This window comes from Streptomyces sp. NPDC127098 (assembly GCF_042722465.1).
GTDB lineage: Bacteria > Actinomycetota > Actinomycetes > Streptomycetales > Streptomycetaceae > Streptomyces > Streptomyces millisiae.
In genome coordinates, this window is the sequence record NZ_JBHXFJ010000022.1 from 1 (window position 1) to 55,682 (window position 55,682).

The window sequence follows — 55,682 nt, forward strand, 5'->3', positions numbered from 1 at the left end:
CGCGGGCGGCGCCCCCCCCTGGCCGCCCGCCGCCGGCGCGCCGCTTCGCGCTGCCGGCGTCCGGCGGACGCTCATCGTCGGCCGTGCCGCCCTCCGCGCCCCCGGCGCGGTCGGCGCTCGCGCGCCCCGCGCGCGGAGCGTGGCCGTCCCCGACCGCAGCCGTGGACGGCCACCCGCCGCCGACAGGCGGTTTCGCGTTCTCTTCCTCGCCCCGTATCACTGGCCGCTTCCCTGAAAGTCCCCTCTGGCAGGAGCTGTCGACCAGCTCTCCCCCCTGCCCTTGGGACGATAGTGACACGAGAGACGTGCCGAGGAGCGCGGTCCGTGACATACGGCACCATGGGCGCCATGGCCGGCCACGCAGAGACCCACCGACTTCCGGAGTACGCCGATCGGGTGTTGACCGCCGTGGAGGGCATCCCGCCGGGTCGCGTGCTGACCTACAAGGACGTCGCCGAGTGGGTCGGCGAGGGCGGCCCGCGCCAGGTCGGGCGCGTGATGGCGGTCTACGGCGGCGCCGTCCCGTGGTGGCGCGTGGTGCGCGCCGACGGCCGGCCGTTGCCCGGGCACGAGCGCCGCGCGTTGGAGCACTACCGGGCCGAGGGCACGCCGTTGCGCGCGCTGGCCGACGGCACGCAGCGGCTCGACATGCGGCGGGCGCGTTGGGACGGCCGTGGCTGAGGCCGGTACCGATCTCACACCCACCAGCTTCCGCCATTCCGTCGCGTCCCGGGGGCCGACTGGCGTACCGTCTCCCCAACCGTCACCGAGAATCCGCGATGCACGTGAGCCTCTCCGTCCCGTCCACTGACCGCCCACCGTCCGCGCCGGGAGCGTATCGACTGGTACGCACCCCGGTCGTCGACGCGCGTGTCCCTGCTGTTGACGCAAGCCAGCGCGCGGTGGTTGACCACCCCGGGGGACCGCTGCTCGTGCTCGCGGGCCCGGGCACCGGCAAGACCACCACGCTGGTGGAGTCCGTCGCCCGGCGCGTGGACGACGGCACAGAGCCCGAGCGGATCCTGGTGCTCACCTTCAGCCGGAAGGCCGCGGCCGAGCTGCGGGGCCGGATGACGGCCCGCATGGGAGGTCGTTCCCCGCGGGCCACCACTTTCCACTCCTTCGCCTACGCCTTCGTCCGTGCCCACCAGGACCGCGAGCTCTACGCCGAGCCGCCGCGCCTGCTCTCCGGGCCAGAACAGGACCTCTACCTGCGCGAACTGCTCGCCGGCCACCGGGACCCCGACTGGCGGGGGGACGGCGTCGACTGGCCGGACGAGTTGCGCGCCGCGCTCACCACCCGCGGGTTCGCGGACGAGCTGCGCGCCGTCCTCGCGCGCTCCCGCGAGCTGGGGCTCGACCCCGAGACGCTCGCCTCGTTCGCCCGCGACACCGGGCGCGACGACTGGGCGGCCGCCGCCGACTTCCTCACCGAGTACCTGGACGTCACCGAGGCCCAGGGTGTGCTCGACTACACGGAGCTGGTGCGTGGCGCCGTCCGGCTCGCCGAGCGGCCCGAGGTCGCCGCCGCCGTCCGCGCCCGCCACGACGCGGTCTTCGTCGACGAGTACCAGGACACCGATCCGGCACAGGTGGCGCTGTTGCGCGCGCTGGCGGGCGACGGCCGCGACCTGGTGGTGTTCGGCGACCCCGACCAGTCCATCTACGCCTTCCGCGGCGCCGACGTGAACGGGATCCTCGGCTTCCCCGACGTCTTCCGCACCCGCGCCGGGGCGCCCGCGCCCGTCGCCGTGCTGGACACCAACCGGCGCAGCGGCGCCGCGCTGTTGGCCGCCACCCGGCTGCTCACCCAGCGGATGCCGCTGGCCAGGCTGCCGGCCGACGCCGTCCGCCGGCACCGGGCGCTGACGGCCGAGCGCGCCGGCGGCCGGGTCGAGACCTTCACCTTCCCGACGCCGGGCGCCGAACTGGACAACATCGCCGACCTGCTGCGCCGCGCGCACCTGGAGGACGGCGTGCCGTGGGGCGAGATGGCCGTGCTGGTGCGCGCCGGCTCGCGCTCCATCCCGGGCGTGCGCCGGGCGCTCACCTCGGCCGGTGTGCCGCTCGAGGTCGACGGCGACGACCTGCCGCTGCGCCAGGAGCCGGCCGTCGCGCCGCTGCTCACCGCGCTGCGCGCCGTCGCTGAGCCGCCGGGGACCGAGCAGGCGCTCCCGCCGGAGACCGCGCTCACACTGCTCACCTCGCCGCTCGGCGGCATGGACGCCGCCGACCTGCGGCGCCTCGGCCGCGCGCTGCGCAACGAGGAGCGGGCCGCGGGCGTCGCGGTGCCGGCGCCGTCCGACGAGCTGATCGCGCGGGCGCTCGCCGAGCCGGAGCGGCTCGTCACGCACGAGCCGGCGTACGCCGGGGGCGCGCAGCGGCTGGGGCTGCTGCTCCGCAAGGCGCGCGAGCTGCTGGCCGGCGGCGGCAGCGCCGAGGAGGCCCTGTGGCTGCTGTGGGACGGCACCTCGTGGCCGGCCAGGCTGGAGCGGGCGGCCAGGCGCGGCGGAGCCGCCGGGCGGAACGCGGACCGTGACCTGGACGCCATCTGCGCGCTCTTCGAGGCCGCGGCGCGCGCCGAGGAGCGCCTCGGCGGCCGAGGGGCGCGCAACTTCCTGGAGGAGCTGGACGCGCACGACATCGCCGCCGACACCCTCGCCGCGCGCGCCGTCCGCCCGGACGCGGTGCGGCTGATGACCGCGCACCGGGCCAAGGGCCTCGAATGGTCGTTCGTGGTGGTCGCCGGCGTGCAGGAGGGCCTCTGGCCCGACCTGCGGCGGCGCGGCTCGCTGCTGGAGGCCGACCGGATCGGGCGCGACGGGCTCGCCGAGCCGCTGAGCCCCGGCGCGCTGCTTGCCGAGGAGCGGCGGCTGTTCTACGTGGCCGCGACCCGGGCGAGGGACCGCCTGGTGGTGACGGCCGTGCAGGGCGCGGACGACGGCGACCAGCCGTCCCGCTTCCTGCGGGACCTCGGCGTCGAGCCGCGGGAGGTCAGCGGTCGGCCGCACCGACCGCTGGCGCTGGCCGCGATGGTCGCCGAGCTGCGCGCCACCACCGTCGATCCGGCCGCGTCGCCCGCGCTGCGCAGGGCCGCGGCCCGGCGGCTCGCCGACCTGGCCGCGCTGCGGGACGAGGAGGGGCATCCGCTGGCGCCCGCGGCGCACCCGGAGCGGTGGTGGGGGCTGCGCGCCCCCAGCAGCTCCGCGGCGCCGCTGCGCGACCCGGAGCGCCCGGTGGCGTTGACCGGCAGCGCGCTCGACCAGCTGGTCAACACCTGCTCGCTGCAGTGGTTCCTGGGCCGCGAGGTGCACGCCGACGCGCCGGCTACCGCCGCCCAGGGCTTCGGCAACGTGCTGCACGTGCTCGCCGACGAGGTCGCCTCCGGCACCACGCCGGCCGACCTCGCGGTGCTGATGGAACGCCTCGACACCGTCTGGGACGGTCTCGCCTTCGAGGCGCCCTGGCAGTCGCGCCGCGAACAGACCGAGGCGCGGGCCGCGTTGGAGCGCTTCCTGCGCTGGCACGTGCTGCAGAGCCGGGACGGCCGCGAACCCGCCGCCAGCGAGCAGGAGTTCGAGGTCACGCTGCCGGCCGGCGAGCACCAGGTGCGGATCCGCGGCGTGCTCGACCGGGTCGAGCGGGACGCCGAGGGCCGGGTCTACGTCGTGGACTTCAAGACCGGCCGTACCAGGCCCACCAAGGCCGAGGTCGAGCGGCACCCGCAGCTCGCCGTCTACCAGCTCGCGGTGCGGGACGGCGAGGCGGTGGCCGGGGAGCCACGCGGAGAACTCGCCGGCGCCGAACTGGTCCACCTGCGGCAGGGCGCGCCCAAACGGGACGGCGGTGACGCGCTGCCCACCGTGCAGCGGCAGCCGCCGCTCGACCCGACCAACGGCGAGTGGGTCGGCGAACTCCTGGCCACCGCGGCCGGGAAGGTGCTCGACGAGCGGTTCTCGCCGGCCGCCGGACAGCACTGCGGCAGCTGCGCCTTCCGGGGCGCGTGCAGCGCCAGGCCGGAGGGGCGACAGGTGGTGGAGTAGCGCCGCCCGCCCCCCGCCGTCGGTGAGGGCTGTCGGTGGGGGCGACTAGGGTTCCTCGGGTGCCCGCCAGACTCACCGACCCCGAGGAGCTCAAGGAGCTGCTCGGGATCCCTTTCACCCCTGAGCAGTTGGCGTGCATCACCGCGCCCCCCGAGCCACAGGCGATCGTGGCCGGCGCCGGCTCGGGCAAGACGACGGTGATGGCGGCGCGGGTGGTGTGGCTGACCGGCACCGGGCAGGTGGCGCCCGAGCGGGTGCTCGGCCTCACCTTCACCAACAAGGCGGCGGGCGAGCTTTCGGAGCGGGTCCGCAAGGCCCTCGCCAGGGCCGGCATCACGGACCCCGCGGCCGAGCCCGGCGAGTCCGGGGAGCCGGGCGGCGAGCCGCGGATCTCCACCTACCACGCGTTCGCCGGCCAGTTGCTGCGCGACCACGGGCTGCGGCTCGGCATCGAACCAGCCGCCAGGCTGCTGGCCGACGCCGGCCGCTTCCAGCTGGCGGCCGAGGTGCTGCGCTCGGCGCCGCCCGACTTCGAGCCGCCCGGTGTCTCGTTCACTACGCTGGTCACCGACCTCATCGCGCTCGAAGGCGAGTTGTCCGAGCACCTGGTGAGCCCCGAGCGGCTGCGCGCCTTCGACACCGCGCTGCTCGCCGAGCTCGAGCGCGCCGAGCTCACCAACGCCGACCTGCGCCTGGTGCCGCAGACGGCGCTCGGCCGCGGCCAACTGCTCGGCGTCGTCGAGGAGTACCGGGCCCGCAAACGCGCCCGCGACCTGCTGGACTTCGGCGACCAGATCGCGCTCGCCGCCGCGCTGGCCCGCGAGGTGCCCGAGGTCGGGCGGCTGCTGCGCGAGGAGTTCGCCGTGGTGCTGCTCGACGAGTACCAGGACACCTCCGTCGCCCAGCGCGTGATGCTGGCCGGCCTGTTCGGCGGCGGCACCGGCCACGCCGTCACCGCCGTCGGCGACCCGTGCCAGGCCATCTACGGCTGGCGCGGCGCCTCCGTCGCCAACCTCGACGACTTCCCGGAACACTTCCCGCTGCGCGACGGCTCGCCCGCCCACCGGCACAGCCTCAGCGAGAACCGCCGCAGCGGCGGCCGGCTGCTCACCCTCGCCAACGGCCTGTCCGCGCCGCTGCGCGAGCGGCACCCGGCCGTCGTCCCGCTCCGCCCGGCCGAGGGCGCCGAGCTCGCCGGCGTCGTGCGCTGCGCCCTGCACACCACGTACGCCGAGGAGCTGGCCTGGCTGGCCGACGCGATCGCGCACCGGGTCGCGACGGGCACCCCGCCGGGCGAGATCGCCGTGCTGTGCCGCACGGCCGCCGAGTTCGCCGACATCCAGCGGGTGCTGGTGGAGCGCGACGTGCCGGTCGAGGTGGTGGGCCTCGCCGGGTTGCTGCACCTGCCCGAGGTCGCCGACCTGGTGGCCGTCTGCCAGGTGCTCGCCGACCCGACCGCCAACGCGGCGCTGGTGCGGCTGCTGACCGGCCCGCGCTGGCGGATCGGCCCGCGCGACCTGGCGCTGCTCGGCCGGCGCGCCCGGCTGCTGGTGCGCCGGGTGGACGAGGGGGCCGGCGAGGGCGAGCGTCTCGCGGCCGCCGTCGAGGGCACCGACCCGGCCGAGATCACCTCGCTCGCCGACGCGCTCGACACCTTCGTCGACGGCGGCCCTGGCGGCGGGGACGACGACGGGCTGCCGTTCTCCGCCGAGGCGCGCGTCCGCTTCGCCCACCTGGCCGCCGAGATCCGGGAGCTGCGGCGCTCGCTCGGCGACCCGCTGATGGACGTGCTGCACCGGGTGCTGGCCGTCACCGGGCTCGAGGTGGAGCTGTCCGCCTCCCCACAGGCGCTCGCGGCCCGCCGCCGGGAGACGCTCAGCGCCTTCCTCGACGTGGCCGCCGGCTTCGCCGCCGGGCGGGCCGGCACCGCCGTCGACGGCGAGGCCACGCTGCCGGCCTTCCTCGGCTTCCTGCGCGCCGCCGCCCAGTACGACAAGGGGCTCGACGGCTCGCTGCCCGGCGGCGAGGACACCGTGAAGGTGCTCACCGCGCACAAGGCCAAGGGCCTGGAGTGGGACGTGGTCGCCCTGCCCGGGCTGTGCGCGGGCGTCTTCCCCGCCAGGTCCTCCCGCGACTCCTGGCTGCGGCAGGCCAGGACGCTGCCGCACCCGCTGCGCGGCGACGCCGGGACGCTGCCCGCGATCGAGGAGTGGACGGCGCCGGCGCACAAGGAGTACGTGGCCGCCGTCGCCGAGCAGCTGCGTCTTGAGGAGCTGCGGCTCGGCTACGTCGCCTTCACCAGGCCGCGCGCCGTGCTGCTCGGCTCCGGGCACTGGTGGGGGCCGAGCCAGAAGAAGCGGCGCGGCCCCTCGGACTTCCTGACCGCGCTGCGCGCCCACTGCGAGGCTGGCCCCGACCACGGCGAGGTCGAGGTCTGGGCGGACGAGCCGCCGGAGGACGCGGAGAACCCGGCGCTCGCCGCCCCCGAGCGCGACCTGGCGTGGCCGCTGCCGCTCGACCCGGTCGCCCTCGAACGGCGCAGGGCGGCGGCCGGCGCGGTGCTGGCCCGGCTGGCGGGAAAGACCCCGGAACCGGACCCGGAGGAGGACGAGCTCACCCCGGAGGAGCAACGCACCGTGGCTTCCTGGGACCGTGACCTGGCGGCGCTGACGGGCGAGCTGCGACAGGCCAGGTCGGCGGTCCGCGAGGTGCCGCTGCCGCTTAACCTCTCGGCCTCGCAGGTGCAGCGGCTCGCGGCCGACCCGGACGGCTTCGCCCGGGAGCTGGCCAGGCCCATGCCGCGCCCGCCACAGCCGGCGGCCCGCCGCGGCACCCGGTTCCACGCCTGGGTCGAGTCCCGGTTCGAGGAGGTGCCGCTGCCCATGCTCGGCCTGGACGAGCTGCCGGGTGGCGAGCCGGACGCCGACTCCGAGATCAGGGACGAGCGGGACCTGGAGGCGCTGAAGGAGGCCTTCGCCCGCACGCCGTACGCGGCCCGCCGCCCGTACCGCGTCGAGGCGCCGTTCCAGATCCAGCTCGCCGGCCGGGTGATCAGCGGCCGCATCGACGCCGTCTACCGCACGCCGAGCGGCGGCTTCGAGATCATCGACTGGAAGACGGCGCGCCGCCAGGAGGCCGACCCGCTCCAGCTGGCGATCTACCGACTGGCCTGGGCCGAGCGGCACGGGCTGCGGCTCGGGCAGGTCAGCGCGGCCTTCCTCTACGTGCGCAGCGGCGAGTTGGTGCGGCCGAGCGTGCTGCCCGGCAGGCGCGGAATCGAGCGGTTGCTGCTGGGGGAGGATTCCTGGGAGCCCAACGAGCCCGGTTAGGCTTCTGAGTATGCGTACCACCTCGGACAACGCGGTCCAGCCGATCCCTCTCACCGGCACCGGCGGCATCGACCGCGGCACCGGGCACCGCCTCGACGAGGCGTGGCTGGGGGCGGCCTGGAGCCATCCCACCACCCGGGTGTTCGTGGTCTCCGGCGGCCAGGCGCTGATCGAGGACACCGACGACGGGCGGACCGAGCTGGTCATGATGCCGTCGTTCGACGCCCCGCTCACCGAGGCCCACCGGTACTTCCTGGGCACCGACGCCGCCGGCGTGCGGTACTTCGCGCTCCAGAAGGACGCGCTGCCGGGCCGCATGGACGAGGCGGCGCGGCCCGCCGGGCTGCGCGAGGCGGCCGCGCTGCTGTCCGACCGGGACAACGCGCTGCTGGTGCACGCCGTGGCCCTGGAGAACTGGCAGCGGCTGCACCGCTTCTGCTCGCGCTGCGGCGAGCGCACCGTGATCGCGGCGGCCGGCCACATCAGGCGCTGCCCGGCGTGCGGCGCCGAGCACTACCCGCGCACCGACCCGGCCGTGATCATGTTGGTGCTCGACGAGGACGACCGGGCGCTGCTCGGCCGGCAGATGCACTGGCCCAAGGGCCGCTTCTCGACCCTGGCCGGCTTCGTGGAGCCGGGGGAGTCGATCGAGGAGGCCGTGATACGCGAGGTCCACGAGGAGGTCGGCGTCGCGATCGGCGAGGTGTCGTACGTCGCCAGCCAGCCGTGGCCGTTCCCGTCCAGCCTGATGCTCGGCTTCGTGGCGCGCGCCACCTCCTTCGAGCTCCAGGTGGACGGCGAGGAGATCGAGGAGGCCCGCTGGTTCTCGCGGGACGAGCTGCGGGCCGCGATGGAGGCCGGCGACGTGCTGCCGCCGGCCGGGATCTCCATCGCGGCCCGGCTGATCGAGTCCTGGTACGGCAAGCCGCTGGCGTAGCGGGCGCGCCGGCGGCCCGCCTGGCGGGCGTCAGTCCGCGACGGGGGCGCCGACCAGCGCCTCCTTCACCTGCGCCAGGGACGGGTTGGTCATGGTGACCTCGGCGCCGCCCGAGGCGGGCAGGACGACGACGGTCGGCACCGTCTGGTTGCCGTTGTTGGCCTTCTCGACCAGGGCCACCGCGCTCGGGTCCTGCTCGATGTCGATCTCGGTGAAGGCGATGCCCTCGCGCTCCAGCTGGCTCTTGAGCCGGCGGCAGTAGCCGCACCACGCCGTGCTGTACATCGTCACGGTGCCCTGCATCGTGCTGCTCCTTCGTCGTCCCGGTCCGGGTGCTGTTCTGGCACCAGCACAACACACGAGCCGGTACGACGAATTCCACGGGCTGTGGACAACCCGCCCCACGCGCCTCCGGGGACCTGGCAGCATGGCGGGGTGACATCAGCACCGCACGCCTCGCCCCTCCCATCGGAACCCGACCCGTCGGCCGCCGGCTCCGCCGACGCCGTGCTCGCCGGGCTCGATCCGGAGCAGCGCGCGGTGGCCACCACCCTGCACGGGCCGGTGTGCGTGCTGGCCGGCGCCGGCACGGGCAAGACCCGGGCGATCACCCACCGCATCGCCTACGGCGTGCTGGCCGGCGTGTACCAGCCGGCCACGGTGCTCGCCGTCACCTTCACGCAGCGGGCCGCGGGCGAGATGCGCGGGCGGCTGCGCCAGCTCGGCGCGGGCGGCGTCCAGGCGCGCACCTTCCACTCGGCGGCGCTGCGGCAGCTCCAGTACTTCTGGCCGAAGGCGGTGGGCGGCGAGGCACCGCGCCTCGAGGAGCGCAAGATCCAGCTGGTCGCCGAGGCGGCCGCGCGGAACCGGGTGCGCCTGGAGCGGGCCGAGCTCCGGGAGGTCACCGGGGAGATCGAGTGGGCCAAGATGACCCAGACCGTCCCCGAGGAGTACCCGGCGGTGCTCGCCAAGGCCGGCCGCGAGGTGTCGGCCGACCCGGCCCAGGTCAGCCGGATCTACGCCACGTACGAGCAGCTCAAGCGGGACCGCGGGGTGATCGACTTCGAGGACGTGCTGCTGCTGACGGTCGGCATCCTCACCGACCGGCACGACATCGCGGAGACGGTGCGCCGCCAGTACCAGCACTTCGTGGTCGACGAGTACCAGGACGTCAGCCCGCTCCAGCAGCGGCTGCTCCAGCTGTGGCTCGGCGAGCGGGACAGCCTGTGCGTCGTCGGGGACGCCAGCCAGACGATCTACTCCTTCACCGGCGCCACCCCCGAGCACCTGCTCAACTTCCGGCTCCACCACCCGGAGGCCACCGTGGTCAAGCTGGTGCGGGACTACCGCTCCACGCCGCAGGTGGTGCACCTGGCCAACGGGCTGCTCGCCCAGGCCCGTGGCCGGGCCGCGGAGAACCGCCTGGAGCTGGTCTCCCAGCGCCCCGCGGGCCCCGAGCCGGTCTACGCCGAGCACCCGGACGAGCCGGCGGAGGCCGAGGCGACCGCCAGGCGGATCCGCCAGCTGCTGACCCCGGTCGCGGAGGGCGGCGGCGGGGTGCCGGCCAGCGAGATCGCCGTGCTCTTCCGGATCAACGCCCAGTCCGAGATCTACGAGCAGGCCCTCGCCGACGCCGGGGTGCCCTACCAGGTCAGGGGCGCCGAGCGGTTCTTCGAGCGGCCCGAGATCCGGCAGGCCGGTCTCGCGCTGCGCGGCGCGGCCCGCGCCGGGGGGAACGACCGGGTGCTCGAAGAGGCGGCCGACGAGGGCCTGCGCGGGCAGGTGGGCGCCGTGCTGGCCACCGCCGGGTGGACGCCCACGCCGCCCTCGGGCTCCGGCGCGGTCCGCCAGCGGTGGGACTCGCTGAGCTCGCTGGTGCGGCTCGCCGAGGAGTTCGAGCGGTCGAGGCCGGGGGCCACGCTGCGGGACTTCGTGGCCGAGCTCGACGAGCGGGCCGCCGCCCAGCACGCGCCGACCGTGGAGGGGGTCACGCTGGCCTCGCTGCACACCGCCAAGGGCCTGGAGTGGGACGCGGTGTTCCTGGTCGGCCTGACCGACGGCATGCTGCCGATCACCCACGCCAAGACGCCGGAGCAGATCGAGGAGGAGCGGCGCCTGCTGTATGTGGGCGTCACCAGGGCGCGGCGCGACCTGACGCTGTCCTGGTCGCTGGCGCGCTCTCCCGGCGGCCGTGCCTCGCGCCGGCCGAGCCGCTTCCTCGACGGGCTGCGGCCGGGATCCTCCGCCGCCAGGGGGGCGGGCGCCGGTGGCGGCGGGGGCGTGGAGCGCGGTTCTGGCGCGCGCGGGCGCAGGCAGCGGGGGCCCGTCATGTGCCGGGAGTGCGGGCGAACCCTCACCGAGGCGGCCGAAATCAAGCTGCGGCGTTGCGCGGACTGCCCGTCCTCCATGGACGAGGAGCTGTTCGAGCGGCTGCGGGAGTGGCGGCTCGAGCGGGCGCGGGAGTTGGGCCGCCCGCCGTACACCGTGTTCACCGACGTCACGCTGATGGCGATCGCCGAGAGCGTGCCGGGGTCCGAGCGCGAGCTCGGCCGGATCTCCGGCGTGGGGCCGCACAAGCTGCGTCAGTTCGGGCCCGACGTGCTCGCCATGTGTGCGGGGCAGCCTCTGCCGGAGACCGTTACCGATCCTTCTCCCGAATCCTCGGAAAAATAGTTTGCGCCCGCCGGAGAGGTGCGCATAGCGTGCTCCACACGGCGGCGGAGGAGTCTGCGAAGCAGGCTTCCCATACTCCCCGCGGCCATGCTGTACTGAGCTGTACCGAAGTGCCCGTTGTGAGCAGCTGAGACTGCCCGTCGAGACCTCAGAAGGAGGCGAGTCCCGTGGCCAGCATCACCACCAAAATGATCGACCGCGTGTTCGTCGGCCTCCTCATGTCCGATGGCGCTGTCCGGCTGTCGGGCACCCGTGTGTCCGCCGCCGTGGCCGCGCGTCCGGCCGCCGCCGCGATTCGTGAGGCCTCCGTCAGCGAGCGACCGACCCAGGCGCTCGCAGCGGCAGTGGTAGAGGCCGCCCCCAAGGGGGCCTATGCCACCGCGAACGTGGCCGGCGCCGGAAACCAGCTCTTTGGACAGCAGAAGACCCAGCTTCACACGATGTGGGCCCTCCGCGGGCTCGATCCCTGGAGTGATCCAGCCTGATCGGCGAGATCAGGTCGGCACCTTCCAGGGCCGCGGAACCCACACCGGGATCCGCGGCCCTTCTGTTTTGCCCAGCCAGTTCCGGCCACGAGCCGGAGACCGACTACGACGACACGAGGAATGACCGTGCCACTCGCGCCGTACGCCGCCCGACCTGATCTCAACTCACCACCCGATCCGGAGACTTCTGTGACCCCGCTGTACACGCTGAACGAGCTCGACGAGGCCATCGAGCGGCTCGACGCCGGCGTCCCCTGTCGTTCCTACGACCCCGAGGTGTTCTTCGCGGAGAGCCCGGCGGACGTCGAGTACGCCAAGTCGCTGTGCGGGACCTGCCCGCTGCGCGAGGCCTGCCTGGCCGGCGCCAAGGACCGCCGTGAGCCCTGGGGGGTGTGGGGCGGCGAGCTGTTCGTCCAGGGCGTCGTGGTGCCCCGCAAGCGGCCCCGTGGCCGTCCCCGGAAGAACCCGGTCACGGCATGAGCGTCCCAGGCACCATCGGCCGGCCGGCAGCACACGGCCCTCGACAAGATCCCCCCATGACACGACCCACCGAAGAACCGGCCGCGGCCCGCTCGCCGCGCCAGAAGCTGAACAGGACCAGGAAGTTGCATCTCATCCCAGAAGCGCTCGCTCGCTCCCATATGGCCGAACGAGCCCGCGAAGCGGAGTCCCAACGTGCCGCCGGCCAGCTGGCGCTGGCCAACCGGCTGCACCGCCGCTCGGCCCGCCTCCAGCGGCGTGCCGAGCGCGCCTCCCACCGCGCCCGCCGGGCGCTGGCCCAGGCGGTCATGCAGTAACGCCGCGCTGAACACCGTATGACCCGACCCACACCGACCGGCCGGCCGGTCTGAGCCCGAGAACCCTCGGCTCAGGCCGGCCGGTCCGCTTTCTCCACCGGCTGCTCCACCGGCGGTTCGAACCCCGGCAGGCCGGCGGCCAGCTCGTCCCGCATCCGGACCGTGGCGCCGAGCTGGCACAGCACGCCTATGGTGCTGAGCGTCACCCGGTGGATCAGCAGGTACGAGGGCGGCAGGTTCAGCCGGCGCCCCAACTGGTGGGCCGCCGACCGGGGATCGGCGATCCGGGCCGCCTGCTCCCGCAGCCACTCCCGGCTGAAGGTGAACTCCTCCACCCGCGCCGGCTCGATGATCGGCAGCAGGTAGTCCAGCACCGCCTGCGGGTCGAGCTCGATCGACGGCTTCACGAACCCCTCGGCCACCAGCCGGGCGTGCACCTCCTCCGCCTGCCCGTCGAGCGACATCCGCAGCGCCTCGCCGATCACCGGCGGCAGCCCGCCCGGCAGCCGGTTCACCGCGCCGAAGTCCATGACGCCGAGCCGCCAGGAGGACACCGGCTCCCCGGCCGGCCCCGGCACCAGCCGGAAGTTCCCCGGGTGGGCGTCCGCGTGCAGCAGGCCGGTGCGTGCGGTGCCGGAGAACAGGAAGCGCGCCAGCAACTGCCCCGCCCGGTCCCGCTCCTCCGGGGCGCCCTCGGCGATCACCCGGGACAGCGGTATCCCGTCGAGCCACTCGGTGACCAGCACCTGCTCCCGCTGGCACACCACCCCGGGGACGAGCACCCCGGGATCGTCACGGAACTCCTCCGCGTAGGCCCGCTGTGCCTCCGCCTCCAGGCCGTAGTCCAACTCCTCGGCGACCCGCTCCCGCAACTCCTCGATCAGCGGTTTGAGATCCATGCCGGGGATCAGCGGCCCCAACAGCCGGGCGAAGCGGCCCAGCTGCGTCAGGTCCGACAGCAGGGCCTCGCCCGCCCCCGGATACTGGAGCTTCACGGCCACCTCGCGACCGTCGTGCCAGACGGCCCGGTGCACCTGGCCGATCGAGGCGGCCGCCGCCGGCCGCTCGTCGAACTCCTGGAACAGCTCCCGCCAGTCCTCGCCGAGCCGCTCCGCGAGGGCCGCCCGCACCGAGGCGGTGGGCAACGGCGGCGCCGCGTCCTGGAGCTTGGTCAGCGCGGCCCGGTAGGGGCCGGCCATGGACTCCGGCAACGCCGACTCGAAGACCGAGAGCGCCTGCCCCAGCTTCATCGCGCCGCCCTTGAGCTCGCCGAGCACGCTGAACAGCTGCTCGGCCGTGCGCTGCTGCAGCTCGCTGCCCACCAGCTCGGCGGACCGGCCACCGATCCGCTTCCCCAGACTCCACGTCGCCCGGCCGGCGAAGCTCAGTGGCAGGGTGGCGAGCTTCGCGGTCCTGGTCACCGCCTTACGGGGTAGGTCAGACATGGCGTCCCCTCCAACTCCCATACGCGCGCGCCCCAACCAGGCGGTCGTCGCGGTCCTACCCGCCATTGTGGCCCCTGGTCACGGCGCGCGGGCCGGCTGTGCGGCGCGGCAGGGACACTCGGCGTGCGGCTCGATCGGATGCTCGGCCACCGAGGGGCCGGGCAGCACCAACTCGGTGCGGGTGGCCGGGCCCCGGGGCGCCGTGCCGTCCAGGAAGCCGAGGGCGGCGCAGGCGGCGAGACCGGCCACCGCCGTGGCCAGGGCTCCGTCACAGGCGGGCACGCCTGCCGGGCGCCCGTTCCGCCACTGGCCGACCAGCAGTGGCCAGCCTGGCTCGACGCGAGCCCGGCAGCGCAGCAGGCAGCCGGCGCAGCCCGTGGCCCCCGGCAGCACCAGCGGGCCCACGAAGCCGGTGGCCTCCACCACGCCCGCGTACAGATGGGGTGTGCCGGACGAGACCAGCTCCTCGGCCGGCGCCGGATCGGGGGCGTAGGCCGCGAGACCGTCGCGGGGCGCGAAGATCACCAGCCGCGCCCCCGCCGGCTCGCCCGCGCTGCCCCCCGCCGGGCCGCCCCGGCCGCGGCGCCAGGGCGCCACCGCCCGCAGCAGCCCGCGGGCCGCCACCGATCTCCGCTGCCCGACGTGCTCCGGGCGCGGACCGCCCGCCGTGAGATCCACCGGCTCCACCCGGCCGCCGTCCACCACCTCGACGCGCCCCACGCCCGCCTGGGCCAGCGCCGTGGCGACCGCCATCCCGACCCGGCCGGCGCCCCGCACCTGGACCCAGGCGCGCCGCCGGTCGAGCAGCCGCCGCAGCCCGCCGCCCGGCTCCGGATCAAGCAGCGAGAGCGAGGCCAGGTCCGGCCGCAGCGCCTCCGTGACCTCGGCCGCCGCCTCCCGCTGCGCGGTGGCGTCGTCCAGCACACCGGCCGCGGCGAGCTGGCCGGCGAGCCGGTCGGCCGCCGCCCGGCCGAGGCCGAGCGAGGCGGCGGCCTCGCGCAGCGTGGGCAGCCCACGCGTGCCGTCGAGCAGGGTCAGGAACATCTCGGTCGCCGTGTCCAGCGGGCCGAAGAGCACCGAGTGCGAGGGGGTCACTCCGTAGCGGACGGTGTGGCGGTCGCGCCAGCTGCGGCGGAGGGCGGGCTTGATCATGGGGTGCATGGCGACATGATGCGGCCGGACATCGGGCGCGGGTGTGATGTTTTCCACAGGAAGCGGAGATAGTCCTATAAACAGGGCGCAGCTGTGGACGGTTGGCGCGCGCTCCGCTCTCACCAGCATCTTCAGGCGGGACATATCCGTCTCGCACCGGGTAACGTCGAAGTGTGCCCGGCGAACCGCTGAACACCGCCGGCCCGTCGCAGCGCGTGCCCTCGGCGGGCAGAACGGCGCTGGACACCCACCGGCACGTGTCCGGGCACTCACCCGACCAGGTCGAGGTCCGCCGCAGCTCACGGCGCCGGCGCACGGTCTCCGCCTACCGCGAGGGTGACCGCACCATCGTGCTGATCCCGGCCCGCATGAGCGTGGACGAGGAGCAGCGCTGGGTCTCCGTGATGCTGGACAAGCTCGCGGCCCAGGAAGAGCGTCGGGTCATCGACGACGACGACCTCGCACGCCGCGCGACCGAGCTCTCCGAGCGCTACCTCCAGGGCCGCGCCCGGCCGGACAGCGTCCGGTGGGTCACGAACCAGAACTCGCGCTGGGGCTCGTGCACCCCCGCGCTCGGCAGCATCCGGCTCTCGCACCGCCTCCAGGGCATGCCCGAGTACGTCATCGACTACGTCCTGCTCCACGAGCTGGCCCACCTGCTGGTGCCGGGCCACGGCGACGACTTCTGGCGGCTCCTCGACCGGTACCCGCGCACCGAGCGCGCCCGGGGCTTCCTGGAGGGCGTGGTCGCCGCGGAGCGCCTCCCGTACATTCCGTGGCTGCGGTCCTGATCCTCATCGTCGGTGGCAGCGGTTAGTCTGGCCCCGCCGAAGGTTCGTGGTACCGGATGGGGGGACGGTCGTTCGCATGGTTACGCACTTCAAGCGCGGCCAGAAGGCCAGGCTGAGTGATCTGACGCTCGGCACCGACCTGTACGTGGGCGTGCAGATATCCGGGCCCGGACTCGTCTTCGACATCAGCTGCTTCGGTCTCGACGCGGACGAACGGCTCTCGGACGACCGCTACTTCATCTTCTACAACCAGCCGAAGTCCCCCGAGGAGTCGCTCCAACTGCTGGGCGCCCAGGCGGGGGACACCGAGTCGTTCCGGGTCACGCTCGACCGGGTGCCGGCCTCGGTCCACCGGCTCGCGTTCACGGCGACGATCGACGGCGACGGCACGATGGCGCAGGCCGCGCCCGGCTGCATCCGCATCGTGGCGGGCGGCGAGGAGGTCGCCAGGTACGCGTTCGACGGCTCGGAGTTCAGCAGCGAGCGGGCCGTGATGCTGGGGGACTTCTACCGCAAGGACGGCTGGCGCTTCGCCGCCGTCGGCCAGGGCTTCGACGGCGGCCTCGCGGCGCTCCTGACCCACTTCGGCGGCGAGGTGGAGGAGGACGAGCCAGCGCCAGCGCCGGCGCAGCCGGCGTCCGGGCCACCGCCCTTCGCCGTCCCCGGTGCGGGGGCCTCCGGCGGTCAGGCCGCGGGTGGGCAGGCCGCGCCGCCCTTCGGCGGCCCGCCGCAGCCGGCGTCCGCCGGCGGTGCGCCACCGGCCGCGCCGTTCGGGGTGCCGGGCCAGCCGGCACCGCCTCCCGGCGGCGGCCAACCCGCGCCACCCTTCGGCGGCCCTGCGCCGTCGTCGCCCGGAGGCGGCCATGTCGCACCGCAGGCACCGGTACCGGCTGGTGGCGGCTATGCCGCGCCGCCACCCGGGCAGGGGTTCGCGCCGCCCTTCGGCGGCGCCCCGCAGGGGCCTGGCGGCCATGCCGCGCCCCCACCCGGGCAGGGGTTCGTGCCACCGGGCGTGGCCGGCGGCCCCGTCGCACCGCAGGCGTCGCCACCGGCTGGCGGTGGCTATGCCGTGCCTGCGCCCGCGCAGGGGTTCGCGCCGCCCGGCGTGGGTGGTCCCGCGCCCGCCGGTGGCCCGGTCGCGCCGCCCTTCGGCGGCGCGCCGGGCGGCGGCCCCGTCGTGCCCCCGCAGGGGGCGGGTGGCTTCGGTCAGCCCGGCCAGGGCGCCGCGTCGCTGGGCGGGGTGCTCGAGCGGTACCGGGGCGTGGAGGACGGCCGGCGGTGGAGTCAGCCGAATCCGGAGCTGGTGCGGGTCGACCTCACGCAGGGCGGCGGGCAGCCCGTGCTCGCCCGGCAGGGCAGCATGGTCCTGTACCACGGCGACGTCGACTTCGGTTACAAGAGCTCCGGCTTCCGGGGCCGGATGACCCGCTGGGCCACCGGCGAGGGCATGCCGTCGATGATGCGCTGCACCGGCAACGGGCAGGTGTTCCTGGCCGAGGAGGCCGTCCGGCTGCACCCCGTGGAGTTGCAGGGCGACGCCATCGTCGTCGCCTCGCAGCACGTGCTCGCCTTCGACGAGACCCTGGAGCCCGAGGTGCGTCGGATCGACGGCCACGGCATCCCCGGCGGGTCGCTGTTCGCGCTGCAGTTCCAGGGCCACGGCACCGTCGTCATCACCACCAGGGGCGAGCCGTTGGTGCTGCCGGTCACGCCCATGACCTTCGCCGACGCCAACGCGATCGTCGCCTGGTCGGCCGCCGCCCAGGTGCTGGTGGCCAACCAGGTCCGGCTGCGGCGGCAGGCCTATCCGGGCCACACGGGGGAGACCACCCAGCTCCAGTTCCGCGGGGCCCCCGGGAACTTCGCCATCGTCCAGCCCTACGAGATCTGACGGGAGCCCGTGATGGACCAACGCATGATCGCGGGGTACACCCCGGCCGCCCCCGCCGCCCGGATGGACAACCACGGCCCGGCCATCGCCAGGATCGCGATGCGGCAGGGCCAGGACCTGTTCGCGCGGACCGGCTCGATGATCGCCTACGAGGGCTTCGTCCAGTACGAGTCCAACCCGGCGGCGCTCGGTCAGGCCATCGCCGGCCGGCTGGCCGGCGAGAGCGTGCCGCTGATGAAGTGCTTCGGCGACGGCCTGCTCTACCTCGCCGACTACGGCGCGAACGTCGTCTGCCTCCCCCTCCGACACGACAACCTGTCGGTGAACGCCAGCAACGTCCTGGCCTTCGACGCCCACCTCGAGTGGGGCGTGCAGCGGGTCAAGGGGATCGCCAAGTTCGCCGGTCAGGGCCTGTTCAACCTCGGCATATCCGGGACCGGTTGGGTGGCCGTCACCAGCCGCGGCACCCCGGTGGTCGTGGACTGCGGCCGGGCCGGCGAGACCCTTGTCGACCCCGACGCGCTGGTCGCCTGGTCCACGGGCCTGCAGGTCACCGGCAAGCGCAGCTTCAAGGCCAGCTCGCTGCTCGGGCGCGGCAGCGGCGAGGCCTACCAACTGGCCTTCTCCGGACAGGGCTTCGTCGTCGTGCAGCCCAGCGAGGACTCCACCGACCGGCTCGGCCGACAGAACTGACGCGGGGGACACGGCAGATGCAGAGCCCGATCTTCAACCACACCGTCAACCAGACCGAGGAGCACTTCGCGCCCCAGGGCGCCCACATGCTCCGGGTCAACCTGACCCGCGGCGTGGACGTGCTCGCCAGGACCGGCAGCATGGTGGCCTTCGAGGGCATGGTGGAGTTCGACGGGGAGCACCAGTCCCGGCGACAGCAGCACAGCCAGTGGGCCACCGGCGAGGTGCTGCCGCTGATGCGCTGCTTCGGTCAGGGCGCCGTCTACCTCGCCAACCTGGCCCAGCACGTGCACGTGCTCGACGTCGACCACGAGGGCCTGACCGTCGACAGCTCCTACGTGCTCGCCCTCGACGCCCACCTGCACTGGGACGTCGTCGCCGTCGACAGCCAGTACGGCATACCCGGCGTCGGCGCGTACAACCTGGTCATCGCGGGGCAGGGCAAGGTCGCCATCACCACCTCCGGCTTCCCGCTGGTCATGCGCGTCTCCCCGGAGAACTACGTGAGCGCCGACGCGGACGCCGTGGTGGCCTGGTCCTCGTCGCTGCGGGTGCAGGCACAGGCCCAGACCAGCAACCGGTCCGCATGGCGGCGCCGGGGCGACACCGGCGAGGGCTGGGAGCTGAGCTTCATGGGCGAGGGCCACGTGGTCGTCCAGCCGAGCGAGCTGATGCCGCCGCTGCACACCTCGTTCGGCCAGCAGCTCGGCGGCCAGTTCCGTCAGGACGGCACGCCGGGCCTGCACCAGGGCGGCGCCTGGGGCCCCCGCTGAGCCGTGGCCGCGGGGGCCGGCGCGGTCACAGCAGGGCGCGGGCCCGCGCCGTGAGCCGGACGACGGAGGGGTCGGCCACCGCCGGCACCTCGTCGTAGTGGAACCACCGCAGGTCGAGCGACTCGTCGCTGATCGCCGGCCGGGCCCCGGCGGGCGCCACCGCCGCGTACTGCACGTCCAGGTGGACGGCGCAGGGCGTGCGGTGCCGGTCGAGGCCGGCGGGCCGGGGCAGCAGCCGCAGCCCCTCGATGCCGGACTCCTCGGTGGCCTCCCGTAGCGCGGCCTCGGCCAGCGTGGCATCCGACGGCTCGCAGTGCCCGCCGGTCTGCAGCCACGCCCCGATCTTGGGGTGGAGGGTGAGCAGCACCCGCTCCCCTGCCGGGTCGATCACCAGCGCGCTCGCCGTGATGTGGCCGGCGCCGCAGGACCGCCACACGCCGTCCTCATGGGTCGCGAGGTGGCGGCCGTACGCGGTCCGCAGCTCCTCCTGCGCCGCGTCGGGCGCCGACCACTCGCGCAGCACGCGGCTGGCGTCCTCGTGCAGGCTCACTCGCCCCGGCCGCCCTTGCCGTCGCCGCCGTCCTCGTCCTTCTGGTCCTTCGCGCCGGTGTCGCCGTTCTCGCCGTGCTCACCATCGCCGGGCTTCTCAAGACGGGGGCCGTCCTCGCCCGCCGCGTCGCCCAGCATCCGGTCCAGCTCCGAGAAGTCCAGCTGCTCCCGGTGCACGAAGCCGTCCGGGTCGTCCAGGTCCTCGGCCGTCGGCAGCATGTCCGGGTGCGCCCACAGCGCGTCCCGCCCCTGCGCCCCGCGCGCGTCCGTGAGGGAGGCCCACAGCCGCGCCGCGTCCCGCAGCCGGCGCGGCCGCAGCTCAAGCCCGATCAGCGTGGCGAACGTCTGCTCCGCGGGGCCGCCCGAGGCCCGGCGCCGCCGCAGCGTCTCCCGCAGCGCCCCGGCCGACGGCAGGTGCGGCTCGGCGGCGGCGAACACCACCGCGTCCACCCAGCCCTCCACCAGCGCGAGCGCCGTCTCCAGGCGGGCCAGGGCCGCCTTCTGCTGCGGCGTGTCCTCCGGCTGGAACAGGCCCTGCTGGAGCTTCTCCTGCATCTCCTCGGGCCGCGTCGGGTCGAGCTGGCCGACCAGGTCCTCCAGCTTGCCGGTGTCCACCTGGATGCCCCGCGCGTACCCGTCGACCGCGCCGAACAGGTGCGACCTCAGCCACGGCACGTGCGCGAAGAGCCGCTGGTGCGCGGCCTCCCGCAGCGCCAGGTAGAGCCTGACCTCCTCCTGCGGCACGCCGAGCCCGGCGCCGAAGGCCGCCACGTTCTGCGGGAGCAGCGCGGCCTTGCCGGCCGGCCCGAGCGGCAGCCCCACGTCCGTCGAGCCGACCACCTCGCCGGCGAGCACGCCGACCGCCTGCCCGATCTGGGTGCCGAACATGGCGCCGCCCATCGAGCGCATCATGCCGATCAGCGGCCCGGCCATCGCCTGCATCTCCTGGGGCAGCACGTCGCCCATGGCGGCGCCGACGCGCTCCGCGACCGGGTCCACCAGCTCCCGCCACACCGGAAGCGTCGCCTCGACCCACTCGGCCCGGCTCCAGGCCACCGCCGAGCCGGAACCGGAGGGCAGCGAGGTGACGCCGTCCAGCCACAGGTCGGCCAGCCGCACGGCCTCCTCGACCTGCGCCCGCTCGGGCGAGGACACGCTCTGGTCCCGCGAGCCGTCCTGCGCGCCCTGCGCCACCGTCTGCCGGGCCACCGAACGGGCCAGCTCCCAGTTCACCGGGCCACCCTCGTACGACAGCATCTGGCCGAGCTGCTGGAAGGCCGCGCCCAGGTCCTGCGGGTTCAGCTGGCCGCCGGCGCCCATCGAGCCGAACAGCGCGGCCAGCGGGTTGTCCGCGGGCCCCTGCCCACGGCCGCCCTGTCCCCCGGCGCCGCCACCACCGCGCTTCTTGCCGGATTCACCATCATCCGGCTCCTCCGGGGGGAGGCCGAATCCGAAGGGAAAGTCACTCACGGGAATCCTCGGCTCTGTGTGTCGGACGGAACCAACGTGGCTGCCCGATCGCTGGTCTCTGCCTCCAGCCTAGACACCTCTCAGGCAGGATGGGCGTGCGCACGTCGTACCAGAAACAACCGCTGGAGAAGTCCTGTGAGTTCCCCGGAGCCAGCCGTTCGCGCAGCGCGAAACGGCCCCGCGGCCCCGCTGACCGTCGCCGTCACCGGTGCCGCGAGCGGGGTGGGCGCCCTGCTCACCGAGCGTCTGCTGGCCGCAGACGAGGTGAAGCGGGTGCTCGCCCTCGACGAGCGCGTCGGCGACGCCAAGGGTGCCGAGTGGCACACGCTGGACGTCCGCGACCCGGCCATCGCCGACCTGCTGCGCACCTCGGGCGCCGCCCGCGGGCCGTTGCGCCGCGAGGGCGGGCGCGACCGGGACCGCGAGGGGACGCAGGGCCCGGTGGACGTGGTGGTGCACCTCGCCCTCGACCTGGACCTGGAGTCCGACCCGGCCGCCCGCACCGCGTACAACGTGCGCGGCACCCAGACCGTGCTGACCGCCGCCGCGGCCGCCGGGGTGCGGCGCGTCGTGCTGTGCACCTCGGCCATGGTCTACGGCGCGCTGCCGGACAACGACGTGCCGCTGGCCGAGGAGGCCGAGCTGCGCGCCACCGCCGACGCCACCTGCGTCGGCGACCTGCTGGAGATCGAGCGCCTGGCGCGCCGCGCGCCGCGCGCCCACCCCGGGCTCAACGTCACGGTGCTGCGCCCCGCCGTGCTGGTCGGCGGCACCGACACCGCGCTCACCAGGTACTTCGAGTCGCCGCGGCTGCTCGTGGTGGCCGGCTCCCGGCCGCGCTGGCAGTTCTGCCATGTGGACGACCTGGTCAGCGCCCTGGAGTTCGCCGTCCTCGACCGGGTGGAGGGCGAGCTGGCGGTGGGCTGCGACGGCTGGCTGGAGCAGGAGGAGGTCGAGGAGCTGACCGGGATCCGGCGGATGGAGCTGCCGCCCTCGGTGGCCCTCGGCGCCGCGGCCCGGCTGCACCGGCTCGGCCTCACCCCGTCCCCGGCCGGCGACCTCGCCTACACCATGCACCCCTGGGTGGTCAGCGGCAGCAAGCTGTACGAGGCGGGCTGGCGGCCGCGCTGGAGCAACGAGGAGGTGCTGGCCGAGCTGCTCGCCGAGGTCGCGGGCCGGCACACGGTGGCCGGCCGCCGGCTCGGCCGCAAGGACGCCGCGACAACGCTCGGCGCGGCCGGCGCGACGGTGGCGCTGGTGGGCACGGCGGCCCTGGTGCGGCGGGCGAGGCGCAGCCGGCGTCGTTGAGCGGGCGTTCGATGGGGCAGCATGGGGGCATGACTGGGCCCACTTCCACGCCTCCCGAAAGCCGTGCCGACCGCGCGGAGCCGATCCGGTTGCTCGCGATCCGTGACACCCCGCTGTCCGTGGACGAGGTCTTCGCGGCGGTGGGCCACGAGCGGGCCGGCGGCACCGCGTTGTTCGTCGGCACGGTCCGCGACCACGACGGGGACGCCAAGGGGCCGGCCGTCACCTCACTGGCCTACTCGGCGCACCCCAGCGCGGAAGGCGAGCTGCGGCGGGTCGCCGAGAAGGTCGTGGCGGACTTCCCCGTGGAGGCGCTGGCAGCCGTGCACCGGGTCGGCGACCTGGGCGTCGGCGACCTCGCGGTGATCGTGGCGGTCGCCTGCCCGCACCGCGGCGAGGCGTTCGACGCCGCCCGCCGTCTGATCGACGACCTCAAGCGGGAGGTCCCGATCTGGAAGCACCAGTCCTTCGCGGACGGGACCCAGGAATGGGTGGGGGCCTGCGCGTAGTGCGTGGGAAGATCATCGAGCAAGTTACTCCGGTTGCGTAACCCGTTCCCACGACCGAGCGTTGGTGGTACGTCCGCCCGAGGTGGGAGGTAGGTCATGGCGGTTCTCGTGTGGCTGCTGATCCCCGTCGCCGGCGCGGTGGTGGCCGGGCTGTGGAGTGCCTGGGCCACCCGTCGCAGAGTGAACCACCGGGGCGTGCGGGACAAGGCCGGGGTGCGGGGCTACGAGGCGTTCCGCGCCGCGATGGAGCGGGCCCCGGCGGACGGCTGACGGTCCCGTCACGTACTGTCAAGGCATGCCACGCCGCACCGCGACGCTGCTGACGTCGATACTCCTGCTGATAGGGCTGCTCTGTGCCGGAGTGCTCATCAACGTGCCCTACGCGGAGATGTCGCCGGGTCCCACGGTCAACACCCTGGGCGAGCACGACGGCGAGCCGGTGCTGAACATCGAGGGCCACGAGACGTACGAGGCCTCCGGCCACCTCAACATGACAACCGTCCGCGTCACCGGCGTCGACTACCGGATGAACCTGCTGGAGGCGGTCAGCGGCTGGCTGGCGGCGGACGCGGCCGTGGTGCCGTACCGCACGCTCTACCCCGCGCGGGTCTCGGCCGACGAGGTCGAGCAGCAGAACGCGGAGGAGTTCAGCGCCTCCCAGGAGAGCGCCAAGGTGGCGGCGCTGGAGGCGATCGGCTACGACATCCCGGCACAGACCATCGTCGCCGCCGTCGTCAGGGACAGCCCGTCGGAGGGGCGGCTGCACGCCGGGGACGCGATCGTGGCCGTGGACGGCACCAAGATCACCGAGCCGGGGCAGGTCGCCGAGCTGGTCACCCAGCACGAGCCGGGCGAGGACGTGGTGTTCACCATCGTGCCGGCCGAGCAGGCCCAGGCCGCCCAGGAGGCGGGCGAGGAGCTGCCCACGGACACCGAGGACGTCACCATCACCACCGCGGCCGCCGACGACGACCAGCGCGCGATCGTCGGGATCCAGGCCGGGGTCACCCACACCTTCCCGTTCACCATCGACATCAAGCTGGCGGACGTCGGCGGGCCGAGCGCCGGGCTGATGTTCGCGCTCGGTCTGATCGACCGGCTCACCCCGGACGACCTGACGGGCGGGGCCTTCGTCGCCGGCACCGGCACCATCGACGACGAGGGGCGGGTCGGGCAGATCGGCGGCGTCTCGATGAAGGTCATCGCGGCCAGGGAGGCCGGCGCCGAGTACTTCCTCACCCCGGAGAACAACTGCGCCGCGGCCGCGGAGAACGCGCCGGACGGGCTGACGCTGGTGCGCGTGGCCACGATCGACGACGCCCTCGCCGCACTGGAGGACATCAGGGAGGACCGCACCGGGGACCTGCCGCTCTGCTCGGCGAGCTGAGCGGCAGCCCCTCGGGCGGCCCCCGCTACTCCTTGAAGGCGCTACTCCTCGAAGGTGGCGCCGAGCGCCGCGGCGAGACCGGGCACCAGGTCGGGGCCGGTCAGCACGTCCATCGGTGAGTCCTTCTCGCGCAGCCGCAGCGCCGACTCACGGCGCCCGTCCCGCAGCACGGCCACCGTCATCCTGACCTCCTGCCGGTCCGGGTGCTCGGCCACCCAGTCGGCCAGCGCGGCCTCGGAAAGGCCCTCGGGCAGCTGCGCCTCGGCCGTGGGCGGCAGCATCAGGCGCTCGACGGCCAGCGCGCAGCCGGCCACCTGCTCGGGCCAGGCGATCGTCGCGAGGAACTCGTCGAGCGGCACCCCGGCCGGCAACTCGTCCTGTTCGACGGGGGTCAGGGGGCTGTCGCCCCCCAGGTCGAGCTGTTCGGCGAGCGCCGGCTCCTCGGCGCGCAGCCGCTCGGTGTCGACCAGCGCGAACAGCAGCGCCGGGCGGTCCCAGCCGAGCCCCGCGACATAGTCGTCGATTTCGAGCACCGCCCTGGTGAGCGGATCGGCGGCCGGTGGTTCGGCCCTGGGTACGTCGGGGGTCGTGTTGTCCATGGGCCCTATCGTGCCGTCTCATACCCCGAAATCGGGAACCGAGTAAAGCTTGAGTAAGTTAGTCCAAGTGGGCCGCACGATGTCCGTTGGGGGGTTGTTCGGTCCGACAACGACCACAGCGATTCATTGAGGTGCGCACCTTGGCTTTCCAGATGCCGGACCGGGGCTCGGGCCGTGGCCCCAACGGTCCGAACGGTCCTCGGGGTCCGAGAGGTCCCGGCGGCCCACGGTTCAGCGTCGGACGTCCCTCCAGGGGCGCCAGGAGCCTGCTGATCACGGCCGCCATTCTGGCCGGACTCGCCATTCTCTTCGCCATGTTCGCCGGATTCTGGACGGACTGGCTCTGGTATCGCTCCGTCGGATACACGAGCGTGTATCGCACCGAGCTGCTGACCAGGACCTCGATGTTCGTGGCCTTCGGTCTGGTGATGGCGCTCGTGGTCGGCTTCAACATCTGGCTGGCGCACCGGCTTCGGCCTCCGCTGAGCGCCATGTCGATGGAGCAGCAGAATCTCGATCGTTATCGAATGGGTATCGCCCCCTTCAAAAGGTGGGTGCTGATCGGCGTCTCGCTGGTGATCGGTCTGATCGCGGGCGGTTCGGCCTCCGGCCAGTGGCGCACCTGGCTGCAGTGGGTCAACGGGACGTCGTTCGGCGTCGAGGACCCGCAGTTCCACCGAGATGTCTCTTTCTTTACCTTTGATTACCCCTTCTATCGATTCATCCTCGGTTTTGCCTTCGCCGTGATCGTCCTGTCCACGATCGCGGCCGCGTTGACCCACTACCTCTACGGCGGGGTGCGGCTGACGACGCCCGGCAGCCGGATCACGCAGGCGGCCACCGGCCACCTGTCGGTGCTGCTCGGCCTGTTCGTCGCGCTCAAGGCCGTCGCCTACTGGCTCGACCGCTACGGCCTCGCGCTCAAGGGCGGCGACTTCCGCAACGCCGAGGGCTGGACGGGCCTGCGCTACGTGGACGCCAACGCGTACCTGCCGGCCAAGACGATCCTGACGATCATCGCGGCCATCTGCGCCGTGCTGTTCTTCGCCACGCTGTGGCGGCGCGGCTGGCAGCTGCCGGTGATCGGGCTCGGCCTGATGGTGCTCTCCGCGGTGCTGATCGGCGGCGTCTACCCGGCGCTGGTCCAGCAGTTCCAGGTCCGGCCGAACGAGCAGGCCAGGGAGACGCCGTACATCCAGCACCACATGGACTCGACGAAGGACGCCTACGACATCGCGGACGCCAGAATCGAGGACTACTCGGGTCAGAGCGACGCGTCACCCGAGGAACTGCGCAACGCGGTGAGCGACACGGCCTCCATCCGGCTGCTCGACCCGAGCGTGGTCTCCCCGGCGTTCCAGCAGATCCAGCAGGTCCGTGGCTACTACCAGTTCCCCGGCACGCTGGACGTGGACCGCTACCCGATCGGGACCGACGGCGCCGAGCAGGACACCGTGATCGGCCTGCGCGAGATGAACGTCAACCAGATCCCCGAGCGGAACTGGATCAACGAGCACTTCCGCTACACCCACGGCTTCGGCGTGGTGGCCGCCAACGGCACCACCGCGCAGAGCAACGGCCAGCCGGAGTTCACCGAGCGCGACCTGCCGGAGGAGGGTCTGCTGACCGACACCCTCGGCGACTACGAGCCGCGCATCTACTTCGGCGAGTACACCACCCAGTACTCGATCGTCGGCGGCCCGCAGCAGGAGATCGACTACGCGGGCGAGGACGGCGAGGTCGAGTACAGCTACTCAGGGGACGCCGGCGTCTCGCTCGACAACTACTTCGTCCGCGCCGCGTACGCGCTGACCATGGGCGAGCCGCAGATCCTCTACTCCGGCGCCATCGGCGACGGCTCGCGGATCCTCTACAACCGCACCCCCAAGGAGCGGGTGGAGGCGGTGGCGCCCTGGCTCACCATCGACGGCGACCCGTACCCGGCGGTGGTGGACGGCAGGGTGCTGTGGATCGTGGACGCGTACACCACGTCCAACGGCTATCCGTACTCGTCGCGCACCACGCTCGGCGACGTCACCGAGACCTCGCTGACCGAGACCCAGGGCGACGTGATCGCCCAGGAGAACCAGGTCAACTACATCAGGAACTCGGTGAAGGCCACCGTCGACGCGTATTCGGGCGAGGTGGAGCTCTACGAGTGGGACGAGCAGGACCCGGTGCTGCAGACGTGGCGCAGCGCGTTCCCCGGGACCGTGCACGACCGGGACGACATCGGCGAGGACCTGCTGGCGCACCTCCGGTACCCGCAGGACCTGTTCAAGGTCCAGCGCGACCTGCTCCAGCGCTACCACGTGACCAGCGCCGACCAGTTCTACAGCGGTTCCGAGCGCTGGCAGGTGCCGGACGACCCGACCCAGCAGGGCCAGTCGGTGCCGCCGTACTACCTGAGCATGCGGATGCCCGACCAGGACGGTCAGGTGTTCTCGTTGACCACGACGTTCACGCCACAGGGTCGAGATACCCTCGCGGCCTACATGGCGGTCGAGGCGGACGCGAGATCCGACGACTACGGCACGATGCGGCTGCTCACCCTGCCGGCGAACACGACGGTGTGGGGCCCACAACAGGTGCAGAGCCGGTTCAACTCCGATCCGGACATCGCCACGGAGATCAACATCCTCCAACGCGGCGACTCCGAGGTCGAGTACGGCAACCTGCTGACGGTGCCCCTGGAGGGCGGTCTGCTCTACGTCGAACCGGTCTACGTGCGCGGTGCCAGTACCAACTACCCGCTGCTGCGGAAGGTGCTCGTCACCTACGGTGAACAGACGGCGTTCGAGGACACGCTGGGCGAGGCGCTGGACGTCGTGTTCGGCGTGACCGAGTCCGGCGAGGAGCCGCCCGAGGGTGAGACACCACCGCCGGACGAGGGCGAGGAACAGCCGCCTGGCGACGCGACGTTGGAGGAGGCCATCCAGGACGCCGCCCAGGCCTGGGACGAGAGTCAGCAGGCCTTCGAGGCGGGTGACTGGGGTGCCTACGCCGACGCCCAGGAGCGACTCGAGGAGGCCTTCGGCCGCATCGAGGAGTTGGAGGGCGGTCAGCCCGAGGAGACGCCGTCCGAGTGACGGGTGACATCGCGTGAGGGGCCGGGAGACGGTGACGTCTCCCGGCCCCTCGTGTCGTCGGCCGTCCCGCTCTCACCTCGCACTTCACCAATACCGTGCACGCCGGCCACAGTTCAGACCCGTCAACCCGTCAACCTTGCGCATAAGTTCGGCGGTTGCGGCTGGTGCTTGGTGACCTGCTCTGACAGTGTCGAGCGGCATACTGCGTCTCGACTCAGGACAACTCCCGGCGCGCGATGGTGTTTGGGTGTATCCATATCGGGAAGTCGACAAACCGCTGAAGTGACTTCACTGGCTGCGGTATACCAGGTGTACGCAGGTTTCAGGTGGTGCGACTATGGACCTTATGGGGGACAACGCGAGGTTCGAGAGCAGTCGTGCGGCTGCGCGCGAGGGCGCGCGGCTGCTGCGCCTGGGCGACCTGGACCACGCCGAGGCACCGCTGCGCGCCGCCGCGGCGGACGGTGAGCGGTCGGCGGCCAACAATCTGGGGGTCCTGCTGTACCAGTCGGGGCGCGCCGAGGAGGCCGCCGAGTGGTGGCGGATCGCCGCCGTCGGGGGTTCGGCGCCCGCCGCCCACGCGCTCGGCCGGCACCACCGCGAGCGCGGTGACGAGGCGGCCGCCGAGTACTGGCTGCGGCAGGCGGCCGAGTCCGGGCACGCCTCCGGCGCCTACGCCCTGGCCGACCTCCTCGACCACCGGGGGGCACCCGGCGCCGAGTCCTGGTTCCGGGCCGCCGCCGAGCGCGGCCACCGCGAGGCCGCCTACCGCCACGGCTGCCAGCTCGCCAAGCGGGACGCCGCGGCCGCCGAGGGCTGGTTCCGACAGGCCGCGGCGCGCGGCCACCGGCGCGCCGCGCTGCGGCTCGCCACCTCGCTCGAGGAGCGCGGCGAGCTGGCCGAGGCCGGCCGCTGGTACCAGGAGGCGGCCGAGGCGGGCGAGCCGCGCGCCGCGAGCGCGCTGGGCTTCCTGCTGCGCGACGGCGGCGACGAGGCCGGCGCCGAGCGTTGGTGGCGGCGCGCCGCCCGCGACGGCGACGGCCCCGCGGCCAACGCACTGGGCGCGCTGTGCGCGCAGCGCGGCGAGCGGCAGGAGGCGCAGCGCTGGTACCGGGCCGCGCTGGACGCCGGCGACACCAACGGCGCCTTCAACCTGGCGCTGCTCTGCGCCGGCCAGGGCCGGATGGCCCAGGCCGAGCAGTGGTACCGGCGCGCCGCCTACGCGGGCCACCGCGAGGCGGCCAACGCGCTGGCCGTGCTGCTGCTGCAGCGGGGCGACGCGGCGGGCGCCGAGCCGTGGTTCTCCAAGGCGGCCGAGGCGGGCAGCGTCGACGCGGCGTTCAACCTCGGCATCCTGCACGCCGGCCGGGACGAGACGGCGCAGGCGCGGCACTGGTACGAGCAGGCCGCGGCGGCAGGTCACCCGGAGGCGGCGCTGCAGATCGCCGTCGAACTGCTGCGGGCCGGCGGCTCCGAGGCCGACCAGCGGCGCGCCGAGGAGCATCTGACGCTGGCGGCCGAGGGCGGCAGCGTGGAGGGCGCGTTCCGGCTCGCCGTGCTGATAGAGCGGCGGGGCGACGAGGAGGCGGCCGAGCACTGGTACACGGTCGCGGCCGAGCGTGGCCACCGCCGTGCCCAGGTGCGGCTCGGCATGTGCGCCGCCGCGCGGGACGACGTGGTGACGGCGGCGCGCTGGTACCGGGCCTCTGCCGAGGCGGGCAGCCGCAACGGCGCGTTCAACCTGGGGCTGCTGCTGGCCCGCGAGGGCAGCCTGCCGGAAGCGGCCCTCTGGTGGCGCCGCGCCGCCGAGGCCGGCCACGGCCGCGCCGCGCTCCAGCTCGCACTGCTGGCCTCGCGCCGCGGCGACCTCGCGGAGGGCGGCACGTGGTGCACTCGCGCGATGGAGCTCGGTCCTCCGGAGGTCACCGAGCGCGCGGCCCGCCTGCGGGACGCGCTCCGCCAGGAGCTGACGGCGTAGGCGGCGTCGCTGCGCTTGGCTTTGGCCGCCGGCCCGCAGGCCGACCAGGCGGCGCAGCCGCCGAGGTCCGGCCTGCGGCCGTGTCGGCCTGCGGCCGTGCGGTGCCGCGCCCACCCACCCGCCCCTGGGGGCACCTCCCAGCGTTAGCTGGGGGAGGGTGGCCTCGCACGGCACGGGCCGTGCGGCCCGGCGGCGAAGCCGCCGCGGGCCTGGCCCGCAGGGCCACCCCCGCGCGAAGCGCGGGAAAGGGCGGGTGGGTGGGGGAAACCCCGGCGCGAAGCGCCCGGGCACCCGGCGGCGCAGCCGCCGCGGCTTCCGCGCCGCGCGCGAGAGGGCGGGTGGGTGGGGGAATCCACGCGCGGAGCGCGGCGGCCGTCCGCGCGCCCCGTGCGCGCCGCGCGCCGCGCGCCGCGCGTCAGCGCGCCGCCGCGGCCAGTGCCGCGCGTGCCTGGCGGTGGAGGAGGGCCGCGGTCTCCGCCCGGTCCGGCAGGTTCGTCGGGCTGGACAGCCGCCGCGTGGAGTTGAGGAGGCCGAACACCGCGTGCACCGCCGCCCGCGCCCGTGGCTCCGGCAGTTCGGGGTAGGCGCGGCGGGCCACCTGGACCCACAGCTCCAGGTACTCCCGCTGGAGCCGCCGCACCCGCTTGCGGTCGGCCTCCGGGAGCCAGTCCAGCTCGCGGTCGTGGAGCGTGATCAGCGCCCGGTCGTCGAGCGCGAAGTCGATGTGTCCCGCGATCAGCGCGTCGAGGGCCTCCTCCGCCGGGCGGCCGGCCGCCTCGGCCTCCTCGACCCGCCGGAGGCCGCCGTCCCGCAGCCGGCTGCTGATGCCGACCAGCAGCTCGGTCAGCATCGCGTCCTTGCCGGCGAAGTGCCGGTAGAGGGCGGGGCCGCTCACGCCGACCGCGGCCCCTATGTCGTCGACGCCCACGCCGTGGAAGCCGCGCTCGGCGAAGAGCCTGGACGCCTCGCGCAGGATCTGCTCGCGGCGGGAGAGGGCGTGGGCGGAGGCGTGCGACGTCATGAGAACGTATTGTAGACAGGCCCGTTAACGAGCGTTAACCTCTTCGGTATGCGGCAGGCACCGACGCTCAGCAGCACCGTGGACCCGGCGTCCGAGGCGTACCGGGCCAACGAGGCGGCTCACCGCGAGCTCGCCGCCGAACTGCGCGAGAAGCTGGCCACCGCCCGCCTCGGCGGCGGCGAGCGGGCCCGCGCCCGGCACGTGGCGCGCGGCAAGCTGCTGCCCCGGGACCGGGTGGACGCCCTGCTCGACCCGGGGTCGCCCTTCCTGGAGCTCGCGCCCCTCGCCGCCGACGGCCTCTACGACGGGCAGGCGCCGGCCGCCGGGGTCATCGCCGGCATCGGCCGGGTCAGCGGCCGCGAGGCCGTCGTCGTCGCCAACGACGCCACCGTCAAGGGCGGCACCTACTACCCGCTCACCGTCAAGAAGCACCTGCGGGCGCAGGAGATCGCACTGGAGAACCGCCTGCCCTGCCTGTACCTGGTGGACTCGGGCGGCGCTTTCCTCCCCCTGCAGGACGAGGTGTTCCCCGACCGCGAGCACTTCGGCCGCATCTTCTACAACCAGGCCCGCATGTCGGCCGCCCGCATCCCGCAGATCGCCGCCGTGCTCGGCTCCTGCACCGCCGGCGGCGCCTATGTGCCGGCCATGAGCGACGAGGCCGTCATCGTGCGGGGCCAGGGCACGATCTTCCTCGGCGGGCCGCCGCTGGTGAAGGCCGCCACCGGCGAGGTCGTCACGGCCGAGGAGCTCGGCGGCGGCGAGGTGCACGCCCGCACCTCGGGCGTCACCGACCACCTCGCCGAGGACGACGCGCACGCGCTGCGCGTCGTCCGCACCATCGTCGCCACCCTGCCGGAGCGTGGCCCGTTGCCGTGGTCGGTCGCCCCGGTCGAGGAGCCCGTCGTCGACCCGGCCGGCCTCTACGGCGTGGTCCCGGTCGACCCGCGCACCACCTACGACGTCCGCGAGGTGATCGCCCGCATCGTCGACGGCTCCCGACTCCAGGAGTTCAAGGCCGAGTTCGGGCCGACCCTGGTCACCGGCTTCGCCCGGATCCACGGTCACCCGGTCGGCGTCGTCGCGAACAACGGCATCCTGTTCTCCGAATCGGCCCAGAAGGGCGCCCACTTCGTCGAGCTGTGCGACCAACGCGGCATCCCGCTGCTCTTCCTGCAGAACATCGCGGGCTTCATGGTCGGCCGCGACTACGAGGCCGGCGGCATCGCCAAGCACGGCGCCAAGATGGTCACCGCGGTCGCCTGCGCCCGGGTGCCCCGGCTCACGGTGGTGATCGGCGGCTCCTACGGCGCGGGCAACTACTCGATGTGCGGCCGGGCGTACTCGCCGCGCTTCCTGTGGATGTGGCCCAACGCCAAGATCTCCGTGATGGGCGGCGAGCAGGCCGCGGCCGTGCTGGCCACCGTCAAGCGCGACCAGCTCGGGGACGCCTGGTCGGCCGAGGAGGAGGAGGCGTTCAAGGCGCCGATCCGCCGGCGGTACGAGACGCAGGGCAGCGCCTACTACGCCACGGCGCGGCTGTGGGACGACGGCGTGATCGACCCGCTGGAGACGCGCACCGTCCTCGGCCTCGCCCTCACCGCCTGCGCCAACGCGCCCCTGTCCGAGCCGAGTCACGGCGTCTTCCGAATGTGAGGGAGGGCAACACAGCGATGTTCACCGGCATGTTCGAGACCGTGCTCGTGGCAAACCGCGGCGAGATCGCCGTCCGGGTCATCCGCACCCTGCGCCGCCTCGGCATCCGCTCGGTCGCCGTCTACAGCGACGCCGACGCCGGCGCCCGGCACGTCCGCGAGGCCGACGTGGCCGTCAGGATCGGCCCGACCCCGGCCGCCGAGAGCTACCTCGCCATCCCCAGGCTGCTTGCGGCCGCCGCCGAGACCGGCGCCCAGGCCGTCCACCCCGGCTATGGATTCCTCGCGGAGAACGCGGCGTTCGCCCGCGCCGTCACCACCGCCGGGCTCGCCTTCGTCGGCCCGCCGGCCGCCGCGATCGAGACCATGGGCGACAAGATCCGCGCCAAGGCCGCCGTCGAGGCGGCGGGCGTGCCCGTGGTCCCCGGCGTCTCGGGCCCGGAGCTCGCCGCCGCCGCGCGCAAGCTGGGCCCGCCGCTGCTGCTCAAGCCGGCCGCGGGGGGCGGCGGCAAGGGCATGCGCCTGGTCACCGACACCGGGGAGTTGGAGGAGCAGATCGCCGGGGCGCGTCGCGAGGCGCTGGCCTCCTTCGGCGACGACACCCTGCTCGCCGAGCGCTTCGTCGAGCGGCCCCGCCATATCGAGGTGCAGGTGATCGCCGACGACCACGGCGCCGTGCTGCGGCTCGCCGAGCGCGAGTGCTCGCTGCAGCGCCGCCACCAGAAGATCGTGGAGGAGGCGCCGAGCCCGCTGCTCGACGACGCCACCCGCGCCCGGATGGGCGAGGCCGCCGTCGCCGCCGCCCGCGCCTGCGACTACCGGGGCGCGGGCACCGTCGAGTTCATCGTGCCCGGCACCGACCCGAGCACCTTCTACTTCATGGAGATGAACACCCGGCTCCAGGTCGAGCACCCCGTCACCGAGCTGATCACCGGGCTCGACCTGGTGGAGTGGCAGCTGCGGATCGCCGCGGGCGAGCCGTTGCCGTTCACCCAGGACGAGGTGCGTCTCACCGGCCACGCCGTCGAGGCCAGGATCTGCGCGGAGAACCCGGCCACCGGCTTCCTGCCCTCGGCCGGCACCGTCCGGCTGCTGCGCGAGCCGGCCGGCGAGGGGATCCGGGTCGACTCGGGGCTCGACGCGGGCACCGAGGTGGCCACCGCCTACGACCCGATGCTCGCCAAGGTCGTCGCCCACGGCCCGGACCGGCCCACCGCGCTGCGCCTGCTGCGCGCCGCGCTCGCCCGCACCACCGTCCTCGGCGTGGACACCAACACCGGCTTCCTGCGCCGCCTGCTGGCCCATCCGGACGTCGTCGCCGGCGAGTTGGACACCGGCCTGGTCGACCGCGCGGCGCCCTCGCTGATCCCGGCCGCCGTCCCGGACGAGGTGTACGTCGCCGCCGCGCTGCTGCGGCACGCCGAACTCGCCCCGGTGCCCGACCCGGCCGGCTGGACCGATCCGTTCTCCGTGCCGTCCGGTTGGCGCCTCGGCGGCCAACCGGCCTGGACCACCAGCGCGTTGCGCGTCGCCGGGCACGACCCCGTGACGGTGCTGGTCCGCCCCGGCGAGGCCCGCGTGGGCGAGGCCGAGCCGGTGCCCGCCCGGCTCGTCTCCCGCACCACCGGCACCGTCCACGTCGAACTCGCCGGCACCGTCCACGCGTTCACCCACGCCGCCGTGGCCGACGGGCACTGGCTGGGGCGGGACGGCGACGCCTGGCACGTTCGCGAGCACGATCCGATCGCCACCGCGGGGCCCGGCGCGGCGGCCGGCGCCGACGCGCTCACCGCCCCCATGCCAGGCACCGTCACCGTGGTCAAGGCCACCGTCGGCGAGCGGGTGTCGGCCGGTCAGAGCCTGCTGGTCGTCGAGGCCATGAAGATGGAGCACGTCATCGCGGCCCCGCACGACGGCACCGTCACCGAACTCCCCGTCGCCGCCGGCGCCACGGTCACCATGGACCAGCTCCTCGCCGTCGTCGCCCCCGCCGAGGAGCCCGCGCCATGACCCGCCCCACCCGCACCCCGGAACCCGGCCTCCCCGCCCGCGTCCGCATCCACGAGGTGGGCCCGCGCGACGGCCTGCAGAACGAGAAGGCCGTCGTCCCCGTCGAGGTCAAGGCCGAGTTCATCCACCGGCTCGCCGACGCCGGGCTCACCACCATCGAGGCCACCAGCTTCGTCCACCCCGCCTGGGTCCCCCAACTCGCCGACGCCGAGCGACTCTTCCCCCTCCTCGACGACCTGCGCGACCGCCGGCTGCCCGTCCTCGTCCCCAACGAGCGTGGCCTCGACCGGGCGTTGGCCCTCGGCGCCCGCGAGGTCGCCGTCTTCGCCAGCGCCACCGAGTCCTTCGCCAAGGCCAACCTCAACCGCACCGTCGAGGAGTCCCTGCGGATGTTCGCGCCCGTCGTCGCGCACGCCGTCGTCGAGGACGTCCCCGTGCGCGGCTACGTCTCCATGTGCTTCGGCGACCCCTGGGAGGGGGAGGTGCCGGTGGCCCGGGTCGTCACCGTGGCCCGCCGCCTGATCGAGCTCGGCGTCTCCGAGCTCAGCCTCGGCGACACCATCGGCGTCGCCACCCCGGGCCAGGTCACCGCCCTGCTCACCGCGCTCGGCGAGGCCGGCATCCCCGTCGAGCGGATCGCCGTCCACTTCCACGACACCTACGGCCAGGCCCTCTCCAACACCCTGACCGCGCTGCGCCACGGCGTCACCACCGTCGACGCCTCGGCCGGCGGCCTCGGCGGTTGCCCCTACGCCAGGAGCGCCACCGGCAACCTCGCCACCGAGGACCTGCTGTGGATGCTCGAAGGGCTCGGCGTCGAGACCGGCGTCGACCTCGACCGGCTCGCCGCCACCAGCGTCTGGCTCGCCGACTACCTCGGCCGCCCCAGCCCCTCCCGCACCGTGCGGGCGCTCCACCCCGGCGCCCCCGACTCCCACGAGGAGTGACGACCATGCCCCTGGACCACAGGCTGACCCCGGAACACGAGGAACTGCGCCGCACCGTCGAGCAGTTCGCCAACGACGTCGTCGCGCCGCGCATCGCCGGGCACTACGAGGCGCACACCTTCCCGTACGAGATCATCCGCGAGATGGGCAAGATGGGCCTGTTCGGCCTGCCGTTCCCCGAGGAGTACGGCGGCATGGGCGGCGACTTCCTCGCCCTCTGCCTGGCCATCGAGGAGCTGGCCCGCGTCGACTCCTCCGTCGCCGTCACCCTGGAGGCCGGCGTCTCGCTCGGCGTCACCCCCATCTACCGGTTCGGCACCGAGGCCCAGAAGCGGGAGTGGCTGCCGCGGCTCTGCGCCGGCGAGCAGCTGGCCGCGTTCGGCCTCACCGAGCCCGGCTGCGGCTCCGACGCGGGCGGCACCCGCACCACCGCCGTGCGGGACGGCGACCAGTGGGTCATCAACGGCAGCAAGAGCTTCATCACCAACTCCGGCACCGACATCACCGGGCCGATCACCATCACCGCCCGCACCGGCCCCGACGGCGCCATCTCCACCATCATCGTCCCCGCCGGCACCCCTGGCCTCACCGTCGCCCCCGGCTACTCCAAGGTCGGGTGGAACGCCTCGGACACCCACGAGCTGTCCTTCACCGACTGCCGGGTCCCCGTCGAGAACCTGCTGGGCGAGGAGGGCCGGGGGTACGCGCAGTTCCTCACCGTGCTCGACGAGGGCCGGATCGCCTTCTCGGCGCTGGCCACCGGCCTCGCCCAGGGCTGCGTCGACCAGTCCACCGCCTACGCCCGCACCCGCGAGGCGTTCGGCCGCCCGATCGGCGCCAACCAGGCCATCCAGTTCAAGCTGGCCGACATGGAGGCCCGCGCCCACACCTCCCGCACCACCTGGCGGGACGCCGCCTCCCGGCTCCAGGCCGGCGAACCGTTCAAGAAGGCCGCCGCCGTCGCCAAGCTGCACTCCTCGGACGCCGCCGTCACCAACGCCCGCGAGGCCACCCAGATCCACGGCGGCTACGGCTTCATGAACGAGTACCCGGTGGCGCGGATGTGGCGCGACGCCAAGATCCTGGAGATCGGCGAGGGCACGAGCGAGGTCCAACGCATGCTGATCGCTCGGGAGTTGGGCGTGACGGCCTGACCGCCTGGCCGCGGACACGAAGCGGCGGCCGGCGCGCAGCGCGCCGGCCGCCACTCCCACGGGGTCAGTGCCGCCCGCGTACCGTGTCGGACACCCCGCCGAAAAGACGGGCGACGGCCCGGAACGGCAGGGAGACAACGGTGGCAACCGCCCCACCGATCGCGCGGAGCACGTCCGCGATGGCTCGGAACATGGCAGACTCCTCCCTTCGATCGACCATCGGGTAACCCGGACATCGGTACCGAAACGTACGACGCGGTCGCCGCCGGCAAACCGGCTCACTCGTCCAACAACGCGTGGCAGAGGTCGAGCACCGCCTCGTTCTGTTCCTCGAAGGCGAGGTCGCACCAGAGGGACGGGTCCTCCATGATGTCGGCCAGGCTCGGGGTCTCGCCGGGCTCGGGGTCCGCGTCGGGGTCCTGTTCCGGCTCGGTCGCGGGAGGCGGGTCGTCGGGCACGGGGGTGGTCAGGCCCTCGTTGGGGGAGGGCGCGGTCAGGTCGAGGTCGGGCTCGGGGACCGGCTGGGCGGTGTCCTCGTTCCGGTCGGGGCCTGGCCCCGCGTCGACCGGCGCGCCGCAGGCGGCGGCGAGCAGCACGGCGGCCGTCAGCGCGAGAGACCTTCGTATCAGAGCCACGCGATCCTCCGGCGATCGTTCCTCTTCGGATCCGGAGGCCACTCTGCCAGACCGCCGCGAGGCGAACTCTCGGTGAGCGGTCGCCGGTCCGCTTCGCGGGCCCTCGCCGCCCGGCGGGCCCGGAGGTACCGGAGTGCCGTGCGTCGACCGGCAGAACCTGCTGGAGACGCTCCGCGGCCCGGCCGGGACCGGCTGACCTCCGGTTTCAGGTGCGCGCGGCGCGGCGAGCGTAGCGTCTCAGTGCTGGATGAGTCCGCCGGTCCGGACGGGCGGGACGTGGCCGGTGGCCGGCCGGGTCAGGGCCAGGGCGAGGCCGACGTCGACCAGCGACGAGCGGCGCAGCCGGGCGACGTCGGGGATCGGCGTCCACACGGACTCGGCGGTCTCGCCGTTCGGCTCGGGCCTGGGCCGGCCGCCGGTGACGCGGACCTCGTAGAAGACGCCGACGTTCTGGTGCGGGACGCCCCGACGCGCCTCGGCCGCGGGGATCACCCGGGAGTCCACGCCCAACAGCCGCTCGACGACGGCCTCGTAGCCGGTCTCCTCGGCGACCTCCCGGATCACCGCGTCGAACGGATCCTCCAAGGGTTCGACCCCGCCACCGGGAAGCGTCCAGACGCTCTCGCCCTCCGGCGGCACGTGGTGGGCGAGCAGCACCCGCCGCCCGTCGTCGACACAGACGGCATACGCCGCCAGTCGGAAGCTCACGCGCTCGCCGGCGGGTTGAACTCGCCCTGCGCGGCGCCGGCTATGAAGCACTCCCACACGTGCCGGGTGACGAGGAACGGCGGGTTGGCGAGGTCCTCGTTGTCCCGTATCGCCACGCGTCCGTCGTCCAGGAAGGCCACCTCCAGGCAACCGCCGTTGGCCGAACTGGCCGAGCTCTTGAACCAGGAGAGGCCGTTCAGGTCGCTGCTCATCGCATGTCCTCCGCTGCGTGTCGGATCAGGGCCGCGGACTCGTCGGGGTCGAGCGCCGTCGCCCGCAGGAGATCGAAGATGCTGGCGAAGCGTCGCACGTCCGCCCGTTTCTCCAGATACAGGTTGCCACCGGGGCTGTCGACGTAGACAACGGGCGCGTCCTCTTCGAACTCCAGCAGGCTGAACGCGCCCCAGAGGCCGGGGTGGGCGCCCTTCTGGTTCGGGATCACCTGCACGACGACGTTGGGCAGCGCTGACATGTCGATCAGGTGCTGGAGTTGGGCCCGCATGATGTCGGCACCGCCGAGCGGACGACGGATGACCGCCTCGTCCAGGATGGCCCACAGGTCGAGCGGGGAGTCGGCACGGCTGATCAGCTTCTGGCGTTCGAGCCGGACGTGTACGAGCGCATCGATGTCGGACGGCCGGTGGATGGCACCGCTCCGGAACACGGTCCGTGCGTAGTCCGGCGTCTGCAGCAGGCCGTGCACCAGGAGCGGTTCCCAGGCCCTTTCGGTCCTGGCGCTGCTTTCGAGGCCGACGTACACCTCGAGCCCCGACGGGAGCACGTCGTTGTACGGTGCCCACCAGCCGCGCTTCTGGGAGTTGCCGAGCATCTGTAGCAGCAGGTCGATCTGCTGCTGATCGGTGACGTGGTACAGCTCGCACAGCTTGGTGACGTCCGATGGCCGAGCGGTCGCCCGGCCCTTGCCGGTTTCGATGCGACTCACGCGCGTCTGGGAACAGCCCAGTTCCGCGGCGACCTGCTCGATCCCCAGGCCGGCCGCCTTGCGTAGCCGCCGCAGTTCCGCGCCGAGTTGGCGGCGATGAACAGTGGGGTTGCTCGGCTGCGACGCCATGCCGCTCTCCTTCTCGTCGTCGTTGCGCACTTGCGCGGAAAGTCTGCCACACGGCTCGGCACCGCCTTCCGATACGTACTGGTGTGCACCTGGTAGCCGATTCCGGTTCGCGCACTTGCGCAGCGAATGCGCAAGTGCGCACCCTGGCGGAGCACCGTTCGTCGCGTCGTCACCCGCGAGGTGGTCCCTCATGCCTGAGCAACGCCCGTCCTACCGCCGGCAGGCGGCTCGTTCGACCCGGTTCCGGCTGCGCGCCGAGCGTGAATCGGCCGCCGTCGCACGGCGATTGACGCGGCGGTGGTTGGGGGACGTGGCGGTGGTCGACGACGCCGCGCTGGTCGTCACGGAGCTGGTGGCCAACGCCGTGACGCACACCGGCAGTCGGTACGTCGTCTGCCGGCTGGCCGTCTGCGAGGACGAGGTGTGGCTCGCGGTCGAGGACGAGGGCGGGACGTCGGCCGTGCCGCGACCCCGGGCGCCGGACGACGAGGCCGAGTGCGGGCGCGGGCTGCTGCTGGTCGAGGCCGTGGCGGTCGACTGGGGCGTGGCGCCGCTGGAACCCGAGGGGCGGGTGGTGTGGGCGGCGCTCAAGAACCCCGGTTGAGGCGGCCGGTCAGCCGCTCGCGCCCTCCGGGTCGACCGGCGCGCCGTCGCCGTGTGGTGGGAGGTCGCCGCGTTCGACGGGGGCGTCGGGGGCGCCCTCCGGCGTCTCGGGGAGGGTGGCCGAGAGCTCCGCGTCGTCGGCGGCGTGGGCCTCGTCCAGTGCCGACCGCAGCGTCTCGCGCGACACCGCGTCGGCCGGCGCCTCGACCGTGACGGTGTGGCCGTCCTCCGCGCGGACGTAGGCGTGGGGGCCGCTGTCCACCGGCGGCCGGTACCAGACGGACTCGCCGTCCGGCTCGCAGTCGCAGGTGGCCGGGTCGACCGTGCCGCGGTCGACGACCAGGTGGATGGTGGAGCCGTCCGAGGACGAGACGTACGTGCTCTGGAAGCCGTCGGCGCCGGCCGGGGCCACCGACATGGGCGCCAGCTCGTAGCCGGACACCTCGGTCACGTAGACCAGCTCGATCGCCGTCTCGAGCGAGGCGGCCCGCGCCTCCAGCTCGGCACGGTCGGCGGCCTCCTCGCCGCAGGCGGCGAGCGGTATGAGGAGGGCCAGCGGCAACAACCGGAGTCTTCGTCTCATACGGTCATCATCCGGCACTCCGACTCCGCCGGGTGGGGACCATGTTCCGGACCCAGGCCCAGGAGGCCTTCTGTACCAGCAGGGTGAGGGTTCCGGCGACCAGGATGCCGGCGAGGTTCACGCCCAGTTGCAGCATGGAGCCGAGCGCCTCGGTGACGTGGCCGTAGCTCAGGGCGAGGGCGGCGTGCCCGGCCGCCGGGACCGTGGTCACCGAGATCGTGACGCCGACCAGCGCCGCCGACTTGGCCGAGGTCAGCGAGACCATCCCGGCCACGCCGGCCAGCAGGGCCACCACGAAGGACATGATGTCCGGCTGCCAGACGAACTCGACCGTCGGATGCGGCTGTTCGAACCGCGCCTTGGAGAACACCCCGAACCCGTCCATCATCAGCGAGAAGGCCGCCGTCAGCAGCATCGCCAGGGGGAAGCCGACGAGCAGCGCGGCCAGCGACCGCAGCCCGAGCCGCGGCGCCCGCGCGGCCAGACTGGTGCAGACCCCGGCCAGCGGCCCCAGTTCGGGGCCCACCACCATCGCGCCGACGATCAGGATCGCGCTGTCGAGCAGCACCCCGCAGGCGGCCAGCATCGTCGCCACGGTGAGAAAGACGAGGAAGGTGAACGTCAGCCGCGACTCCTCCTGCGTGGAGTCGATCAACGACTCCCACAGCACCGCGTCGACGCCCGCGCCCGGGGCCTCCTCCTGGGCCCGCTCGGAGCGCTCCGACAGGGACAGGTCGATGTCCTCGACCGAGACCGAGCCGACCTCCGCGAGGCCCGACACGCGCAGCCGCCGCAGCAGCTCGTCCGCCGCCTCGCGCGCCACGTCGCACAGCACGAGGTCCCCCGCCGGGTCCCGCGCGGCCCCCGGCAGCACGACCAGGTGCGCCGTCCCGACCGTCGACGTCAGCTCGGCGACGACCTCCTCGGTGCGGGCCGAGGGCACGATGATCCGCAGATGCAGCACGCCGGGCAGACTACTCACCCCCGCCACCTCGCGACCGGGGTCCGGCCCCGGAATGAGGAACGACACGTCCGTGCCCGAAATCGGGCACAGATGTTGCGGAAGCCCTCCTTGATCCGCAGTATCAAGGGGTGCTCGATCGCGGAACGCCCTACGACGACCTCGTGGACCACCTCGTGCGCACCACGCCGCTCGCCCGCGGTGAGGCTGCCCGGGTGGTTCTCGACGTGTTGGCGTACTTCGACGAGACGGCCGAGGAATACGTCCGGAGGCGGCACCGGGAGCTGCGTGGCCGTGGCCTCGGGAACGACGCGATCTTCGAGAGGATCGCGGAGGAGCTGCCACGCCGCGCCGTGGCGCCGCCGGCGCTCTCGCTGCGACAGCTGCGGCGGATCGTCTACGGATAGCGGCCGACGGGCGCGCGGGACACACGAGACACAGCGGACCAGCGGGAACAGCAGGAGGAGCCAGGCATGTGCGGAATCGTGGGATACATCGGAAAGCGTGATGTCGCGCCCCTCCTGCTGGAGGGCCTGCAGCGCCTGGAGTACCGCGGCTACGACTCGGCCGGCATCGCCATCCAGAGCAGCGGCAAGGCGGGCGGGCTCAAGACCGTCAAGAACGCCGGGCGGGTCCGCGACCTGGAGGCCAAGGTGCCGGCCAGGTTCGCCGGCACCGCCGGCATCGCGCACACCCGCTGGGCCACCCACGGCGCCCCCAACGACACCAACGCCCACCCGCACCTGGACGCCTCGGGACGCGTCGCCGTCGTCCACAACGGCATCATCGACAACTGCGCCGAGCTGCGCGCCAAGCTGACCGCGGACGGCGTCGAGCTGGCCTCCGAGACCGACACCGAGGTACTGGCCCACCTGGTCGGCCGCGCCCAGGCCGAGACCCTGGAGGAGAAGGTCCGCGAGGCGCTCCGCTACGTCGAGGGCACCTACGGCATCGCCGTGCTGCACGCCGACTTCCCCGACCGGATCGTGGTCGCGCGCAACGGCTCGCCCGTGGTGCTCGGCATCGGCGAGAAGGAGATGTTCGTCGCCTCCGACGTGGCCGCGCTCATCAGCCACACCCGCCAGGTCATCACCCTGGACGACGGCGAGATGGCCACCATCAAGGCCGACGACTACCGCACCTACACCACCGACGGCAGCCGCACCGCCGCCGCGCCGACCACCGTGGAGTGGGAGGCGGAGAGCTGGGACATGGGCGGCCACGACACCTACATGCACAAGGAGATCGCCGAGCAGCCCGACGCCGTCGACCGTGTGCTGCGCGGCCGGATCGACGACCGGTTCGCCACCGTGCGGCTCGGCGGCCTCAACCTGGACGCGCGCGCCGCCCGCGGGGTGCGCCGGGTGAAGATCCTCGGCTGCGGCTCCGCCTACCACGCGGGTCTGATCGGCGCCCAGCTGATCGAGGAGCTGGCCAGGATCCCGGCCGACGCCGAGCCGGCCAGCGAGTTCCGCTACCGCAACGCCGTGGTGGACCCGGACACCCTCTACATCGCCACCAGCCAGTCAGGCGAGACCTACGACACGCTGGCCGCCGTGCAGGAGCTCAAGCGCAAGGGCGCCATGGTGCTCGGCGTGGTCAACGTGGTCGGCAGCGCCATCGCGCGCGAGACCGACGGCGGCGTGTACGTGCACGCCGGGCCCGAGGTGTGCGTGGTGTCCACCAAGTGCTTCACCAACACCGCCGTCGCCTTCGCGCTGCTCGCCCTGCACCTGGGCCGGATCAGGGACCTGTCGGTGGCGGACGGCCGGCGGATCATCGAGGGCCTGCGCAAACTGCCCGAGCAGATCGACCAGATCCTGGCCGACGAGGAGCGGATCGCCAAGCTGGCGGCCGAGTTCGCCGACGCGAAGAGCATGATGTTCGTCGGCCGGGTGCGGGGCTTCCCGGTGGCCAAGGAGGCCTCGCTCAAGCTCAAGGAGGTCTCGTACATCCACGCCGAGGCCTACCCGGCGTCCGAGCTCAAGCACGGTCCGCTGGCGCTGATCGAGCCGGCCGTGCCGACCGTGGCGATCATCCCGAACGACGAGCTGCTGGAGAAGAACCGGGCCACGCTGGAGGAGATCAAGGCCCGCAGCGGGCGGATCCTGGCGGTGGCGCACGAGGAGCAGGCCAAGGCCGACGACACCATCGTGGTGCCGCGCAACGAGCCGGAGCTCGACCCCGTGCTGATGGGCATCCCGCTGCAGCTGCTCGCCTACCACACGGCGCTGGCGCTCGGCCGGGACATCGACAAGCCGCGGAACCTGGCGAAGTCGGTGACCGTCGAGTAACGGCGGACCGAGCCGGGACGCAGGGCGGCCCCCGGAGGGGTGCGTGCCACCATACGCACCACCGGGGGCCGCCATTTGCGCCGGCGTCGCCCATTACGCCGGCGGGGAGAAGCCGCCGCCGGGTCCGTCACCTCCCGGCCGGCGGCCGAAGTTCTGTCTGACCGCTGTCCCTTTTATGCCCGTCACAAACGCACAATCCACCAACCAGGGGCGACGAATTTGGTGAATGCTCGGTGAGAAGCCGCCGGACGGCGGCGGATGACTCCTGGCGCGTAGCGCCAGTGTGTGCCACGGCGCGGTGCGCGCTCGCCGGCGAAAGCCGGCGTTGGCGCGGGGCGCCTGCCGGCCGAAGCCGGCACCGGCCGGTGGCCGACCAGGGCGGCGGTCGGGAAGTGATGCTTGACGGCGCGCGGCGCGCGGTGCCCTCCGGCGGAAGCCGGTACCGGCCGGTGGCCGACTAGGCCGGCGGTCGGGTGCGGCGATTGGTGGTGCGGACCGTTGCCGGCGCGCAGCGCGCCGCGCCTGCCGGCGGGTCTGGCCGGCGGTCGGGTGCGGTGCTTGGTGGTGCGGACCGTTGCCGGCGCGCAGCGCCTGCCGGCGGCAGCCGGCGGCGGCAGCCGGTTCCCCGCCGGTGAGCCGGGTGCGCGGGCGGGGACATGTCGGCCGGGACAGCAGGTAACAGGGCCAAGCCCCCGGCAGGGGAGCCGCAGGGGAGCGCCAGGGAACCGTCAGGGGATGACGATCACGGGGCGCCTGGCCCGGCGGGCGAGGCGGCCGGAGACCGAGCCGAAGAGCCGGCCGAGCAGGCCGTGGGTCGTGCCCACCACGATCGCGTCGGCCGCGTACTCCTGGCCGACCTCCTCGAGCTCGTGGCAGATGTCCCCGCCGCGCTCGAGCAGCACCCACGGCACCTCGGACAGGTAGTCCGAGCAGGCCAGCTCCAGACCCAGCACCTCCGTGCGGTGGTCCGGGACGTCGACCAGGGCCGGCGGCTCGCAGCCCGCCCAGACCGTGGTCGGCAGCCGGTTGGCGACGTGCACGATGATCAGCCCGCAGTTGGACCTGTTGGCCATGCCCACCGCGTACGCGAGGGCACGCTCGCTCGATGTCGAGCCGTCGAAGCCGACCACCACACCATGCTGGAACGCCGGGTCGTGCGATGTGTGCGACTCCACCACCGAATCGGGCGTGGTGGACGAGGGATCGACGACGCGTCTGCGATCCGCTGGTTCGGGGAACTCGTATCCAGCCATCGGAGCCTCAGCGGTGGGTCAGTGAGGAAGCCTCGGGGTCATGCCGGCGATGGAGGCGGAGGAACGTTGGTCGTGATGTCACAGGTTCCTCCTCCAGAGTACGGCGTTAGCTACCTAGTGCCCAGGGACGGTGCGTACAACCCCTGAAACCAGGCACGGAACCGTGACCGAGCAGCATGCCCTACGGGTGGCCGGGGACGCAATGCTTTCGGACACATTGCGGTACCTCCGCTGCCGGAGCGTGACCGTCGACACCACCCGGCGCCTTCTCTTCTTGACATGTCCGCCCTACCTGCAACGATGCGCCCGGCGCGCGCCCCGGGGGCAAGGTTGCGCGGCAGGTGGTGCCCAGCGCCCGGCTGGTCCGACTGTCTTGCTGACGACTTTTATTTTCAGCCAACTTCCCCTTGGGCGAACCGCGTTGCCCACCTGTCACACCAACCCCATGGGTATACCGTCGGAGAGAGCCGTGCCGGGCCGTCCGCCCCACCCGTGACAAGTCACCGGGGAAAGGCGCACTTCCCCCAACTGCTCCTACGTGTAACGCTTCCTGATCGAATGCTTCGCGCCACGTTGTCATGTCGATTTAGCGCCGAGTGATGAACTTGTCCCGCCGACCTCGCCTGACACAGTAGATTCGATCTTGGCAATCACGTCGGGGGAAACGTGCAGGACCGAGAGGATGCGACGACCGAGGGAACTGAGGAGCATGAGCCAGGACCCAACGCACGGCCCCGAGCCCGCCGTCAAGCTCGCTGCCCGACGCCGCCGCGAAGTCGTCGCGGTGTTGCTGTTCAGCGGCAGTCCCATGTTCGAGAGCTCCATCCCGCTGTCCGTCTTCGGCGTCGACCGCCAGGATGCCGGGGTGCCGCGATACCGGTTGCTCGCCTGCGCCGGCGAGGAGGGGCCGCTGCGCACCACCGGCGGCCTCGAACTGCGCGCCCCCTACGGGCTGGGCGCCGTGGCGCGGGCCGGCACGGTGATCGTGCCCGCCTGGCGGTCGATCACCGGGCCGCCGCCGGCCGCGGCGCTCGCCGCCCTGCGGCGCGCGCACAGCGAGGGGGCGAGGATCGTCGGTCTCTGCACGGGCGCCTTCGCCCTCGGGGCGGCCGGTCTGCTCGACGGCAGGCCGGCGACCACGCACTGGATGTACGCCCCCACGCTCGCCAAGCGCTACCCGTCGGTCCATGTGGACCCCAGGGAGCTCTTCGTGGACGACGGGGACATCCTCACGTCGGCCGGCACAGCCGCCGGCATCGACCTGTGCCTGCACATCGTCCGCCAGGACCACGGCCCCGAGGCCGCGGCGGCCCTGGCCCGCCGCCTGGTGCTGCCGCCCCGGCGGGGGAACGGCGTGGAGACCGGCCAGCACCGGCACCTCGACAGGTCTTTACCAGAGGACATCGGAGCCGACCCGCTGGCCGAGGTGGTGGCCTGGGCGCTCGAACACCTGCACGAGCAGTTCGACGTGGAGACGCTCGCGGCCCGCGCCTACATGAGCCGTCGCACCTTCGACCGGCGTTTCCGTGCCCTCACTGGGAGCGCTCCCCTGCAGTGGTTGATCACCCAGCGGGTGCTCCAGGCGCAGCGGCTGCTCGAGGTGTCCGACTACTCGGTGGACGAGGTCGCGGGCCGCTGCGGCTTCCGGTCCCCGGTGGCGCTGCGTGGCCACTTCAGGCGGCAGCTCGGGGCTTCTCCCGCCGCCTACCGGGCCGCGTACCGGGCGCGCCAGCAGGACAGCACGGCGGGCCGCGCCAAGCCCGTCGGGGACGGCTTCTCACCCCGCCTGCCGGGCCAGCGGGGGCGCCCGACGCCGTAGGGGGCGCGGGAGGGGCGTTGCAGTGAGCCGGTCGCGCTGAGCGACGTAAGGTTGTTCGCATGAACGATCGCTTGGTGTGGATCGACTGCGAGATGACCGGGCTCTCGCTGGCCGACGACGCGCTCATCGAGGTGGCCGCGCTGGTGACCGACTCGGAGCTCAACGTGCTCGGCGAGGGGGTGGACATCGTCATCCGCCCCCCGGCCGAGGCGCTGGCCTCGATGCCGGAGGTGGTGCGCACCATGCACACCGCCTCGGGGCTGCTGGACGAGCTGGCCGCGGGCACCACGCTGGCCGACGCCGAGCGGCAGGTCCTGGACTACGTGCGCGAGCACGCCCCCGAGGCCGGCAAGACGCCCCTCTGCGGGAACTCGATCGGCACCGACCGCGGCTTCCTCGCCCGTGACATGCCGCGGCTCGAGTCCCACCTGCACTACCGGGTGATCGACGTCTCCTCGGTCAAGGAGCTGGCCCGCCGCTGGTACCCCAGGGCGTACTTCAACAGCCCCGAGAAGGCCGGCAACCACCGCGCCCTGGCGGACATCAAGGAGTCCATCGCCGAGCTGCGCTACTACCGCGAGGCCATCTTCGTGCCCCAGCCGGGACCGGACTCCGAGGCGGCCCGGCGGATCGCCGCCCAGCACGTGGTCTCCTGACCGGCGCGTGCTCTCCTGCAAAGCGGCACGTGGCACCCCCGGCGACCCTGTATGCTTTTGAACCGGTCGCTGCGGCGGCCCACGGTGGGTGTAGCTCAGTTGGTAGAGCACCTGGTTGTGGTCCAGGTGGTCGCGGGTTCGAGTCCCGTCACTCACCCCAGTTTCTCCAGGGCCCGGCCCGCGGATGCGCGGTCGGGCCTTTCGCATGCCCTGGTCCGGTCCACCGGGGCCGGCGTGACGGGAGTGAAGTACGTCACACCGTCCCGGCTCGACTCTGGCTGGCGACCGTCCGTTGGCGGGGCAGCGCGTGGCGCGGCGGACTGATCAGAGTGATCTGCCGGACGATCTGGTGGAAGGCCACGAGCGCCGAAATGGGGGGCAGACCTGCCACGGCCACGTCGGTCATGGTGGGTGGCGCCTGTGCTACGCAGAGCGCGACGGCGAGCCCGGAGAAGAGCACGACGACCGCCCAGGAGTGCCGGGCGTGCCGCTGGTGCAGGGCGGCGCGCAGGATGGAGAGCGAGGCGACCAGCCAGGGGCCGTAGATCAGCAGCGGCCAGCAGGCGGTGAGCGCGGCGGAGGAGCCCGGGCTCGCGACCTGACGCAGCGGCTCGTAGGAGATCAGCCCGCCCAGCACGCTCAGCATCGCCACCAGGACGGCGGCGGCCGCGGCCAGCAGCAGGCTCGACCAGCGCACCCAGCGCACCTTCGCCGGCTGGCCCGACCACTGCACGCGCCGGCGGCGGCCGCGGTGGCGGGGCAGGGAGGCGCTGGGCGGCGGGTGGTGGATGGGCGGGATGGGCGGCCCGAAGATGCCCGCGAGCGGGGTGGTGTCGTCCGAGATCCCCCAGTTCTGGTGCGGGGAGCGGAGTTCGGGTGGCACCAGGAGTGTGGTCTCCTCGGAGGGGTGCCAGGGGGCGTCGCGCTGCTCAGGCATCGTCATCGGATCGGGGTCCTCGGCTAGTTGGTGTCACATTCCAGCAACGATGCGCGTGTTGCGGGGATGTGGGGCATTGGGGTGAAGGCGGAGGGTAGGACGGCTCGGCACGATGCCTTGACCAAACGGAGCGCACGATCTTGGCTGTTGCCATGCGTCACCGGGGAATCCGATCGCACACGTGTCGGCGGGGGGACTCATGACCGAGCCCGAGGAGGAGTCGCCGCCGGACCAGGCGCTGTTGGACCGGGTCAGGCGGGGGGACGAGGCGGCCTTCGGCGAGCTGTACCGACGGCACGTCGGGGGAGTCAAGCGCTACGCCCGGCTGTGCTGCCAGGACCCGCACCTGGTCGAGGACCTCACGGCCGAGGTGTTCGCGCGGACGCTGCGCCTGGTGCGCGGCGGCGCCGGGCCCGACGCCGCGGTGCGGGCGTACCTGCTGACCATCCTGCGGCGGGTGGCCGCACAGTGGGTTGCCGAGGGGCGCATGGAGCAACTGGTCGGCGAAACCGACCAGTTGGCGCCGGCCAGCCGGGCGGTCTGCGCGCCGTCCGAGGTGCTGGCGCTCTCCCGGGCCGACTGCTCGATGGCCGCCCGCGCCTTCCGCAGCCTGCCAGAGCGGTGGCGGGCCGTGCTGTGGCACACGACGGTGGAGAACGAGCCGGTGAGCCGGGTCGCGCCGCTCCTCGGGCTCACCCCCAACGCGACGGCGGTGCTGGCGTTCCGCGCCCGGGAGGGGCTGCGGACCGCCTACCTCCAGGCGCATGTGTCCTCCTCGCTGACGAGGCAGGAGGAGTGCCGGGAGTACGCGGGCCGGCTCGGCGCCTACGCGCGGCGCAGTTCGCGGCGGCGGGGCTTCCGCGAGCTGCGCCGACATCTGGACCGCTGCGCGCGGTGCCGGTCGGCCTATCTGGAGCTGGTGGACCTCAACTCGACGCTGCGCGGTCTGGTGCCCACGGGTCTGGTCGCCTTCTTCGCGGCGACCAGGATCGCCGGCGGTTCCGCGGGCATCGCCGCGGAGCTGAGCCCGGTCGGCGCGGTCGGCGTCGGCGGGGTGTTCGGCAAGGCGGCGGTCACCGCGACGTTCGCGCTGGCCACCGGGGCGATGGCGGTGACCCCGCTGCCGATGCCGGTGCCCGTGCCGGGGCCCGGCCAGCAGGGGCCGCCGGCCGCGACGGCGGAGGCGGATCCCGGCGGGTCGCCGGTGGGCGGCTGGCCGATCGGGCACGCACCGCACGTGCCCGAGCCGACCGGCGACGCGTCGGTTCCCGTGCCGTCCGCGCCGGGGCGACCGGCGGAGGAGGCGAGGACGGACGGCCCCGAGCGTGACACGGGGAACGGGCAGGCACTCGGCAGGGACTCGGACGGGGCGGTCGCCGCGGGGCGGGACGGGCTCCTGCCGGAGACGGCGGCCACGCCGGAGACCGCGGCCACGCCGGCGACGCCGGACCCGTCCGCGACGCCTTCGATCCCCGCGACGCCGGCGAGTCCCGCGGCCGGCGCCCAGGGGCAGGACCGCGGCCAGGGCCTGGGTCTAGGTCTGGGGCAGGACCGTGGCCAGGGACAGGAGCGGGGGAGGGGCCAGGAGGAGCCGGGCCCGCCGGCCGGTCCGCCGGGGCACGGCGGGGACGGTCAGCACGGCGCCGACGGCGCCGAGGGCGCCGTTCCCACGGCGGACCCCACGGCGGACCCCATGGCGGACCCGCTCCGGGTGCCGACGCAGCGGTCCGCGCCCTGAGCGTCCCGGCGTCCCCATAGGATCGGAGGCCGGCCGAGCAGCCCGACCCCCGGGGGATCATGGATATCGCTGACATCGACGAGCTGTGGGACCGCGTGACCGGCACCCAGCCAGCGCCCGAGCTCTGGCTGATAGTCGGCGCGGCCGTCGTCGCCCTGGCGGCGGTCGCGCCGTACGGCGTGTGGCGGGTGGCGCGGAACACCATCACCATCGCCCACGAGGGCGGCCACGGGCTGGTGGCCCTGCTGACCGGCCGCAAGCTGGAGGGCATACGCCTGCACTCCGACACCTCGGGCCTGACCGTCTCCCGGGGCAAGCCCACCGGCGTCGGCATGATCCTCACCGCGGCGGCCGGCTACACCGCCCCCTCGCTGCTCGGCCTCGCCGGCGCCGCCCTGCTGTCCGCCGGCCGCATCACCCTGTTGCTCTGGGGCGCCACCGCCCTGCTGCTCGCGCTGCTGGTCATGGTCCGCAACGCCTACGGCGCGCTGACCGTGGTCCTCACCTCGGCCGCCTTCCTGCTGGTGTCCTGGCTCACCGAGCCAGACGTGCAGGCCGCCTTCGCCTACGTCGTGGTGTGGTTCCTGCTCCTCGGGGGCGTGCGCCCGGTGTTCGAACTCCAGGCCAAGCGCCGGCGCGGTGCCGCGCGGGACTCCGACGCCGACCAGCTCGCCAGGCTCACCTCCGTCCCCCCGCTGATGTGGCTGATCCTCTTCCACGCCGTGTCGCTCACCTCGCTGACCGGCGGCGGACGGTGGCTGCTCGACCTCTGACGGTGGGCCCCGCGCGACTAAAGTGAGAGGCATGACCGACAACAGCGAAAGCCTCGCCCTCTGGCCCGCGCCGCTCGCCGATGGCGCCATCGACGCCACCGTCACCGTCCCCGGATCCAAGTCGGTCACCAACCGGGCGCTGATCCTCGCCGCCCTGGCCGCCGATCCCGGCTGGCTGCGGCGCCCGTTGCGCTCCCGGGACACCCTGCTGATGGCGGGCGGGCTCCGGGCGCTCGGCATCGGCATCGAGGAGACCGTCTCCTCGGACTCCCCGGTCTCCGGGCTGCCGCTCGGCCGCGGCGAGTCGTGGCGGATCATCCCGACCACCCCGCAGGCGCCGGCCGCCGTCGACGTCGGCAACGCCGGCACGGTGATGCGCTTCCTGCCGCCCTTCGCCGCGCTCGCCGAGGGCCCGGTCGCCTTCGACGGCGACAAGCGGTCCCACGAGCGCCCGCTGCACGGTCTCATCGCCGCCCTGCGCGCCCTCGGCGTGCGTGTCGAGGACGGCGGGCGCGGCGCGCTGCCGCTGACCCTGCACGGCTCGGGCTCGGTCGAGGGCGGGTACGTGGAGGTCGACGCGTCGTCCTCCTCGCAGTTCATCAGCGCGCTGCTGCTCTCCGCGCCGCGCTTCAACCAGGGCGTGGAGGTACGTCACGTCGGCGCCACGCTGCCGTCCATGCCGCACATCCGGATGTCCGTCGACATGCTGCGGAAGGCCGGCGCCCGGGTCGACTCGCCCGACTCCGGCGGCGAGCCCAACGTGTGGCGGGTCAGGCCCGGCGCGCTGCTCGGCGGCGACCTGGTCGTCGAGCCCGACCTGTCCAACGCCCAGCCGTTCCTGGCCGCCGCCCTGGTCACCGGCGGCCGCGTCACCATCCCCGACTGGCCGCGCGCCACCACGCAGCCCGGCGACGCGCTGCGCCGCATCTTCACGGAGATGGGCGGCACCTGCGTGCTCGACGACCGCGGGCTGACCCTCACCGGCACCGGCCGGGTGCGGGGCATCGACGCCGACCTGAGCGAGGTCGGCGAGCTGACCCCGGGCATCGCGGCGGTGGCCGCGCTGGCCGACAGCGAGTCGGTGCTGCGCGGCGTCGCGCACCTGCGGCTGCACGAGACCGACCGGCTCGCCGCGCTCACCAAGGAGATCAACTCGCTCGGCGGCGACGTCACCGAGACCGCCGACGGGCTGCGGATCCGCCCTCGGCCGCTGCACGGCGGCGTCTTCCACACCTACGACGACCACCGGCTCGCCACGGCGGGCGCGCTGCTCGGCCTGCTGGTCAAGGACGTGGAGGTGGAGAACATCGCCACCACCGGCAAGACCATGCCGGACTTCCCCGACCTGTGGCACGGCATGTTGGCGGCGTCGGGGCCGAGGGCCTGAGAAGGCCGCGGTAGCCATGCGCCGGTACGGCAAGCACACCGACGAGGACGACGTCCGTGTCCGCCCCAGCCGGCGGGGCACCCGGCCGCGCACCCACCGGCGTCCCAAGCACGAGGACGCCGCCGAGGGCTTCGTGGTCACGGTGGACCGCGGCCGGTTCACGTGTCTCGTCGAGGACCGCGTGATCACGGCGATGAAGGCCAGGGAGCTGGGCCGCAAGAGCGTGGTCGTGGGCGACCGGGTGGCCGTGGTGGGTGACCTGTCGGGGGACCGGGACACCCTGGCCAGGATCGTCAGGATCGAGGACCGTTCCTCGACGCTGCGGCGGACGGCGGACGACGACGACCCGTTCGAGCGGGTGGTGGTGGCCAACGCGGACCAGCTGGCGATCGTCACGGCGCTCGCCGACCCCGAGCCGCGGCCCCGGCTGATCGATCGCTGCCTGGTGGCCGCCTACGACGCCGGGCTCGACCCGCTGCTGATCCTGACCAAGGCCGACCTGGCCCCGGCCGAGCCGCTGCTGGAGACGTACGCGCCGCTCGGCGTCCGCCATGTGGTCACCACCGCCGAGGAGTTCGGCGGCGACCCGGCGGCCGTGGCGCGGGTGCGCGAGCTGCTGGTCGACCGGGTCACGGCCTTCGTCGGGCACAGCGGGGTGGGCAAGACGACGCTGGTCAACGCGCTGGTTCCGGAGCGGCGGCGGGCCACGGGCGAGGTCAACGTGGTCACCGGGCGCGGCCGGCACACCACCGTCTCGGCGCTCGCGCTGCCGCTGCCCGGCGCGCCGGGCTGGGTCATCGACACGCCCGGGGTGCGGTCGTTCGGGCTGCACCATGTGCGGCCGTCCCGGGTGATCCACGCCTTCCCGGACCTGGAGCCCGGCACGGCGGAGTGCCCGCGCGCCTGCTCGCACGACGAGCCGGACTGCGCCCTCGACGCGTGGGTGGCCGAGGGCCACGCGGAGCCGGCCAGGCTCGCCTCGCTGCGGCGGCTCCTGGCGTCCCGGGAACGTACGGACTAGGCGCCGGGCGTCCGCCCCGGTCGCTCGGCTCAGGGCCCCCAAGCGGCGGAGCCGCGCGTCGTCGGCGGCGCGGCTCGTAGGTGGCCGCACCCGCGCGGCGCCCGGCAAGCCGCTCCGCGGGGCTGCGCGGGCGCGTCGCCGGTCACGGGGCGATCAGGTGGGAGACGGCCAGGCGGATGGCGGATTCGCAGTCGGTCGGGGAGGCGTGCGGTAGGGCGCGGACGGCGCGGTCGCGTAACTCGGCGATCAGTCGCGCCGGTGGCGCGCCGGTCGGCGGCGCGCCAGCGCACTGGCAGCCGGTGAGGGCCGCCCGCACCACGCGGTCGGCGCGGGCCGTCGCCAGGATCCAGTCGGCGGCGCCGTCCAGCGAGCGGCGGCGGGCGAGTTGGGCGGCGAAGCCGTCGAGGAGCAGGGCGGTGCGGTGGGCCGTGAGGGCGGCGCCGAGCCCCTCCTTGCCCCCGAACTCGTTGTAGAGGGTCTGCCGCGAGACGCCGGCCGTCGCGGCCACCTCCACCATCCGGACGCGCCGCCAGGGGCGCGACTCCACGGCGGCACCGGCCGCATCGAGCAGTGACTCACGCGCGGTGGGCATCGTCGCCTCCTCGCCTGCCCGGGGCCGCGACGCCCCGGTGCGGCACAGGATTGACGCGGCGTCACGGGCTGTCAAGGTGGTTCGCGGGGCCCGGCGAGCCGTGCCGGATACTGGGGGCATGCCGGACTACCACGATGATCTGCGTCTCGCCCACGTGCTGGCCGACGCCGCCGACGCCGCGACGATGGAGCGGTTCAAGGCGCTCGACCTGAAGGTCGACACCAAGCCGGACATGACGCCGGTCAGCGAGGCCGACACGGCCGCCGAGGAGCTGATCAGGTCGGCCCTCCAGCGGGCCAGGCCGCGGGACGCGGTGCTCGGCGAGGAGTTCGGCAGCGAGGGGCAGGGACCACGGCGCTGGATCGTCGATCCGATCGACGGCACCAAGAACTACGTGCGGGGCGTCCCGGTGTGGGCCACGCTGATCGCGCTGCTCGACCGCGGCGAGGGCGGGGACCGGCCGGTGGTCGGGGTGGTCTCGGCGCCCGCGATCGGCCGCCGCTGGTGGGCCGCCGAGGGGGCCGGCGCCTACACCGGGCGCAGCCTGACGTCGGCGACCCGGCTGCGGGTGTCGGCGGTGTCCGAGCTGGCCGACGCCTCGTTCTCCTACTCCTCGCTCGGCGGCTGGGAGGAGCTCGGCCGGCTCGACGCGTTCCTCCAGCTGGGCCGGGAGTGCTGGCGCACCCGGGCCTTCGGCGACTTCTGGTCCTACATGATGGTGGCCGAGGGCGCCGTCGACATGTGCGCCGAGCCCGAGCTGTCGCTGTGGGACATGGCGGCGCCGGCGATCGTGGTGAAGGAGGCCGGCGGCCGCTTCACCGGCCTCGACGGCCGCGAAGGGCCGCACAGCGGCAACGCGGTGGCCTCCAACGGCCTGCTCCACGAGGAGCTGCTGCGGCGGCTCGGCGACTGACGGTTCGCGCGCGCGGGCTCGGCGGGGCCGGCGGTCGGGCTCGCTGTCGTGGGTGTCGAGCGGTGCCGGTGGTCGGACTGCCGGAGGCATGCCGCCGGCGGTCGGGCTCGCTGTCGTGGGTGTCGAGCGGTGCCGGTGGTCGAACCGCCGGGGCACGGCGTGGCAGAGCCGCCCGAGGCCGGTGGCGCGCCGGGCGCGCCACCGGCCCGGGTGGTTACGGCAAGGGCACCGTCACCGGCCGCGGAGGGCCTGGACCGCGGCCTGGAGCCGCTTGCCGTAGTCCTCGTCCGCCTTGCGGAAGTTCTCGATCGCCCGCTCGGCGATGTCGTTGCGGGAGACCTGGGCGATGAAGCCTGCCAGGTTGGCGACCAGCCGCTCCCGCTCCTCCTCCGACATCAGCCGGTAGAGGTTGCCGGCCTGGACGAAGTCGTCGTCCTCGGCGTGGACGGGCGTCGGGTGGTCGCCGGTGACGCCGGCGACGGGCACCGGCTCCCACAGCGGGCGGTCGGTCTGGGCCGGGCCGCCGAAGCTGTTGGGCTCGTAGTTCCTGGCGCCGCCGTGCCGGCCGTCGTACGCGAAGCCGTCCCGGGCGTTGGTGCGGGCCTCGGTGGCGTGCGGGCGGTTGACCGGCAGGTGGTCCGCGTTGACGCCGACGCGGTAGCGGTGGGCGTCGCCGTAGGCGAAGAGCCGGCCCTGGAGCATCTTGTCGGGCGAGGGGCCGATGCCCGGCACGAAGTGGTGCGGGGAGAAGATCGACTGCTCGACCTCGGCGAAGACGTTCTCCGGGTTGCGGTTGAGCTCCAGCTTCCCGATCTCGATCGGCGGGTAGTCGGCGTGCGGCCAGACCTTGGTCAGGTCGAACGGGTTGAACCGGTAGGTGGCGGCGTCGGCGGCCGGCATGATCTGCACCTGGACGGTCCAGCTGGGGAAGTCGCCGTTCTCGATGGCGACGCGCAGGTCGCGCTGGTGGCTGTCCGGGTCCTGGCCGGCCAGCACCGCGGCCTCCTCGGAGGTCAGGTTCCTGATGCCCTGGTCGGTCTTGAAGTGGTACT

The 55,682-nt window shown here is 73.7% G+C and carries 50 protein-coding genes and 1 tRNA gene (1 of these 51 running past the window's edge); 33 read left to right on the forward strand and 18 right to left on the reverse strand.

Going from position 1 to position 55,682, the window contains the following annotated elements:
- The first annotated feature begins 348 nt into the window (after positions 1–348).
- The 4 genes from ACFWI8_RS16215 to nudC all read left to right on the forward strand — a co-directional run bounded on the left by ACFWI8_RS16215 (position 349) and on the right by nudC (position 8,309).
- Positions 349–681 carry an MGMT family protein gene (locus ACFWI8_RS16215; RefSeq protein WP_387091440.1) on the forward strand — a complete coding sequence of 111 codons (333 nt, stop codon included), beginning with the start codon at positions 349–351 and terminating at the stop codon, positions 679–681.
- A gap of 98 nt (positions 682–779) precedes the next feature.
- Positions 780–4,043 carry an ATP-dependent helicase gene (locus ACFWI8_RS16220; protein WP_387091165.1) on the forward strand — a complete coding sequence of 1,088 codons (3,264 nt, stop codon included), beginning with the start codon at positions 780–782 and terminating at the stop codon, positions 4,041–4,043.
- Between the two features lie 59 nt (positions 4,044–4,102).
- Positions 4,103–7,372 (forward strand): ATP-dependent helicase, encoded by a 3,270-nt coding sequence (locus ACFWI8_RS16225; RefSeq protein ID WP_387091168.1) that lies wholly within the window; start codon positions 4,103–4,105, stop codon positions 7,370–7,372.
- Positions 7,373–7,382: 10 nt separating this feature from the next.
- Complete coding sequence (gene nudC / locus ACFWI8_RS16230) at positions 7,383–8,309, forward strand: NAD(+) diphosphatase (protein ID WP_387091171.1); 927 nt, start codon at positions 7,383–7,385, stop codon at positions 8,307–8,309.
- A 30-nt stretch (positions 8,310–8,339) separates the two neighbouring features.
- Here nudC and ACFWI8_RS16235 read toward each other — a convergent pair whose 3' ends face one another.
- The gene (locus ACFWI8_RS16235) at positions 8,340–8,612 is read right to left on the reverse strand and encodes a glutaredoxin family protein (protein WP_387091174.1); all 273 of its coding nucleotides are present in this window, start codon (positions 8,610–8,612) and stop codon (positions 8,340–8,342) included.
- Positions 8,613–8,744: 132 nt separating this feature from the next.
- Between ACFWI8_RS16235 and ACFWI8_RS16240 the strand changes: the two genes are divergently transcribed.
- The 4 genes from ACFWI8_RS16240 (at position 8,745) to ACFWI8_RS16255 (ending at position 12,264) form a co-directional block, all read left to right on the forward strand.
- Positions 8,745–10,982: an ATP-dependent DNA helicase UvrD2 gene (locus ACFWI8_RS16240; RefSeq protein WP_387091177.1), complete on the forward strand. Its 2,238-nt coding sequence runs from the start codon at positions 8,745–8,747 to the stop codon at positions 10,980–10,982.
- A gap of 167 nt (positions 10,983–11,149) precedes the next feature.
- Positions 11,150–11,467 (forward strand): hypothetical protein, encoded by a 318-nt coding sequence (locus tag ACFWI8_RS16245; RefSeq protein ID WP_387091180.1) that lies wholly within the window; start codon positions 11,150–11,152, stop codon positions 11,465–11,467.
- Between the two features lie 120 nt (positions 11,468–11,587).
- Complete coding sequence (locus ACFWI8_RS16250; RefSeq protein WP_387091183.1) at positions 11,588–11,947, forward strand: WhiB family transcriptional regulator; 360 nt, start codon at positions 11,588–11,590, stop codon at positions 11,945–11,947.
- Complete coding sequence (locus ACFWI8_RS16255; RefSeq protein WP_387091186.1) at positions 11,944–12,264, forward strand: hypothetical protein; 321 nt, start codon at positions 11,944–11,946, stop codon at positions 12,262–12,264. The genes ACFWI8_RS16250 and ACFWI8_RS16255 overlap by 4 nt, the downstream gene beginning before the upstream one ends.
- Positions 12,265–12,335: 71 nt before the next feature.
- Here ACFWI8_RS16255 and ACFWI8_RS16260 read toward each other — a convergent pair whose 3' ends face one another.
- Together ACFWI8_RS16260 and ACFWI8_RS16265 are read right to left on the reverse strand one after the other, a co-directional pair.
- Positions 12,336–13,709 (reverse strand): ABC1 kinase family protein, encoded by a 1,374-nt coding sequence (locus tag ACFWI8_RS16260; protein WP_387091189.1) that lies wholly within the window; start codon positions 13,707–13,709, stop codon positions 12,336–12,338.
- 78 nt (positions 13,710–13,787) lie between these two features.
- Positions 13,788–14,870 carry a ThiF family adenylyltransferase gene (locus ACFWI8_RS16265; protein WP_387091191.1) on the reverse strand — a complete coding sequence of 361 codons (1,083 nt, stop codon included), beginning with the start codon at positions 14,868–14,870 and terminating at the stop codon, positions 13,788–13,790.
- A 230-nt stretch (positions 14,871–15,100) separates the two neighbouring features.
- Between ACFWI8_RS16265 and ACFWI8_RS16270 the strand changes: the two genes are divergently transcribed.
- From ACFWI8_RS16270 to ACFWI8_RS16285, 4 genes are all read left to right on the forward strand, one after another.
- Entirely contained in the window at positions 15,101–15,652 is a 552-nt protein-coding gene (locus tag ACFWI8_RS16270) for a M48 family metallopeptidase (RefSeq protein WP_387091443.1), read from the forward strand.
- Between the two features lie 76 nt (positions 15,653–15,728).
- Complete coding sequence (locus ACFWI8_RS16275; RefSeq protein WP_387091194.1) at positions 15,729–17,543, forward strand: TerD family protein; 1,815 nt, start codon at positions 15,729–15,731, stop codon at positions 17,541–17,543.
- 12 nt (positions 17,544–17,555) lie between these two features.
- The gene (locus tag ACFWI8_RS16280) at positions 17,556–18,236 is read left to right on the forward strand and encodes an AIM24 family protein (RefSeq protein ID WP_387091197.1); all 681 of its coding nucleotides are present in this window, start codon (positions 17,556–17,558) and stop codon (positions 18,234–18,236) included.
- 17 nt (positions 18,237–18,253) lie between these two features.
- Positions 18,254–19,009, forward strand: coding sequence for an AIM24 family protein (locus tag ACFWI8_RS16285; protein WP_387091200.1), 756 nt, complete (start codon positions 18,254–18,256; stop codon positions 19,007–19,009).
- Between the two features lie 25 nt (positions 19,010–19,034).
- On the opposite strand, the gene ACFWI8_RS16290 is transcribed toward ACFWI8_RS16285, so the two are convergent.
- Complete coding sequence (locus ACFWI8_RS16290; protein ID WP_387091203.1) at positions 19,035–19,559, reverse strand: NUDIX hydrolase; 525 nt, start codon at positions 19,557–19,559, stop codon at positions 19,035–19,037.
- Complete coding sequence (locus tag ACFWI8_RS16295; protein ID WP_387091206.1) at positions 19,556–21,028, reverse strand: zinc-dependent metalloprotease; 1,473 nt, start codon at positions 21,026–21,028, stop codon at positions 19,556–19,558. Before ACFWI8_RS16295 ends, ACFWI8_RS16290 begins: the two co-directional genes overlap by 4 nt.
- Before the next feature lie 135 nt (positions 21,029–21,163).
- Between ACFWI8_RS16295 and ACFWI8_RS16300 the strand changes: the two genes are divergently transcribed.
- The 4 genes from ACFWI8_RS16300 (at position 21,164) to ACFWI8_RS16315 (ending at position 24,232) form a co-directional block, all read left to right on the forward strand.
- A complete protein-coding gene (locus tag ACFWI8_RS16300) occupies positions 21,164–22,336 on the forward strand; it encodes an NAD-dependent epimerase/dehydratase family protein (RefSeq protein WP_387091209.1) in 1,173 nt (390 codons plus the stop codon).
- 29 nt (positions 22,337–22,365) lie between these two features.
- Complete coding sequence (locus tag ACFWI8_RS16305) at positions 22,366–22,845, forward strand: molybdenum cofactor biosynthesis protein MoaE (protein WP_387091213.1); 480 nt, start codon at positions 22,366–22,368, stop codon at positions 22,843–22,845.
- Between the two features lie 96 nt (positions 22,846–22,941).
- Positions 22,942–23,115: a hypothetical protein gene (locus tag ACFWI8_RS16310; RefSeq protein ID WP_387091216.1), complete on the forward strand. Its 174-nt coding sequence runs from the start codon at positions 22,942–22,944 to the stop codon at positions 23,113–23,115.
- A gap of 25 nt (positions 23,116–23,140) precedes the next feature.
- Positions 23,141–24,232, forward strand: coding sequence for a PDZ domain-containing protein (locus ACFWI8_RS16315; RefSeq protein WP_387091217.1), 1,092 nt, complete (start codon positions 23,141–23,143; stop codon positions 24,230–24,232).
- A 41-nt stretch (positions 24,233–24,273) separates the two neighbouring features.
- Here the strand turns inward: ACFWI8_RS16315 and ACFWI8_RS16320 are convergent, their stop codons facing one another.
- On the reverse strand, positions 24,274–24,831 hold the full coding sequence (locus tag ACFWI8_RS16320) for a PPA1309 family protein (protein WP_311604928.1): 558 nt from the start codon (positions 24,829–24,831) through the stop codon (positions 24,274–24,276).
- Positions 24,832–24,983: 152 nt separating this feature from the next.
- On the opposite strand from ACFWI8_RS16320, the gene ACFWI8_RS16325 reads away from it, so the two are divergent.
- Both ACFWI8_RS16325 and ACFWI8_RS16330 read left to right on the forward strand, forming a co-directional pair.
- The gene (locus ACFWI8_RS16325; RefSeq protein ID WP_387091446.1) at positions 24,984–27,920 is read left to right on the forward strand and encodes a UPF0182 family protein; all 2,937 of its coding nucleotides are present in this window, start codon (positions 24,984–24,986) and stop codon (positions 27,918–27,920) included.
- 346 nt (positions 27,921–28,266) lie between these two features.
- Positions 28,267–29,898, forward strand: a complete 1,632-nt coding sequence (locus ACFWI8_RS16330; RefSeq protein WP_387091221.1) for a tetratricopeptide repeat protein — start codon at positions 28,267–28,269, stop codon at positions 29,896–29,898.
- A 415-nt stretch (positions 29,899–30,313) separates the two neighbouring features.
- Here the strand turns inward: ACFWI8_RS16330 and ACFWI8_RS16335 are convergent, their stop codons facing one another.
- On the reverse strand, positions 30,314–30,919 hold the full coding sequence (locus ACFWI8_RS16335) for a TetR/AcrR family transcriptional regulator (protein WP_387091224.1): 606 nt from the start codon (positions 30,917–30,919) through the stop codon (positions 30,314–30,316).
- A gap of 48 nt (positions 30,920–30,967) precedes the next feature.
- Between ACFWI8_RS16335 and ACFWI8_RS16340 the strand changes: the two genes are divergently transcribed.
- Genes ACFWI8_RS16340 through ACFWI8_RS16355 form a run of 4 tightly spaced genes read left to right on the forward strand, consistent with a single transcriptional unit; the run spans position 30,968 to position 36,685 of the window.
- Positions 30,968–32,575 (forward strand): carboxyl transferase domain-containing protein, encoded by a 1,608-nt coding sequence (locus ACFWI8_RS16340; RefSeq protein WP_387091227.1) that lies wholly within the window; start codon positions 30,968–30,970, stop codon positions 32,573–32,575.
- 29 nt (positions 32,576–32,604) lie between these two features.
- A complete protein-coding gene (locus tag ACFWI8_RS16345; RefSeq protein ID WP_387091449.1) occupies positions 32,605–34,584 on the forward strand; it encodes an acetyl/propionyl/methylcrotonyl-CoA carboxylase subunit alpha in 1,980 nt (659 codons plus the stop codon).
- Complete coding sequence (locus ACFWI8_RS16350; RefSeq protein WP_387091230.1) at positions 34,581–35,531, forward strand: hydroxymethylglutaryl-CoA lyase; 951 nt, start codon at positions 34,581–34,583, stop codon at positions 35,529–35,531. Before ACFWI8_RS16345 ends, ACFWI8_RS16350 begins: the two co-directional genes overlap by 4 nt.
- 5 nt (positions 35,532–35,536) lie before the next feature.
- Positions 35,537–36,685, forward strand: a complete 1,149-nt coding sequence (locus tag ACFWI8_RS16355) for an acyl-CoA dehydrogenase family protein (RefSeq protein ID WP_387091232.1) — start codon at positions 35,537–35,539, stop codon at positions 36,683–36,685.
- Between the two features lie 64 nt (positions 36,686–36,749).
- On the opposite strand, the gene ACFWI8_RS16360 is transcribed toward ACFWI8_RS16355, so the two are convergent.
- The 5 genes from ACFWI8_RS16360 to ACFWI8_RS16380 all read right to left on the reverse strand — a co-directional run bounded on the left by ACFWI8_RS16360 (position 36,750) and on the right by ACFWI8_RS16380 (position 39,130).
- Positions 36,750–36,878: an LPFR motif small protein gene (locus ACFWI8_RS16360; RefSeq protein ID WP_311596963.1), complete on the reverse strand. Its 129-nt coding sequence runs from the start codon at positions 36,876–36,878 to the stop codon at positions 36,750–36,752.
- Positions 36,879–36,963: 85 nt separating this feature from the next.
- Positions 36,964–37,320 (reverse strand): hypothetical protein, encoded by a 357-nt coding sequence (locus ACFWI8_RS16365; protein ID WP_387091235.1) that lies wholly within the window; start codon positions 37,318–37,320, stop codon positions 36,964–36,966.
- 237 nt (positions 37,321–37,557) lie between these two features.
- Complete coding sequence (locus tag ACFWI8_RS16370; RefSeq protein ID WP_387091237.1) at positions 37,558–38,028, reverse strand: NUDIX hydrolase; 471 nt, start codon at positions 38,026–38,028, stop codon at positions 37,558–37,560.
- Complete coding sequence (locus ACFWI8_RS16375; protein ID WP_387091240.1) at positions 38,025–38,240, reverse strand: DUF397 domain-containing protein; 216 nt, start codon at positions 38,238–38,240, stop codon at positions 38,025–38,027. Before ACFWI8_RS16375 ends, ACFWI8_RS16370 begins: the two co-directional genes overlap by 4 nt.
- Positions 38,237–39,130 (reverse strand): helix-turn-helix domain-containing protein, encoded by an 894-nt coding sequence (locus ACFWI8_RS16380; protein WP_387091243.1) that lies wholly within the window; start codon positions 39,128–39,130, stop codon positions 38,237–38,239. The genes ACFWI8_RS16375 and ACFWI8_RS16380 overlap by 4 nt, the downstream gene beginning before the upstream one ends.
- A gap of 160 nt (positions 39,131–39,290) precedes the next feature.
- On the opposite strand from ACFWI8_RS16380, the gene ACFWI8_RS16385 reads away from it, so the two are divergent.
- Complete coding sequence (locus ACFWI8_RS16385; protein ID WP_387091245.1) at positions 39,291–39,704, forward strand: ATP-binding protein; 414 nt, start codon at positions 39,291–39,293, stop codon at positions 39,702–39,704.
- 9 nt (positions 39,705–39,713) lie between these two features.
- Here ACFWI8_RS16385 and ACFWI8_RS16390 read toward each other — a convergent pair whose 3' ends face one another.
- A complete protein-coding gene (locus ACFWI8_RS16390) occupies positions 39,714–40,286 on the reverse strand; it encodes a hypothetical protein (protein WP_387091248.1) in 573 nt (190 codons plus the stop codon).
- 7 nt (positions 40,287–40,293) lie between these two features.
- Positions 40,294–41,250, reverse strand: a complete 957-nt coding sequence (locus ACFWI8_RS16395; protein WP_387091452.1) for a DUF389 domain-containing protein — start codon at positions 41,248–41,250, stop codon at positions 40,294–40,296.
- Between the two features lie 128 nt (positions 41,251–41,378).
- On the opposite strand from ACFWI8_RS16395, the gene ACFWI8_RS16400 reads away from it, so the two are divergent.
- A complete protein-coding gene (locus ACFWI8_RS16400) occupies positions 41,379–41,654 on the forward strand; it encodes a hypothetical protein (RefSeq protein ID WP_387091251.1) in 276 nt (91 codons plus the stop codon).
- Positions 41,655–41,720: 66 nt separating this feature from the next.
- Entirely contained in the window at positions 41,721–43,541 is a 1,821-nt protein-coding gene (gene glmS, locus ACFWI8_RS16405) for a glutamine--fructose-6-phosphate transaminase (isomerizing) (RefSeq protein WP_387091254.1), read from the forward strand.
- A 728-nt stretch (positions 43,542–44,269) separates the two neighbouring features.
- Here glmS and ACFWI8_RS16410 read toward each other — a convergent pair.
- On the reverse strand, positions 44,270–44,794 hold the full coding sequence (locus ACFWI8_RS16410) for a universal stress protein (protein WP_387091257.1): 525 nt from the start codon (positions 44,792–44,794) through the stop codon (positions 44,270–44,272).
- Positions 44,795–45,503: 709 nt separating this feature from the next.
- Here ACFWI8_RS16410 and ACFWI8_RS16415 point away from each other — a divergent pair.
- From ACFWI8_RS16415 to ACFWI8_RS16425, 3 genes are all read left to right on the forward strand, one after another.
- A complete protein-coding gene (locus ACFWI8_RS16415) occupies positions 45,504–46,613 on the forward strand; it encodes a helix-turn-helix domain-containing protein (protein ID WP_311596947.1) in 1,110 nt (369 codons plus the stop codon).
- A 59-nt stretch (positions 46,614–46,672) separates the two neighbouring features.
- Positions 46,673–47,269 (forward strand): oligoribonuclease, encoded by a 597-nt coding sequence (gene orn / locus ACFWI8_RS16420; protein ID WP_387091260.1) that lies wholly within the window; start codon positions 46,673–46,675, stop codon positions 47,267–47,269.
- A gap of 84 nt (positions 47,270–47,353) precedes the next feature.
- A tRNA-His gene (locus ACFWI8_RS16425) sits at positions 47,354–47,429 on the forward strand.
- A gap of 93 nt (positions 47,430–47,522) precedes the next feature.
- Here ACFWI8_RS16425 and ACFWI8_RS16430 read toward each other — a convergent pair.
- Positions 47,523–48,212: a DUF2637 domain-containing protein gene (locus ACFWI8_RS16430; protein ID WP_387091263.1), complete on the reverse strand. Its 690-nt coding sequence runs from the start codon at positions 48,210–48,212 to the stop codon at positions 47,523–47,525.
- 193 nt (positions 48,213–48,405) lie between these two features.
- Here ACFWI8_RS16430 and ACFWI8_RS16435 point away from each other — a divergent pair, with 193 nt between their 5' ends.
- Genes ACFWI8_RS16435 through rsgA form a run of 4 tightly spaced genes read left to right on the forward strand, consistent with a single transcriptional unit; the run spans position 48,406 to position 53,125 of the window.
- On the forward strand, positions 48,406–49,944 hold the full coding sequence (locus ACFWI8_RS16435) for a sigma factor (RefSeq protein ID WP_387091266.1): 1,539 nt from the start codon (positions 48,406–48,408) through the stop codon (positions 49,942–49,944).
- A 59-nt stretch (positions 49,945–50,003) separates the two neighbouring features.
- Positions 50,004–50,717 carry a M50 family metallopeptidase gene (locus ACFWI8_RS16440; protein WP_311596940.1) on the forward strand — a complete coding sequence of 238 codons (714 nt, stop codon included), beginning with the start codon at positions 50,004–50,006 and terminating at the stop codon, positions 50,715–50,717.
- Positions 50,718–50,748: 31 nt separating this feature from the next.
- Positions 50,749–52,104 (forward strand): 3-phosphoshikimate 1-carboxyvinyltransferase, encoded by a 1,356-nt coding sequence (gene aroA / locus ACFWI8_RS16445; protein WP_387091270.1) that lies wholly within the window; start codon positions 50,749–50,751, stop codon positions 52,102–52,104.
- Between the two features lie 16 nt (positions 52,105–52,120).
- A complete protein-coding gene (rsgA, locus tag ACFWI8_RS16450) occupies positions 52,121–53,125 on the forward strand; it encodes a ribosome small subunit-dependent GTPase A (RefSeq protein ID WP_387091273.1) in 1,005 nt (334 codons plus the stop codon).
- Positions 53,126–53,267: 142 nt separating this feature from the next.
- Here rsgA and ACFWI8_RS16455 read toward each other — a convergent pair whose 3' ends face one another.
- Positions 53,268–53,717, reverse strand: a complete 450-nt coding sequence (locus ACFWI8_RS16455) for a TetR/AcrR family transcriptional regulator (RefSeq protein WP_387091276.1) — start codon at positions 53,715–53,717, stop codon at positions 53,268–53,270.
- 118 nt (positions 53,718–53,835) lie between these two features.
- On the opposite strand from ACFWI8_RS16455, the gene hisN reads away from it, so the two are divergent.
- Positions 53,836–54,630, forward strand: a complete 795-nt coding sequence (hisN, locus tag ACFWI8_RS16460) for a histidinol-phosphatase (protein WP_387091279.1) — start codon at positions 53,836–53,838, stop codon at positions 54,628–54,630.
- Positions 54,631–54,861: 231 nt separating this feature from the next.
- On the opposite strand, the gene ACFWI8_RS16465 is transcribed toward hisN, so the two are convergent.
- A protein-coding gene (locus ACFWI8_RS16465) for a catalase (RefSeq protein ID WP_387091455.1) crosses the window boundary here: on the reverse strand, positions 54,862–55,682 show its 3' portion. It continues 634 nt past the right edge of the window; 821 of the gene's 1,455 nt are visible here — the last part of the coding sequence; its start codon lies beyond the right edge, outside the window; it ends in the stop codon at positions 54,862–54,864.

Bases quoted from the DNA above. Each gene is read 5' to 3' on its own strand.
- ACFWI8_RS16375 (WP_387091240.1), bottom strand. From the start codon at position 38,240: ATGAGCAGCGACCTGAACGGCCTCTCCTGGTTCAAGAGCTCGGCCAGT.
- ACFWI8_RS16285 (WP_387091200.1), top strand. From the start codon at position 18,254: ATGCAGAGCCCGATCTTCAACCACACCGTCAACCAGACCGAGGAGCAC.
- ACFWI8_RS16435 (WP_387091266.1), top strand. From the start codon at position 48,406: ATGACCGAGCCCGAGGAGGAGTCGCCGCCGGACCAGGCGCTGTTGGAC.
- ACFWI8_RS16330 (WP_387091221.1), top strand. From the start codon at position 28,267: ATGGGGGACAACGCGAGGTTCGAGAGCAGTCGTGCGGCTGCGCGCGAG.
- ACFWI8_RS16355 (WP_387091232.1), top strand. From the start codon at position 35,537: ATGCCCCTGGACCACAGGCTGACCCCGGAACACGAGGAACTGCGCCGC.
- ACFWI8_RS16335 (WP_387091224.1), bottom strand. From the start codon at position 30,919: ATGACGTCGCACGCCTCCGCCCACGCCCTCTCCCGCCGCGAGCAGATC.
- ACFWI8_RS16345 (WP_387091449.1), top strand. From the start codon at position 32,605: ATGTTCGAGACCGTGCTCGTGGCAAACCGCGGCGAGATCGCCGTCCGG.
- ACFWI8_RS16235 (WP_387091174.1), bottom strand. From the start codon at position 8,612: ATGCAGGGCACCGTGACGATGTACAGCACGGCGTGGTGCGGCTACTGC.
- ACFWI8_RS16305 (WP_387091213.1), top strand. From the start codon at position 22,366: ATGACTGGGCCCACTTCCACGCCTCCCGAAAGCCGTGCCGACCGCGCG.
- hisN (WP_387091279.1), top strand. From the start codon at position 53,836: ATGCCGGACTACCACGATGATCTGCGTCTCGCCCACGTGCTGGCCGAC.
- ACFWI8_RS16415 (WP_311596947.1), top strand. From the start codon at position 45,504: ATGAGCCAGGACCCAACGCACGGCCCCGAGCCCGCCGTCAAGCTCGCT.
- rsgA (WP_387091273.1), top strand. From the start codon at position 52,121: ATGCGCCGGTACGGCAAGCACACCGACGAGGACGACGTCCGTGTCCGC.
- ACFWI8_RS16350 (WP_387091230.1), top strand. From the start codon at position 34,581: ATGACCCGCCCCACCCGCACCCCGGAACCCGGCCTCCCCGCCCGCGTC.
- ACFWI8_RS16310 (WP_387091216.1), top strand. From the start codon at position 22,942: ATGGCGGTTCTCGTGTGGCTGCTGATCCCCGTCGCCGGCGCGGTGGTG.
- ACFWI8_RS16440 (WP_311596940.1), top strand. From the start codon at position 50,004: ATGGATATCGCTGACATCGACGAGCTGTGGGACCGCGTGACCGGCACC.
- ACFWI8_RS16215 (WP_387091440.1), top strand. From the start codon at position 349: ATGGCCGGCCACGCAGAGACCCACCGACTTCCGGAGTACGCCGATCGG.
- ACFWI8_RS16385 (WP_387091245.1), top strand. From the start codon at position 39,291: ATGCCTGAGCAACGCCCGTCCTACCGCCGGCAGGCGGCTCGTTCGACC.
- aroA (WP_387091270.1), top strand. From the start codon at position 50,749: ATGACCGACAACAGCGAAAGCCTCGCCCTCTGGCCCGCGCCGCTCGCC.
- ACFWI8_RS16275 (WP_387091194.1), top strand. From the start codon at position 15,729: ATGGTTACGCACTTCAAGCGCGGCCAGAAGGCCAGGCTGAGTGATCTG.
- ACFWI8_RS16315 (WP_387091217.1), top strand. From the start codon at position 23,141: ATGCCACGCCGCACCGCGACGCTGCTGACGTCGATACTCCTGCTGATA.
- ACFWI8_RS16430 (WP_387091263.1), bottom strand. From the start codon at position 48,212: ATGACGATGCCTGAGCAGCGCGACGCCCCCTGGCACCCCTCCGAGGAG.
- ACFWI8_RS16325 (WP_387091446.1), top strand. From the start codon at position 24,984: ATGCCGGACCGGGGCTCGGGCCGTGGCCCCAACGGTCCGAACGGTCCT.
- ACFWI8_RS16250 (WP_387091183.1), top strand. From the start codon at position 11,588: ATGACCGTGCCACTCGCGCCGTACGCCGCCCGACCTGATCTCAACTCA.
- ACFWI8_RS16280 (WP_387091197.1), top strand. From the start codon at position 17,556: ATGGACCAACGCATGATCGCGGGGTACACCCCGGCCGCCCCCGCCGCC.
- glmS (WP_387091254.1), top strand. From the start codon at position 41,721: ATGTGCGGAATCGTGGGATACATCGGAAAGCGTGATGTCGCGCCCCTC.
- ACFWI8_RS16265 (WP_387091191.1), bottom strand. From the start codon at position 14,870: ATGCACCCCATGATCAAGCCCGCCCTCCGCCGCAGCTGGCGCGACCGC.
- nudC (WP_387091171.1), top strand. From the start codon at position 7,383: ATGCGTACCACCTCGGACAACGCGGTCCAGCCGATCCCTCTCACCGGC.
- ACFWI8_RS16320 (WP_311604928.1), bottom strand. From the start codon at position 24,831: ATGGACAACACGACCCCCGACGTACCCAGGGCCGAACCACCGGCCGCC.
- ACFWI8_RS16220 (WP_387091165.1), top strand. From the start codon at position 780: ATGCACGTGAGCCTCTCCGTCCCGTCCACTGACCGCCCACCGTCCGCG.
- ACFWI8_RS16455 (WP_387091276.1), bottom strand. From the start codon at position 53,717: ATGCCCACCGCGCGTGAGTCACTGCTCGATGCGGCCGGTGCCGCCGTG.
- ACFWI8_RS16410 (WP_387091257.1), bottom strand. From the start codon at position 44,794: ATGGCTGGATACGAGTTCCCCGAACCAGCGGATCGCAGACGCGTCGTC.
- ACFWI8_RS16340 (WP_387091227.1), top strand. From the start codon at position 30,968: ATGCGGCAGGCACCGACGCTCAGCAGCACCGTGGACCCGGCGTCCGAG.
- ACFWI8_RS16390 (WP_387091248.1), bottom strand. From the start codon at position 40,286: ATGAGACGAAGACTCCGGTTGTTGCCGCTGGCCCTCCTCATACCGCTC.
- orn (WP_387091260.1), top strand. From the start codon at position 46,673: ATGAACGATCGCTTGGTGTGGATCGACTGCGAGATGACCGGGCTCTCG.
- ACFWI8_RS16260 (WP_387091189.1), bottom strand. From the start codon at position 13,709: ATGTCTGACCTACCCCGTAAGGCGGTGACCAGGACCGCGAAGCTCGCC.
- ACFWI8_RS16360 (WP_311596963.1), bottom strand. From the start codon at position 36,878: ATGTTCCGAGCCATCGCGGACGTGCTCCGCGCGATCGGTGGGGCGGTT.
- ACFWI8_RS16255 (WP_387091186.1), top strand. From the start codon at position 11,944: ATGAGCGTCCCAGGCACCATCGGCCGGCCGGCAGCACACGGCCCTCGA.